The organism is Acinetobacter sp. AHP123, assembly GCF_023757925.1.
Classification (GTDB): domain Bacteria; phylum Pseudomonadota; class Gammaproteobacteria; order Pseudomonadales; family Moraxellaceae; genus Acinetobacter; species Acinetobacter oleivorans.
Genome location: NZ_CP092454.1, coordinates 1,728,840 through 1,786,510, shown reverse-complemented (window position 1 = coordinate 1,786,510; position 57,671 = coordinate 1,728,840). Strand labels below are relative to the sequence as shown.

Genomic DNA, 57,671 nt, shown 5'->3' with positions numbered 1-57,671 from the left:
TAAAACGCCTGAAGGTGTTTATTCTATAGATTGGCGCAATCCACAAAGTGCTTTCTATAAATCATTGCATATTTCCTATCCCGATACGAAAGATATTGCTTATGCCAAGCAATATAATCAACCAACAGGTGGAAATATCATGATTCATGGATCAGTTCCAAAATCCTTTTTATCTATGCCTTTTAGCTCGACTTATATGCCCCATAAGGATTGGACATTAGGATGTATTGCGGTTAGAAATGCAGATATAGATGAGATTTGGCAATTGGTACCAAATCATACGAAGATTATTATTTATCCATAAAATCTTTAAAACTATCCACATTTTCTGTGGATAACATTGTGGTTATCCACAGAATAACTTTCGCGAGTGTTTTACTCTTCTGGATATTCGAAGCGGTAACCTACACCATAAACAGCTTGAATCCATTCATGACGGTTACCAGTTTCAGCCGCTTCGCTAATTTTTCGGCGCAAGTTTTTGATATGGCTGTCAATCACACGGTCGGCAACGTCAAAACTATCTGGATTAATATGATCCAATAATTGTGCACGTGAATACACTTGCCCTACATGCTCTAAAAATAGCTCAAGTAAGCGAAATTCGGTTGGTGTTAAGCTCAATGATTTTTGTTGATACCAAATTCTTTGCTGTGCTTTATCAATTCGGAACGAATCATTTTGTTCAGGCTCTGCCTTACGCTCTAAACGGCGCAGAACAGCTTGTACGCGAGCTACCAATTCTTTTGGACTAAATGGTTTACATACGTAATCATCAGCGCCCATATTCAGACCTAACACACGGTCAATTTCTTCGGTACGGGCAGTGACCATAATAATCGGTAAATCTGATTGTTCACGAACTTTACGGCAAATGGTCAAACCATCCATTCGTGGAACCATTAAGTCCAGAACCATTAAATTAGGTTTACGTTGCTGGAAACTCGCATAAGCATCTTGACCATCATGAAACATACTTACTTCAAAACCGGCAGCTTCAAGATAATCACGCACTAAATGCGCTAATTCGACTTCATCTTCAACCAACATCACATGTTTCATGAGATATTTTTCCTTTTATATTTAACTCTGCTTTTTAAAAGTGAGCACACAACGTAAACCACCTAACGGTGAATGTTCAAAACTCAGTGTACCACCAAGCGCCTGCGCAATTTTACAAGACAAAGCCAAGCCTAGCCCTGTTCCACCTGTACTACGCGTACGCGAATCATCTACGCGATAGAAACGTTCACCTAAACGGGATAACTGCTCATCGTTTAAACCAAATGGGCTGTCATCGACATACAAAGTCCACTCCTGCGGAGTTTGAGCTGTATGAATATGAATTTTGCCACCTGTTTCTGTATAACGAATACTATTACTAATTAAATTAACAATAATCTGTTTAAACCGATCACGGTCTAATAATAGCGGAGAACTTGTTCCTTCAACTTGAATTTCGAGACCAGCCTGCTCAAGTTTAGGTTTAAAGTTTTCTACTTCCTGTAATACCACTTCCCACGGATTAACAGAACTTAAATAACACTTAAGCTGCTGAGCATCTGCCTGTGCCAGATCTGCAAGGTCTTGAGTCAATTTTTTCAAGCTTGAAACCTGACGCATCATTGCATCTAAATGTTCAGGGGTTGCTTTTCGAATCCCGTCTTGCATCGCTTCAATTTGTGCTTGTAATACAGCCAACGGCGTTTTTAGCTCATGAGAAGTATCTGCCACCCATTGACGTCGCGACTCTTCATGCTGATGTAAAATTTCTGCTAAATGGTTCAATTGAGTTGATAAATCGCCCAACTCATCATTTCGTTTAATAACAACTTGATGTTGATAATTTCCTTTCGTTAATTCATTGGTTGCATTTAATAAACGCTGAATCGGCTTTTTAAAATAAGTCGCCATCAATAGCGCTGCAACTAAACTTGAAAGTAAGGTTAAAGCATAAATTAAGAGTAAATAGCGCTTTTGGTTACTAAAGAAATTAATACTCAAAGCATCTTCTTTATCTAGAACAGGTTTTAAACCTAAATATCCAACCACTTGATTGTTTAAGATAATCGGGCGAAATGACATTTGATCTGAAGAAGGTGGCTCACCTACAACAAACTGGTGTCGTGCATCATATAAAGATAAACGTGAGCTCAAACCTAAACGGTCGGGCAAAGCAATAAAACGCTTTTTACCATTTTGAGTTTCAATATCTTTTAAGCTCCCTTTCTTAGACTTATTTTTATCATCACTTGGGCGAAATTGGTTTGCGCTTAAGGGGAATCTTAATCCTTCAAAGGGTTGATATTGAGAAGGTAAATTTTGCTCAAGCGTTCTTAACTCTTCATCGCTAAAAATAGTATTTTTATTTGTCGGTGCAACTTGCGGTGAAATATTAATAAGGGCATGTTCATCGAAAGAATGCTGTTGTATGGCAATGTCATATTGACGACGAAGCCACCACTGCGAGAGACGATCGTAGTCGTCAGGAGCAGCGGTTCCTTCAATTTGTAAAATCTGTGCCTGAATCGCATTCCCCCAATCATGGTACACCGTATAGACATCGCCTAGATTGGTAATGAGTCGGTCAAGCTTCTGCATTTCAACGTCAGCCACATATTTGGCAAAGTTCTTTTGCATTGTCCAGTGCAAAACGCTCAAACTTGCAGTCGCAATAAGCAATGTGGTGAGCAAGACTGTCAAAAACAACCGTAATGCAATGGGAACACGTAGAACGTTCAAAAGCACTCTCTCATTTTTACCCTATATTTCGCATTGTAACCAACAACGAAAAGAAAAACTCTCCATTGTTTCTACATCTTTATTATCTAATCTTTAAGCGATCAGTAAACACAACATTAAAAGGCTTTAAATATGAAAATGACGGCAAAAATTGCATTATTCAGTGCGGCAATTGTAACAATGGGAAGTTTAGCGGCGTGTCAATCGACGACTCAACCACCTAAACCTGAGCGTGGAATGATGCAAGATGGCCCACGTGAAGGCCACCACCGTATGAAACATCGTGAGTTCACACCAGAACAAAAAGCAGCATGGGAACAGCACCGTGCCGAACGTCAAGCTCGCTTTGAACAAATCCAAAAAGCATGTGATGGCAAGGCCAACGGCCAAGCAGTAAATGTTCAAGTTGGAGATAAGACACTTGAAGGTACTTGTAACCTTCGTTTTGAACCAAAGCGCCCTCAACCACCAGTTAACGCTCCTGCATCAGCTCAAGCAAAATAATTCTAAAAATCATGAAACAAAAGGCGCCTATAGGCGCCTTTTGTTTATACATAACTGTTTACGATTTTGACTATTTGTATCATATAAAGATAACCAAAAGTGTTTACACTCAAAGCACTTAGCTAGTTTAAGCATTTTTTTCTTGACTTTGCAGTCACAAAGTAAAGGTCCTGAGGTGCTTGTGCAGTTATGCAAGTTGTTGCACGATGTAATAGTCCAAGGTGCCTCATGGCACATTCTCATAGATTAAGATTATAACTCTGGTTTCACCAGTATTGAGGAACCCGATATGCCACAATACAAAGCGCCCTTACGTGATATGCAATTCGTTTTGCATGAATTATTAAATGCTGAAGAACACTATGCAAAATTACCTGATTTCCAAGGTAACGTAAGCCGTGAATTGGTTGATCAATATTTAGAAGCTGCGGCAGACTTTTGTGAAAATGAACTTTCTCCTTTAAACCAAGTTGGCGACCGTGAAGGTTGTACTTGGAATGATGGCGTAGTTACCACTCCAACAGGCTTTAAAGAAGCTTATCAAAAATATATTGAACTTGGCTTTCCGTCTTTATCAGCAGAAGAACAATACGGTGGTCAGGCTTTACCTAACTCTTTAGGTATTGCAATTTCTGAAATGGTTGGTACAGCAAACTGGTCTTGGGGTATGTACCCTGGCTTGTCTCACGGAGCTGTACGTACATTAGAACATCATGGTTCTGATGAACAAAAAAATACTTATTTACCAAACCTTGTTTCAGGTGTTTGGACAGGTACGATGTGCTTAACTGAATCTCATGCAGGTTCTGACTTAGGTATTATCCGTTCTAAAGCAGAACCAAATGCTGACGGTAGCTATGCAATTTCTGGCGAGAAAATCTTTATCTCTGCTGGTGAACATGACATGGCTGAGAACATCATCCATATCGTTCTTGCTCGTTTACCAGGTGCGCCAAAAGGTACCAAAGGTATCTCATTATTCATCGTTCCTAAATTCCATGTAAATGCAGATGGTACTGTGGGCGATCGTAATGCGGTTCGTTGTGGTTCTATCGAGCACAAAATGGGTATCCATGGTAACGCGACTTGTGTCATTAACTTTGACCAAGCTAAAGGTTACTTGATCGGACCTGAAAACCGTGGTTTGAACTGTATGTTTACCTTCATGAACACAGCACGTATTGGCACTGCGGTTCAAGGTTTAGCAGCATCTGAATCATCTTTCCAAGGTGCGTTAACTTACGCAAAAGAACGTTTAGCAATGCGTTCGCTTTCTGGTCCTAAAGCTCCAGAAAAAGATGCAGACCCAATTATCGTTCACCCTGCTGTTCGTAACATGCTTTTAACTCAAAAAGCATTTGCTGAAGGCGGTCGTGCACTTGTTTACTTACTTGCTCAATATGCTGACATCGTTGAAAAAGGCGAAACAGAAGAAGAGCGTAAGTTTGCTGATAACATCTTGTCTTTATTGACTCCAATTGCAAAAGCATTCTTAACTGAAACAGGTTCTGAGTCTGCTAAGCATGGTGTTCAAGTCTTCGGTGGTCATGGCTTTATTTCTGAGCATGGCATGGAGCAAATCGTACGTGATACACGTATTTCATGTTTGTATGAAGGTACAACTGAAATTCAAGCACTTGATTTGTTAGGCCGTAAAGTATTGCAAACTCAAGGCGCAATGCTAAAAGACTTTACCAAAATTGTTCACAAATTTGTTGAAGCAAATAAAGACAACGCTGCCATGAAAGAATTTGTTGAGCCGCTTGCAGCTCTTAACAAAGAATGGGGCGATCTCACTATGCAAATTGGTATGCGCGCAATGCAAAACCCAGATGAAGTAGGCGCTGCTGCTGTAGATTACCTCTACTTCTCAGGTTATATCACGTTAGCGTATCTATGGGCTCGTATGGCACTTGTTGCACAAGAGAAATTAGCAGAAGGTACGACCGATGTTGATTTCTATAACGCGAAAGTTACAACTGCTCGCTTCTACTTCAAGAAAATCTTGCCACGCGTACGTTCTCATGTAGACGTGATTGCAGGTGGTCTAGATCCATTGATGTCATTAGACGCTGAACATTTCGCTTTCTAACCATAGTTAGTTGCGATATGCAATGTTAAAAAACAAAAAAGGACTGCTCAGTTTTGACGGTCCTTTTTTTATAAAATCAATGATAAATTTACACTTTAAATTCCATATCCATTTCGTTTTACAGGATATCTAGCACAGGCCAATGTGCACAAAAAAGGTGAACGATTATGCCAATTTACAATGCTCCTTTAGCTGATATGAAATTCATCTTAAATGATGTATTTAAAGCAGAACAATTTTGGCAGTCTAATGAGAAACTCGCTCATGTAGATGCTGCAACAGCTGAAGCAATTTTAGAAGAAATGGCTAAATTTGCTCAGAACGTGACTCATCCATTAAACCGTACCGGTGATGAAGAAGGCGCTCGCTATGAAAACGGCGAGGTGTTCACACCAGCTGGTTTTAAAGATGCATTCCGTCAATATGCAGAAGGTGGTTGGATTGGCTTAGGTGCCGATGAAGAATGGGGCGGCCAAGGCATGCCAAAAATGCTCACCGTTCTTTCTGATGAAATGTTATTTGCAACTAACCCATCATTTATGCTCTACCCGCTTCTTTCTGTGGGTGCAGGCATGGCTTTAAACAGCTATGCATCTCAAGAACAAAAAGAAACTTACTTACCAAAGATTTATTCAGGTGAATGGTCGGGCACGATGTGCTTAACCGAGCCACATGCAGGTACTGACTTAGGTATTATTAAAACCAAAGCAGAACCTAATGAAGATGGTACTTATAACATCACAGGTACTAAAATCTTTATCACTGGCGGTGACAACGATTTAGCAGAAAACATTATTCATTTAGTACTTGCTAAAACGCCAGATGCCCCTGCGGGTTCACGCGGTATTTCTTTGTTCATCGTGCCAAAGTATTTGGTAAATGAGGATGGTTCATTAGGTGAACGTAACCTCGTTGGCCCAGGTTCTATCGAACACAAAATGGGGATTAAAGCGTCTGCAACTTGTGTGATGAACTTTGATGCAGCAAAAGGTTACCTTGTTGGTAAAGAAAACGAAGGTCTTGCTGCCATGTTCGTTATGATGAACTATGAACGTTTATCTATGGGTATCCAAGGTTTAGGCGCATCTGAATTTGCTTATCAAAATGCAGCGCAATATGCGACTGACCGCTTACAAGGTCGCAGTGCAACTGGTGTTCAATCACCAAATAAACCTGCTGACAGCATTTTAGTCCATGGTGATGTTCGTCGTATGTTGTTAAACGTACGTGCAAACAATGAAGCATCACGTGCTTTTGCAGTCTATGTTGGTCAACAGCTTGATATCACTAAATTCTCAACTGATGCTGAAGCTGTGAAAAAAGCCAATAATCGCGTTGCGCTTTTGACACCAATTGCTAAAGCTTACCTCACAGATACCGCATTCCAAGCAACTTTAGATGCCCAGATGGTATTTGGTGGCCACGGTTATATTCGTGAATGGGGCATGGAACAATGTATTCGTGATCTCCGTATTGCTCAAATCTACGAAGGAACGAACGGCGTTCAGTCTCAAGATTTAATTGGTCGTAAAACCATTAAATGTGGCGGTGCGTTCATTGCTGAATACATCACTGAGATTCGTGACTTTGCAAATGACTTAGACACCGATTTGAACTTCATTAAAGATGCAACTTTAGATGCTGCAACTGAAATCGAAGCAATCACTCAATTTATTATTGAACAAGCTGCTGAAAACGTAGACTTCCCGAATGCTGCTGCTGTTGATTATCTACATGCAGTTGGCTTACTCAGCTTCGCTTATATGTTTGCAAAAATTGCGGCAGCAGCAAAAGATAAGTCTGGTGACTTCTATCAAAACAAACTTGCTTTAGCTCAATACTTTGCTGATCGTATCTTGCCGGATATTGATGCACGTATTGCTAAAATTAAAGCGGGTTCTGACTTAATTATGGGCTTCAGTGAAGACTACTTTACGAACCAAGCTTAATTAAGTTCTTTATGAAAAAGCGTCTGAATATTCAGGCGCTTTTTTATTTTGTATTTACTATTTCCATTGGCATGAAATTTGTTTAATTTCTAAACATTAAGAAACAAACAAAAGATCTTACTATGCCTGATCCTAAAAAATACGAGCGAATACTTGACCGTTTTGGTCATTACGCCGTAGAAGCCTTCCACTATTTAGCCCTGTTTATTATTGGATGTATGGTGGCTTGGTCCGCGGCCAATACTGTTTTTGAAATTTTGACTGTCAAAAAGTATGCTTCAATTGATGATATTTTATTATTATTTATATATTTAGAACTTGGGGCGATGGTTGGAATTTACTTTAAAACCAATCATATGCCTGTACGCTTTCTTATTTATGTTGCGATTACAGCCTTAACCCGCCTACTCATTTCCGATATCCAACATGACCATAAAGCGGATATGGACCAAGTCATTATTACGGGCTCGATTCTTATTTTAGCTCTTTCTATCTTGGTTGTTCGTTTTGCATCTTGGAATTATCCGTCAGTGATGAGAGAGAAACATGCAAAAACACCAACGCCTTTAAAGCCCCCTCAGCCTCAAGATGATGAATTAGCATAAAAAAATGACCTCAATATTGAGGCCATTTATATATTCTATATTTCAAAATTAACGAACACGATAAATTTGATGTTTTGAATCTACGAGTAAATATTGGTTAGGTGTTTTAACCCAACGGTATCCACGTGGTGGCTCATACAAACGATGCGATCTCCAGTCTGAAACATAATAGCGACTATTGCGGTATTCTGCTGGAACACGATCACCACGTTTAAATGCTACATATCGACCATAGTGCTTACCGCGATCGGCATTTGACCACTGTGGAGCGCGATGATCATTTCGGTAGTCATGACGGCGGTCATCACGATGCTCATATCGATCATAGTTTTTACCATGATTATTGTCCCAACGATGACTTGTATCGGCCATCGCAGTAGCTGACATACCCAACATTAATGTTGAAAGTACAAGAACGATTGGCTTTTTCATGACCTATTTCCTTTATCTTGATCTGAAGCTAGATTAAAAGAGAGTCAAGGAGAAACCATGAATAAAACAGCTTTGATTGATATTGTTTGTAATGACTATAAAGAAAATATGAAGAATCTGTATCTGTGCTACCATTACCATTTTTCAAACTAGGTCAATTGCTGTGTCTGAAATCAGTTTTGAACGTCTTCATCAATTTTTTTGCAAAGTTCCAACCGTACAAGAAGCCCGTATCATGGCTCATGGAGCAGACGGCGAACATGCTTGGTGGTTTAAGTTCAGTATTGATGTAGAACATCCGCTAGCATGGCAAACAGTTCAAGAATTAGGACATGTTTTAAATTATCTCTCGACGAACGAACGTCTACCGACTTTATTCTTCCCTGTTTCTCCACCGCCATACATGAACGGTGAAGCGAAAGACTTTTTATCGTGGATTATTCAGTGTAACCATCCTGAATTTAACCCAGATGTAGTCTGTGATTGGCTTGAGGCCCGTTTACCAAATCCTGTAGATGATGAGTCGCAGTGGAAAATTAAGACTGATTTGAGTGAATTAGAAAAGTTAGATGATAAGACTTTGGATCAGTTGATTCCTCCAGCGCCTTAAATCCGACTTATGGCACAGCCTTTACTTACAGTGATGTTCTTATGTCTTTTGTATAGGCTAATGCCTCACTTTTGAGAGGTCAAAAGTGACAAAAACCTTTGTTTCACTGATGTTACTTCCCTGCAACACAGTGAAACGGCGACATCCATGACGCTAATCACTTTGCCAATTTTGTACAAAATCACGGCAATAAATAAGCTCCAAGTTTAGAACCAATTAGGACTCCGTCGTGAAGATAGAGCCTCAAGCTTTATATAAAGTTAGGCTTAGAAAGTCGACAAACCTGACCATTCCATAAAACGATAAATCCAATACTTTACTTTAGACTCATCTGCATACTTCGCGTAATCTACGCTCATCTGTTTACCTTGCAGGTTTGACCAAGAGGTATTGAAGTAATCTTGAGCATCTTTAAAAACTTGATCTTGAACATTACCCATAACCAACATATCCGTTTCAAGGTTGTAATTTTTTAAATTACGGGCCGTAAAGTTGGCAGATCCTACAATTAACTCAGCGTGTTGGGCGTTATATTTCAAAATCATTTTGCTATGGTTCTGCTCACCATGCGTGTCACACCAACGGATTGGAATTCCCGCAGCATGTAGCTCTGAAGCTACCTGACGATTTGGTATACCATTCTTTTGTCGGCCAAATGCATCTTTATTTGGATCAAGTAAAACTCGGACAATAACCCCTCTATCTTGAGCACTTTTTAGAGCCTGAATAATCTTGCGTTCAGATAAATAGAACATACTTAAATCAAGATGCTCTTTAGGCTTAGCTGAGTTAATCAATTTCAATACAGATTGATAAATCGCTCCTTCAGTTAACACTTGAACTTGAGGTTTGGTTACGTCTTTTTCAAAGTCACCTAAAATGAGCGATGGAGAACTACTACCTGACATTCGCGCAACCGCGGCTTCAGATTGTAAAACATCTGCGGCTGTCGCTCCTGTTACAACTAATGCAACATTTGAGTGTCTAGAACTACCATCATGCGGATTTGCTGAAGTCACCAGTGACTTCCAACCAGTATCAGTATCGACGACTACAGTTTTACGGTGATTCGCCTTAAAGTTAAATAAGTTCAAATAACTGCGCAGTGTAATTTTTTCATCACCGAATGGATTCGGTAACCAACCTTTTTCAGGGTTATTTCCAACATTCTGACAGCAGATGTACCATAAGCTTGACCAGAACGGATTAGAAGCACGTAAAGGAGCTAAATTGGTTTCAATCACATCAACACCCGCTTGACGTAACTGGCGGTAATGTTCAGGGCTTAAACCACCATATACTGAGTTAATCGGGTCAGTAATTAATACAATCTGGATTTGGCGATTTTGTCTTTTTTTACTGACTAATGCATCGGTTAACTCTTGCATTAATGGCCTTTGCTTCAGTTTTGAGTCACCCACTTCTGAATTAAACAAGAACATGTCGACCACAACTGTGGTTTTTGCCTCATCAATCATTTTCAAGATTTCATCAAAGATATGCTGATCAACCTGTTGTTGCCCTTTTGCATCAAGGTAGGTTTTATCTGCTAAAAATTTGACATCGGCATGTCTAAGCTTGCCACTAAAGTTAATCCCTTGCGGCAATGGTTTTACTGTGTGGTAAATTGCCGATGCAATATATGCAATAGCAACAACGCAAAGTAATATCGCCATATAACGACGCCCTGACCAATTTATTTTTTGATGAATTCGTTGAAAAATACGCATAAAAAAGACCTAACTTGATGCTTTCAAATTAGGTCTTTTGGATTGATTTTTCAAGTTTAGTTTCGTGTTAAAGCCTTAAAAACTAAAATCAACACCTACCGTAAAATTGCGTCCAACTTGTGGAATATTTGATAAGAAAGATGCATGTTGATAAACCGTGTCATCTAACAAGTTATTCGCTTTCATATAAACACGATAATCTGTTTTTGCACCATATTGCCCAGAATATGCCACTCCAAGATTAAGCATGTTATAGCCTTCAGTTTCGGTCTCGTAAGCTGCTATCTTGTCTTGGTTAAAGACATGATAATACTCGGCAGAACCACTAAAACCATCACCAAAATCTGCGTCGACTTTAGTACCTAAACGTCCTGCTGGAATACGCGGAGCATTACCTTCTGCATCAATTTTACCGCGTACATAATCACCAAAAGCACTGATTTTGTACATTGGGGTAATTTGATAACCAATTTCACCCTCTGCACCATAGAAGCGTGCTTTATCTTGAGTGTATTGAACTAAACGGAAGTCTTTATAACGGTCAAGGGTTTGCGCATAGATGTAGTCATCAAACCAGTTATGGTAAACATGAAGATGGTAATCAAGTTTGTTATTATCAAAATGCAAACCTAACTCAACATTATTCGATTTTTCCTTACTGAGTTGATCATTTCCTAACTCATAAGTATTTGTCGCAAAGTGCCCACCATTTGCATATAACTCTTGAGCTAAAGGTAAACGTTCCTGATGTGAAGCGACAAAAGAAAGTTTGTAGTTCGGTGCAAACTCCCAATTCGCAGCACCTGCGTAAGAAAATGCAGAGCCATCAAAATCTTGTTTAGAGTTATCGTCTACATCAACTTCTTGCTGATCTGCACGTGCAGAAAGCTCAAAATGTACGTCTTTCCATTGTTTATGTTCTAAAGCAAATACGCTCCACTTTTTGGTAGTGGTCGGAGCCATAAATGCTTCTTCGCCAGTTAAATCTAATTTCTGTTGACCTAACTGTGCGCCAATTACGCCTTCCCAACTTGCAATCGGGTTATGTACTAACTCAATACGTCCATCATAACCTTTGTTTTGGAATCGGGTTGCAATTGTTCCCTCTTCAATTTCATCATGCTGATAGTCAGTATAGCTTGCTTGCGCACGTAACTTTTGGAAGCCTGCAAATGGATCATTTAACTCGGTTTTAAAATCGTAACGCTCAGATTTTAAATCAATCCATGGGCCGCCATGTTCGTGTTCATGTTCTTCATGCTCATGATCGTGACCTTCTTCACCCTCTTCATGTTCATGGTCTCCACAATGCAAATGCGGTCTTCCACCTAGATGAGCGCTACAACTTTCGTATTCATGGCTATGCCCCGGTAAGCCATACTGGTCTCTGCGGTTGCTATAAGAAATACCCGTATAACCACGGTCATAAATCCAAGACAAACCAACATTAACCGAGTCACCCTGCGCAAAAGTATTGTCTACACGGCGCTCTTTTTCACCTTCATGAATATAATTGGGCGCAATATAATTATTCGCATCACGAGTTAACCCCTCAACACGTAAAGCAACCTGGCTACCCAAGCCAACAGTTACGCCAGCGCTCGCCAGTTTTTCATCACTTCCAGTGTTGTAACGTAAGCCAACTTGTCCTTCATAACCATTTTCAGGCATTTGCGTAGGGATCTTGTTATCAATGACGTTGACTAAACCACCGACAGTCCCCGCACCAAACAGTAAAGTTGAAGGGCCGCGAATTACTTCGACTTGTTTCGCAAGCACAGGATCTACAGTAACAGCATGGTCAGGAGACAAAGTCGAGACATCAATATTTTCTGATGAATTTTGAAGTACTTTAACGCGTGGCCCATCTTGTCCACGAATCACTGGACGACTCGAACCCGCCCCAAACTGATTAGCGTAAATTCCGACTTCACTACTCAGCGCATCCCCAATGGTGGCGGCCCCTTGCGATAAATGCTTTTGATCAACAACAGTATCTGCAACTGCAAAATCTTGTGAAGTTTGCTCAAGTGGATGAGCCTTAATTCGAATAGTTTCTAACTTTTCAACATTTTCACTTTCTGCTGCAAACGAAGGAACGGATATGACAGCTAAAATGGATAAGGTCAAAATATTTTTATAAAACTGCATTGGATGTGTCCCGGATCACGATATGTTTTATTTTTGTTATATTATAACATTTCGTTTGTTTTGCAATAAAAAACATTTCTCATTCGACGATTCGTTAGACTGGTCAACTAAATGATGTGAGTAATTTTTGATTTCTAATGCCTTTTACCATCTCTCATGCCGTTATAGCTCCTCCCTTATCTAAGCTTAGCCAAAACACTTTACCGATTGCTGCGTTAGCCATTGGCAGTATGACACCCGATCTTTACCGCTTATTTACAGTTCAGTCCAGCATGCTGACGCACCAATGGAAAGGTCTGATTTATCCCAACCTTGCATTAGGCCTCGCCTTTTGTGCAGTTTGGTATTCTCTTTATCGTCCAGTGGTGTACCGTTTTTTTGGTGTGCAACATGATCTTGGCCTCAGCTCTTTAAAACGTATTTTTATATTTTTTATTGGCGTTATATTTGCACTCATTGTCGGTATAGCAACTCATCTCATTTGGGATGGTTTAACACATTCAGACTTTCGAACGTTTGTATTTAAAGATGTATTAGCGACAACTATTCATCTTTTTGGTCATCCCTACCCTTTGCACCGTCTTTTACAACTTGGCTCCTCTGCTCTTGCCTTACCTTTTCTTGGTTGGATGGGTATTCACTATTACCAGCGCTACAAACAACACTGGAAAGTAAGTAAAAAAATTAAAATTTTCGCGTGGTCTCTGTTTATTCTATCTACAGTCTTAGGCTTATTTTCATTTTGGGATTATGCACGTTACATACCCCATGAGGTTTGGCATGCCGATACCTATTATTTTACAGGCCGTTCTATCAACGAGTTTATGCAAGGTTGGTTAAGTACCTTTAGCTTAGGATGCTTATTATTCTTGTTTTTAGATCGACAACAAAGAATGGGATGAATCACAAAATTTGCTGCCAAATTGCTCATTTTCAGGTTAATTTCCGCGGTTTTTTGATCTAGTTCTTGTGGCAAACCATGCAACAGGGCATAATCGAAAACTTATTTTTTTGACGGTGCGCGGTTTACGCATCCGTCTTTTCAGCCAATATAGTTTGGATATTTTTCATCATGATGCGAACTCATTACTGTGGCTCTTTAACTGAAGCCCAAATCGACCAAACCGTTACACTATGCGGTTGGGTACATCGTCGCCGTGACCATGGCGGTGTTATTTTCCTTGATATGCGTGACCGTGATGGTCTCGTTCAAGTGGTTATTGACCCAGATACTCCAGAAGCATTTGCAACTGCAGATAAAGCACGTTCTGAATATGTATTAAAAATTACAGGTCGTGTTCGTCGCCGTTATGAAGGTACTGAAAATGCCAACATGGTGAGTGGTCAAATTGAAGTTTTAGGTAAAGACATCGAAGTTCTTGCCGCTTCAGAAACACCTCCATTCCCTTTAAATGATGAAAATACCAATATTTCTGAAGAAATTCGCTTGAAATATCGTTTCTTAGATATTCGTCGTCCTGAAATGTTGGATCGTTTACGCTTCCGTTCTAAATTGACCAATCTTATTCGTAACTATTTCGAAGATAATGGTTTCTTAGACGTTGAAACACCTATTTTGACACGTGCAACTCCTGAAGGTGCGCGTGACTACTTAGTACCAAGTCGTGTACAAAATGGTAGTTTCTATGCACTTCCACAATCACCACAATTATTCAAACAATTGTTGATGGTGGGTGGTATTGATCGTTACTACCAAATCGCGAAATGTTTCCGCGACGAAGATTTACGTGCTGACCGTCAACCAGAATTTACTCAAATCGACGTTGAAACATCGTTCATGAGTGACGATGACATTATGGACTTAATGGAAGTCCTGACTGTGAAGATGTTCGATGAACTTCTTGGCGTTAAATTCGATAAATTCCAACGTATGACTTACGCAGATGCAATGCGTGACTATGCATCAGACAAACCTGATATGCGTATTCCTTTGAAACTCGTTGACGTTGCAGACTTAATGCAAGAAGTAGAGTTCAAAGTATTTGCGGGTCCTGCAAAAGACCCTAAAGGCCGTATTGTTGCTTTACGTGTTCCAGGTGCAGCGTCATTGCCACGTAGTGCAATCGATGAATACACTAAATTCGTTGGCATCTATGGTGCAAAAGGTTTGGCTTACATCAAAGTTAATGAACTCGCTAAAGGAATTGAAGGTCTTCAATCTCCAATCGTGAAATTCATTGAACCAATCGTACTTGAATTGTTGGCACGTGTTGGTGCGCAAGATGGCGATATCGTATTCTTTGGTGCTGATAAAGCTAAAGTTGTAAATGATGCAATGGGCGCGCTTCGTGTGAAGATTGGCCATGATTTGAATCTTGCAACTTGTGAGTGGGCTCCACTTTGGGTTGTTGACTTCCCAATGTTTGAAGAAACTGACGATGGCAAATGGACTTCTGTTCACCATCCATTCACTCTACCAAAATCAAGTGTAGAAGAAGTGAAGAGCAATCCAGGTGAAGCACTTTCTGTTGCTTACGACATGGTATTGAACGGTACTGAAGTTGGTGGTGGTTCTCTACGTATTTATACGTTAGAAATGCAAAAAGCGATTTTTGAAGCGCTTGGTATTTCTGATGAAGAAGCAGAAGAGAAATTCAGCTTCTTATTAAATGCACTTCGTTACGGCGCTCCTCCTCACGGTGGTTTGGCATTTGGTCTTGACCGTTTAGTAATGTTAATGACTGGCGCGACTTCCATTCGTGACGTTATTGCATTCCCTAAAACTAAGACTGCTGAATGTCCACTTACTCAAGCACCTGCTCCTGTTGAAGCAAATCAGCTTCGTGACTTGGGCATCCGCTTACGTGAGAAGCCAAAAGCTGAAGAATCTAAATAATTTTTAGATTCTCAAATTAAAAAACCCTGCTTATGCAGGGTTTTTTATTGAGTAAGATCAATCATATATTTCGCTTAAGTAAGCTATGCTTTGCGAATAAGCAGGTCAGTGGCATAATAGGCTGCTTTTAATTTAGAGGTCAACTTTATGGCAATGCGCCCTGATGTACGTCGACATGCTTTAATCGTAATTGTATTCTCTCTTGCGCAATGGTTTTTCATGCGCTATATCCTTGCAAATGAATTATTTAACATCACTACAAGTCAACGTATTCTTTATTTCTGTGTAAGTAGCTTGGCTGGTGCATTGCTTATTTTTGTTGCACTGATTTATATGGTACTTAAAGGAAATGCAGATAAACAGGGGTAAATATTCCTGTTTTATCTGTAATCCAAGACTTATCTCATTTCTTTTGAATCAAAAATTTTTTTAGCCAATATTTTATATAGGTTATATATTTCACCGGATAATAAATAAATATTCCTTTAGATTTATAATGATATTTCAAAATTAAGCGATTAATTTTAAACTCAGCATCCAGAAAATACTTTTCCTTATGGTATGGTTGAATAACTTTCATCATTTCAACAGCCATTTGCAAACCATTTTGAGAAAAACTCTCATCGTGAATACGATACTGGCAAACTACTTCTGGAATATATTTTAAAACTTTACCTTGTTTAGTCAGTTTTAATAACATATACCAATCTTCAATTTTCATGTTTTCATCATAACCACCAACTTTTATAAGATCATTTAAATGAAACATCTGCGTTAAAGTTGGTAAATCATGAAGATTTAATAAAATTTCATCAAAGCTATATTCAAAATGAGTCGAAATTCGTTGTTCTAAAACTTTACTCTGGGAATCAATTAACTCTATAGCAGCAAATACACCATTAACTTCTTTATGAGTCTCTAAATATTCTACTTGTAATTGAGTTTTATGAGGCAACATCATATCATCAGAAGCAATCATACTTACATATTTACCCTGACATAAAGAGAGAGCTTCATTTAAAGTTCGACAAAGGCCTTTATTTGATCTGGTATTAAAATATACTCTAGTAAATCGCCTCTCACATTCTGGTAAAATGTCTTTAATTTTATCCACTGATCCATCTTTAGAGCCATCATCAATTATAATCAACTCAATATTCAAATATGTTTGAGCTATGATGCTTCTAATACTATCTTGAATATAAATTTCATGATTATAACAAGGAATTACAATAGAAACTAAAGGCTGCATTAATTAGATCCTTGTGGCACAAATATATTGCATAACTCAATAATATATTTAGTTTCTTCAGTAGTTTGAGTAGGACCGATTGGCAAACTTAACACTTCATCATGAATACGTTCAGTTAAAGGAAAACTTAGCTCATTCCATTCTTTATAGGCTTGCTGCTTATGAGGAGGTACTGGATAATGAATTAGTGTTTGTACTCCATTATTTTTAAGAAAATTATAAAGTTCATCTCGATATTCAGTTTGAATAACAAATAAATGCCATACATGCTGAATATAATTTCTAGCATCAATATTAAATAATGGCAACTGAATAAAAGGATTTTGTATTCCTTCTAAATAGAGATTAGCCAATTCACGTCGATTTTTAATCTCATTCTCTAAGTACTTTAATTTTACATCTAGCATGGCAGCTTGAATTTCATCAAGACGACTATTTACACCAGGTACTAAATTTTTATATTTCTCATGAGAACCATAATTACGAAGAGCACGTAACATTTGTGCAAGTTCTTCATTGTTAGTGGTTACAGCACCAGCATCTCCTAATGCCCCTAAATTTTTACCTGGATAGAAGCTGAAACCAGAAGCATCTCCCCAGTTCCCAGCTTTTATTCCTTTAATTTCAGCACCATGTGACTGAGCTGAATCTTCTAATACAAGTAAATTATATTTTTTTGCAATTGCCATAATTGCAGGCATTTCTGCCAATTGCCCATACAAATGAACAGGTAAAATGACTTTTGTTTTTGGAGTAATTGCAGCTTCAATTTTGTTTGGATCGATATTATAAGTATTAATATCTGGTTCAACTAAAACTGGAGTTAGGTTATTTGCAGTGATTGCTAAAATACTTGCAATATATGTATTTGATGGGACAATTACTTCATCACCATCATTTAGTTTCCCCAACTCTTTCCATGCTCGAAGTGTAAGAATCAAGGCATCTAAACCATTTGCAACTCCTATTGCAAATTTTACTCCACAATATTCCGCAAAATTTTGTTCAAATTGAGCTAATTCATTTCCACCAATATACCATCCAGAATCTATAACACGAGTGCAAGCCTCAATGAGTTCTGCACGATATTGACTATTTATACTTTTCAAATCTAAGAAAGGAATCATTATTTCACATAGCCTTTAATAATTGCCGGATTTCCTACTACAATTGCATTTTCCGGAACATCTTTGGTTACTACTGCACCTGCGCCAACCAATGCATTTCGACCAATTCTTATACCTGGTAAAATGGTAGCATTACCGCCAATACTTGCCCCTTGTTCAACTATAGTTTTTAGAAACTCATCGGGATATTGCTTTGAACGGGGAGCCTTATCATTTGTAAAAGTAACACTAGGGCCAACAAAAACGTTATCTTCTAATGTAACACCATCCCACACATAAACACCTGATTTAATTGTGACGTTATTACCAATTTGGACATCATTTTCAACCATAGTGTGCGCACAAATATTACAATTTTCCCCGATAACTGCTTGTGGGAAAATCACACTATATTGCCAAACTTTTGTTTTCTGACCAATATTTTTAGATTTAACATCTGATAATGGATGAATATAGGGCTGATTTACTACATGCAGAAAATCATCGTAATTTCGAATATAATCCTGCTCTGTAAAGTGTTCACTTGCTAAAACTAGTAATACACAATCTTCTGAAAAATCATGCATTTCACGCCATATCAATCCTTCAACAATTAAACCTTGGGTCGGGTTATCTAAAACAACTTCTTCTTTAGTAGAACCATTATCCAAAATAAATCTACAGCTACCTTTCAAACATATTGCAACTTGTTTTAAATCAATATGAGCATGAAAGCCACGCGGTTTTTGTGACGTATTAAAAATGTAATACAAACGTTTCACATCAAAAGGAATTGACTGATTAGACTCAATCGCAACCAAACCACCTCGTTCATCGCCAAAACTAGGCAAGTCAATTAATTTTACAAGGCTCATTTTATTCAGTTACCAAAGAAATCAAATATTGACCATAATCATTCTTACTCATGCTTTGGCCGATTTCTAACACTTGAGCTTTCGTCAACCAACCATTATGAAGTGCAATTTCTTCAAGACAAGCCACTTTATAACCTTGACGTTTTTCAATAGTCTCAACGAACTGTGCTGCTTCAAGTAAGCTTGCATGTGTTCCTGTATCTAACCAAGCAAAACCGCGTCCAAGTAACTCAACATTGAGATCACCACGATCTAGATACATCTGGTTCACTGTCGTAATTTCAAGTTCACCACGATCTGATGGTTTTACTTGTTTTGCAATTTTCACTACATCATTATCGTAAAAATAAAGTCCAGTAACCGCAAAATTCGATTTTGGATGTTTTGGTTTTTCCTCTAATGAAACTGCTCGTTTTTCCTCATCAAACTCAACAACACCAAAACGTTCAGGATCTTTGACTTGATAACCAAATACGGTTGCACCCTTTTGACGGGCCACAGCTTGGCGTAGCATGGGCGTAAAACCTTGACCATAGAAAATATTGTCGCCAAGTACTAAACACACATTACTTTCGCCAATAAACTCTTCACCAATAATAAATGCTTGAGCTAAACCATCAGGACTTGGTTGAATCGCATAACTTAATTCAACACCGAATTCTGAACCATCACCCAATAATCGCTTAAAGCCATCTATATCGTCTGGCGTACTGATAATAAGAACTTCACGAATACCAGCCAACATCAAAACAGACAATGGATAGTAGACCATTGGCTTATCGTAAATTGGTAACAGTTGTTTTGAAACGCCTTTTGTGATCGGATACAAACGCGTCCCAGAACCACCTGCTAAAATTATACCTTTTGTACTCATTATGCACTTACACCTAATCTTTCTCTTTGGTAACTGCCATCTTGTACCCGGCGGCACCACTCTAAATTATTTAAATACCACTCAACAGTCTTTCTAATACCTGTTTCAAATGTTTCCTCAGGCTTCCAGCCTAAATCTTTTGCAATTTTTGAGGCATCAATTGCATAACGTAAATCATGTCCTGGACGATCCTTCACAAAGGCAATCAAAGATTCATATTTCGATCCCTCAGAAAGAGGCTTTAGCTCATCCAATATTTTACAAATAGCTTTCACAACTTCGATGTTTTGCTTCTCATTATAACCACCGATGTTATAAGTTTCTCCTACTGTCCCTTTACTCGCAACTTCATATAAAGCTCGAGCATGATCTTCAACATACAACCAATCGCGAATTTGATTTCCTTTGCCATAAATAGGCAACGGTTTTCTATCCAAAGCATTTAAAATAACTAGAGGAATGAGTTTCTCTGGAAAATGATAAGGACCATAATTATTTGAACAATTTGTCACTATCGTTGGTAGACCATAAGTTCGATTCCAAGCTCTGACTAAATGATCTGAACTTGCTTTGCTAGCAGAATATGGAGAGCTTGGTGCATATGATGTTTTTTCTGTAAATAAATCAGTTGTTCCTTCTAAATCTCCATAAACTTCATCAGTTGAAATATGATGAAATCGAAAATTTGCTTTTTTATCAGCATTTAAAGTCATCCAATATTTACGCACAACTTCCAATAAAGTATAGGTACCAACAATATTAGTCTGAATAAAAGCTGCTGGCCCATCAATTGAACGATCTACATGAGATTCAGCAGCTAAATGCATAACTACATCGGGCCGAAAAACGTCTATCACTTCAGTTAAAGATTTTTCATCACAAATATCAATTTTTCTGAATGAATAACGTGAATTCTTTTCTATCTCAAATAGAGATTCCAAATTACCAGCATAAGTTAATTTATCAAGATTTAAGACTTCATCTTGTGTAAAATTAATAATATGGCGAATAACAGCAGAACCAATAAACCCAGCTCCGCCCGTAATTAAATATTTCATTTTTCTGCTTATCCTGACACCTTAAAAAAGCATCATGAGTTATGATATACAGCTTGGTATTTTATTACTTTTTATACTAGCTTTATATCAATAAAAGAGTATTTTTCTTTAAAATTTGAATAAAATTCAACCTATTGTTAGCCTTACTCTTCACTAATTTCTTTTACTATTTGATCAATATCTTCATTGAAATTATACAGGTTTAATTTCAATTACAAAAAATATAGAATAGTAAGAATATAACTCATCCTCTCTAAATTCCACATGGCTAAAATCTTAATTCTATGTATCACATTAAAAGATAGCATTGAAAGGCAACAGAAATTAATTCAAAACATTGAAATACTTAAAAAAACAGTCAAAGATATTCAAATTGACTTTCAGTTTTTTGATGCTGTTTATGGAAAAGCTCTCCCACCAGAATACATAGTCTTTTTAGATTTGAGCCGAAAATTTGCTGGTCAATGTGAACATGTTCTTGGTCCAAGTGAGTTTGGGTGCTATCTCAGCCATATGAAAATCTGGCAACGTCTCTCCCAAGGTGATTATTCTGCTTATAACCGAGTTATCATTCTTGAAGATGATGTTATGGTTAATCTTAATCATATCAATGAAAAGCTTAAATCTTTGATCGAAACCAATCCAGATTTTGCTTTCCTTAGCGGCAATACTAAACCATCTCGCCGAAGAATTCGTGGCTATACCAGTGAAGATGGTCTATATTTTAATTTAACTGGTCCTAAGGATCTATATACTGGGGCTTATGCTTATTCTTTAACCCCTAAAACAGCTCAAAAATTTATTGAAAAACAAATCAAAAAATTATCCTATTTAGATGATTGGACATATTTACTTCAAGGTTCAATAACTTCTCCTTATTATTATTGTTTCGAACATAATGATGATATGCAAAGTAATATTGCACCAGATCGTCAAATTTTCATGAAAAAACCAAATCGTTTCAAGAAAAACTATCGAAAAATTAAAAATGATGTCATATCCCGGATTATTTCATTATTCTTATTTAAAAAAATTATTCGATTGGCAAATTTTATTACAGATCAAAAGAATATTTTAAAAAAACTAAATAATGAGCAAAATAGATAGGATCAAATGAAACATTTTTTATTTATTCAAGACCATCTACATGGTGGTGGGGCAGAGCAAATTTGCATTGATACAGCAGTAGGCTTAAAAAGTCTTGGACATCAGGTGACTGTTCTATTACTTGATGGAACTCAAATTCGTACACAATATCCTGATGACTTAAGTATTATTAAATTTAATATTGCACCTAAATTTTTGAAAGGTAGTATTAAAAAAAATAAATTAAAAGCAGTCAGTATTGACCAACAACAGCAATTACTAGAAATCATTGCAAGTCTGAAGCCAGATACTATTTTCGCGGGACATTCTCATGCATTTTGGCTATCTCCAATATTATCAGGAAATGTCTGGTACTGGGTCCATGGTGATACTCTAGGTTTAGTCATAAAAAAGAAAATTGGCTTCTTTAAATTTCTAGAAGGAATAAAAAAATTTATTGCATGTAGACGTGCATGTAATTTTCTCTTCCAAGAAAAACAGGTTATTGCTGTTAATAATGATATTGCAGATTTATTAAATAGACACGTCAAAAATATAAATGTAAAAGTAATTCATAATGGTATCCATATTGATCGTCTAATACAGAATATTGATTTGAATGCTCCAATCAAGAAAAAATGGGATGCTATTTTTGTTGGTCGCCTATCCGAAGAAAAACAACCCGATGTAGCTTTAAGAGCTTTTGCTGAAACCAATTTGGCAGGTCGTATGGCTATAGTTGGTGATGGACCTATGCTTAACAAGCTTCATCAATTAGTTATTGATTTAAAATTAGAAAATCAGGTTGATTTTTTGGGTTGGCAAAATCAACCTAGCCAATTTATAAGGCAAAGTCGCTGTCTAATTTTATCTTCACGAACTGAAGGCTGTCCTCTTATTGTTTCTGAATCTTTAATAATTGGGACACCTGTTGTTGCCTATAATTGTTGTGAGGGTGTTGAGTTTCAGCTTTCTTCGGGAGAGTTAAAAAAAGGCCTCGTTCCTTTAAATCAATTAGAAATACTTACTCAACAACTTAAAACTATTATTTTGGATCCTTACTCTATTACTGATCAAGATAAACAACGCTTAGGAATGGATGTCATGGTTAAACAGTTTGAACTACTGTAAATATCTAATGCAAATTAAATACATTTATTTTTGAGTAATTATTATGTTCCCATACCGTAATTTATTAAAAAAATGGTATAAATACCAACAAGCAAAAAAAGCAAGATCTTTTGACTCTCATTGGTATATGCGTTTTGGCTGGTTAGAACAACCGTTTACAACACTTGAGCAACTAGATTCTCTCTTTGAGATCCACTCCCCTAAAAAGTTTACATTTGCAGATAGCTTTTATGCTTATGAAAATGGACGTCATTTTATTTTTTTTGAAGAAGTCGATGACGAACATCCAGTAGGTTTTCTTTCTGTTTTAGAAGTCTTTAAAGATGGCACCTACACACCACCCGAGACAATCTTAAAGCTCGAGTACCACCTTTCTTATCCTTGTGTATTTAAAGTAAAAGACACTTGGTACATGATCCCAGAGACTTCGGCCAACAAGACGATTGAACTTTGGAAATGTACTGAATTTCCACTGAAATGGGAAAAGCATTCTAATCTGATCGAGAATATCGAAGCAGTCGACAGCACCCCCTTCTATCATGAAGGCTTATGGTATCTTTTTACTTCAACGCGTCGTGATTGTAAGAAATTTGGTGATCGTTTAGATCTATTCTTTACCGAAGATATTTTAAATCCGAACTGGCAAGAGCACCCAATGAACCCAGTGTGCCGAGGCAGTCAGCAGTTCCGTATGGCGGGTAAACCTTTTATTTATAAAGGCCAATTGGTTCGACCAAGCCAAGACTCTTTAAAACGTTATGGCGGTAATATCGAATTAAAAGCGATTACTCAGCTTAGCCCGATAGCTTACGAAGAAAAATTACTAGAAGTAGTTTTACCAGACTGGGATCAAGCAGATGACGGTTGTCATACCATTAATGTCGAAGATAACTTCGTGGTACTTGATGCCATCCGCCTTACACCGAAGAATAATTAAGTTTTCAGCAGGCCTTTATAAATATTAAGCGTCTGCTCAGCCATGGCTGGTACAGTCAGTTCAGCCTTGGCTTTTGCATATAAAGGACTAAAGTCGTGTTGAGCTTCAGGTTGAAGCGCACATTTAATCGCTTTTGCTAAACCTTGTGCATCTCCAATTTCTGCTAGATATTGCTCCGGCAACCACTCAATCACACCGTTCACTTTGGTTGAAGCCATTGCTTTATCGGCCTGTAAAGCTTCGACCATGACGAGTGGAAAACCTTCACGATCTGATGACAAAACCACGATATCTGCTAATTGCACCAGATCTCGAGCATCGGTTCTAAACCCAAGAAAAGCGACCCGATCTTGCATGTTTAATTCACTGACTTGTTTTTCTAAACTTGCTCGAAGTGAACCGTCACCAATAATCCATAAATTGGCATCAATCTGTTGCATTGACTCAATCAGTAAACTGATATTTTTTACTGGCTCTAGACGCCCAATACACATAACAACTTTTTTGCTTGTGTCTAGCTCAGAAAAATCATTTTGAATCGATTGAAGTAACTTTTCTTTATTTTCAACTGTAAGTACGGGTTGAGGATAGACCCCGTTGTAAACCACGTGTGCTTTAGACTCTGGAATGCCTTGCGTGAGTGCTTGGCTCACCGCAATAACAGCATCGCCCGCTAAATAAGCAGACTTATTCTTTTTAGTACCATGTACTGTTGTCACAAATTTTGGGCCAGATGAAAATGGCTTAATTCGGGCAATTAGTTCAGCCGCCTTTCCTGCTTGTGCATGAACAATAGCAGGTTGAATTTGCTGGATAAGGTTTTTAAGTTGCCAGAGTAAAAAAATATTCCAACGGCTACGTGCAAAATCAACCGCATGAAAATGTACTTGTTGGCTAAACTTGTCTAGATAGCAAGGATGTGCAATCACATGTACTTCATGATTTAAAGCGAGCTCATTAACAAGATTAAAAGTGTGCTGCTCTAAACCACCAATTCCACCACTCGTTGCCAATAGCTGAACAATTTTCATAGTTTGCCTACTTATTTCTTATCTTTATTCATGGTCTGTTCAAACAGTTTGGCTTCTTTTAGAAAAGCATAAAACGCGTTAATCATACTATTTACGAAACCACGCCAACCATTTAAGAAACTACGGCGAATAAAATAAGACTTCATAAAAGTCACTGGCATTACCAAAACCAATTTTGCAACGCTTGGAGACTTTCCCTTTTGGTATTTCTCTAGTGCTTTGAGGTTGGAATATTGGTTATTTTTTTCGACTTTAACAAAAATGCTCGACTCGCCATAATGATAAATATCATGTTGAGCACGCTGAGATTCACCATCTACAATCACATTTTCATGGACCTTATTGGCAAGGTCATAATGCCCTTTAGACTTACGGAAAAAACGCACCTTTGCATGCTTTTTAGTATGTTTGCTGTTGGGAACACCTAAAAACACGTCATTAATTGGTGTGATTAAAGCATCAAGTTTATTTTGCTGAATGGTCTTAACAATTTCTTGTTTTAACTCATTAGATAAGACTTCATCACCATCTAAATTAAGTACCCAATCATTTCGGCATTTTGCTAAAGCTAAACTTTTTTGCCCAGCGTAACCTTGCCAATCTTGATGAGAGATTTGCGTATTTTCAAAGTGCTGTGCAATTTCATAAGTATTATCAGTACTGCCAGAGTCTAAAATAATGACTTCATCAAATTCACTAACACTTTGTAATGTTCGCTCTAACCAAGCACCACAATTTAAAGTGACAATATAGACACTACATGGAATTTTATTCATAACTTATAACGTCCTTTAGCAAGGGCGATACGCATCTGTAAAGCATTCATGGCACCATGCGTGCTGACACGTGGAATATTAAATTGATTAACTGCTTCGTAAGCTTCGATTTTTTTACGAGTCGATACTGCATTTTTAAAACCAATCTCTTCGGCCATTTTCTGGTGCTTTTCGTTAAATCGACCAAATGGATAAGCAAAGCTCGGACACTTACCGACTAATGCTTCAACATCTTGTTTAGACTGAAGCATTTCATCGTAAGCAGTTTGATCATCAAGCTTAAGTAAGTTCACATGGTGTTGTGTGTGTGCACCAAATTCAATCAAACCAGAATTCGCCATTTCATGAATTTGCTCATGAGTTAGCTTTTCGATTCCTTCAATTTGCGTTGCCAAATAAATGGTTGCCTTTGCATTATATTTTTTTAGTAATGGATAGGCATAAAGATAATTATCCATAAAGCCATCATCAAAACTTAAAGCAACGACATTTTTTTGATTACGATATTGTTCAAGCTCAGAGACAAAACAAAAAGTAGCTCCTTTACGCGTCAACAACTGTAAGAGTTGTTCAAACTTTTCCGGGGGCATGTTCATACCAGAGGCAGCATCTTTAGGCGTAACCTGATGCAACATCACAATGCGTGGTAGTTTGTTCGAACGAAACGGAAGCCAGAATGTATAATTACCCAGCACATATAACAGTGCAGCAAGTACTAATAGGCCTACCGCAACGTACAAAAACCACATCATGCATAAACCTCATGTGACCATTCATAATCTTCTGAAAGGGGCTGCTTAAATGTCACTTCAACCATAAATTGGGTGATGCGTTTAGCATTGAAAGACCTACGTGTTTTCTCCCAGCCCTCTTTCGCTATTTTTTCAGCCTGATCTGGGTTTTGATCAAAGAATTGGATCTTCTTGGCCAAATCAAACTGATCATCAAAGTAAACCACTTCCTGTTCGGTATAGAGCTTCTCAAAGCCCGGAATTCTTGGGCTAAAAGTCAATAAACCATTACCAGTCAGTTGTACAATACGGTCAGAACTATACAGAGTTACATCATTACGGCGTGAGTAATTGAGTCCCATTTTTGTTTCAGATAGAACTTTATAATAAGCTTTGCCGTAGACACCGGGTTGCTCAAAACAACCATAATATTGATAGTTCACATGGCCTTGTTGCAACGCATCTGCTAAGTCCTTTAAGAACTTCTCACGCTCAGGTTCTTTATAAACCACGCCACAAAAAATAAAAGTCTTATCCGTATTCACATTTGAAAATTGCTGTAGTGTTTCTACATTACGGTGACCCACATTTGGCAGATAGGCTACGCTTAAATGCGGCTGTTTTAATTTTTGTAGATATTCGCCACCGGTTGTACAGAAAATAGCATCTAAATATGGCGAGAACGCTTTAACAAAGTCGAGTTTGCTTTCAAGATAAAGTGGGTCAACATACCAAAATGCAATTTTAGTATTTGGATAAGCTTCTTTAATCTGTCTAAGAACATCTGGACTCATTAAGTCACTATGTCCAATAAGTACCAGATCAGGCTCAATATTATTAACGACCTTTAGTACTTCTTTATTAGCCCAACTGGCGCCCAGTTTTTTTGTTTTAAAAATGGTACCCATTCGAGCCATGTCACGAAAACTAAAGTCATAAACGAAATGGCCATTTTCAATTAATCCGGCAGAAATTTTACGGTCTGTGCAGTAAAAATGGGCGCCTTGTTTATTAAAGCCAAAATTCGCAATATGCAATATTTTCATTTATTTACTCAAAATAAAAAATTTAATTTTTCGCTAAAAGATATGTTGCCACACGGTCTGCTTCTTTAAAAGCATAAGGTTGTGGTAACTGTACAACACAAGTCTGCTGTGAAATTAATTTTGATTCTAACATTTGATCAACTGAGTGGGTAATCCGGTCGTCTTTCAACCGATCCATTGCCATTACCCCGACTCGACAACCCGCGGTAAGCGCCTCAAAAATCATAGATACGCTGTCTTCTGTTACCCAAACTGCTTCTGCTTTTTGCATTTCTTCAAAAATCCAACCCTGTGGTGTTTGCTCAACAGGAAATATTTGTAAATGCCCAGCAAAGCTTTGCTGTCTTAAAGTATCGATAAATTCTGCTGGCGTGCGGCGTGAAGTTGTCAAAATAATTTCAGCGTTTGGATTATTCTCAACAATTTTTTGAACACTGCTTAATACTTTGTTTTGGTTCCATTGATGTCGTTTAGATGAACCACCTAAAGCAATTAAAATTCGGTCTTTTTGATGGCGGTTTTCATTACGAATGGGATTTAATGCCCCACGTGTGACAATCACATGGCTATCAGCATGAATACCGTCATGTTCTGGAATCACAGCATAATCAAAGCAAACCACAGGTAAGTTAGGCTTCATCAATATAATAGTTTTGGCTTTTCTAAAAATTTTGCCGAATAACCAGACACGAAAATGAGTGTGGCTTCCCACTCCAAATATAAAATCGGGTACTTTTTTTAATAACGATTTTTTTGAAGAGAAAAGCGCCTGAATTAAAGAAATAATTGGCAAATCAGAAATAAGGATCTCTTCAAAAGTTGTTTCTGGCTGTTGTCTTTGCATTGCCTGAAACAAGCCTAATGCTTGTGAACGGTGCCCTGCCTTACCATCAGAGACATAGACAATATGCATAAAAGCTCCCGAAGCCAAAAATAAAAAGGCGAAACTTATGTTCGCCTTTTTATGTTAACGGATTAACTTATTTTACGTAAGTTAACCAGTGTTCATATTTCGGATTTCTACCTTGAACTGCATCAAAGTAAGTCTTTTGAATTTCAGTAGTAATTGGGCCACGGCCACCTGTACCGATTGGACGGTCATCGTATTCACGAATTGGCGTTACTTCTGCAGCAGTACCTGTGAAGAATGCTTCATCTGCAATGTAGAATTCATCACGTGTAATACGACGCTCAACAACTTGATAACCAAGATCTTTAGCAATCGTCATTACTGTTTGACGTGTAATACCATCAAGCGCACCACCAGCGATATCTGGAGTGTGTAAAACGCCATCTTTAATTAAGAATACGTTTTCACCAGAACCTTGGCACACATAACCTTGTGGGTCCATTAACATTGCTTCATCGTAACCAGAATGTGCAACTTCTTGGTGAGCAAGAATTGACAACGTGTAGTTACCAGATGCTTTTGCTTTACACATCGTCACGTTTGGATGATGGTGAGTAAATGATGAAGTTTTAACACGAATACCATTCGCCATTGCTTCATCACCAAGGTATGCGCCCCACGCCCACGCTGCAACTGCGGCATGAATCGTATTATTTGTTGCTGCAATACCAAGTTTTTCTGAACCGATCCAGATTAATGGACGTAAATAGCAAGAAGCTAATTTATTTTCACGAACAACATCGATTTGTGCTTGTTCAAGCGTGGCTTGATCATACGGCACTTTCATTTGATAAATTTTTGCTGAATTTAACAAACGTTTTGTGTGGTCTTGAAGACGGAAAATGGCAGTACCTTTAGGCGTTTCATAAGCACGAACACCCTCAAATACGCCCATACTGTAGTGTAATGTATGGGTTAAAACGTGAATCTTTGCATCACGCCAATCAATTAATTTTCCATCTTGCCAAATAAAACCATCACGATCAGCCAAATTCATGGAACACTCCAAATTGTTATAAAATCATTCACTATCCAACTCAACCGAGGCGGTTGGGTCTATTAATCTTTGCCATAAATTGCAAACGACCGCACGGGTACTACGCCAGTCCGCTGCGCTGACTTGCATGGATTGATTTGCAAGGGCTAAGCGGTGGCTTTCGGCACGTTCACTAAGATAGGCTCGAATTAATGCTGTGGCATCTTCACTGGATAAGCAGTCTGCTTTAGCAGCATCTTCTAATATTCTTACATTATCAGAATAATGGGCGAGATCGGGTTTCGTCCCGCTCCATGCAAGTACAGCATACTGTGCCATAAATTCGATATCGACGATACCACCTGCGTCCTGTTTTAAATGAAAAATACCATGTTTTTTTTGTTCAGAAGACGAACCTAGGTGGTCTTTCATTTTCTGACGCATTTTCAACACTTCCTCACGAACATAAGCCTCATCTCTAGATTGAGTCAATATCTCGCGGCGAAATATTTCAAATTTCTGGCAAAGCACCTCATCACCTGCAATAGAGCGTGCTCGAACGAGTGCCTGATGCTCCCAAAGCCATGCACTTTTCAACTGATAGTGTTCGTAGGCCTTAAGACTTGTCACTAATAAACCGGCCTCACCTGAAGGTCTTAACCGCGTATCAATTTCATAGACACGGCCATCAAGGGTTTGAGTGGTCATGAGTGACATAAACTTTTGAGCGACACGCATAGCAAACTCAAAGCCACTAATTGACTTCGTTCCATCCGTATCTGCTTGCTCATCTAAATAATGAATAAAGACAAGATCCAAGTCAGAACCATAGCCAAGCTCAATCCCGCCCACTTTGCCATAACCAATAACAGCAAAGGCTTTGTAGTCGAGTGAGCAGCGTTTTCCATCAACATCACATGGATAACCATGACGCTTTGCTACGGTCTGATAAGCTAAATGAAGTGTTGCATTAACACTAACTTCAGCAATATCGGTTAATGCATCAGATACTTTCATTAGCGGGCTTTCAGCTAACACATCACTTGCCGCAACAGTGAGTACATTGCTCTTTTTAAACAGTCGAAGTGCTCGCATTTGGTCTTCAACTTGATCAATTTCAATGCGAAGCAATTGCTGACGTAATGAGTCTTCCAAGTCCTTACGCTTTGGCAACTCAAAGCCCATCGATAAAAACTCATCAAGCAGTACTGGATATTGCGTTAGCTCTTCACAAATCCAAGGACTCACGGTCGCCATTTTAACTAAGCGTTGTAATGCACCTTTACTTTCAATCAACATCACTAAGTACACGGTTCGGCGCATGACTGATTCTATCAGCGGCATTAAGCGCAAAAGTGCAGTTTGAGGTTGTTCTGACTGTAAAATCACTTCAATTAAATGAGGCCAGAATGTTTTTAAACGCTGGACAGCATTTGAAGGTAATTTTTTGAGTGCATGACCGTGCCAGAATTCATGAATCAGATTTTTCGCATTGTCATCCAACACTTCATCTAACTGCTGCTCTAACTGTCCAAAGTTTTCAGTTGCGGCATTTGAACTGGTATCTTCAATGAGCTGCTTAAATTGAACTTTAACTTTTTGGCGTTTCTCGTTAAGAACATCAATAAATTCATCCCAACTCGCAAAACCTAAGGTATCTATAATGCGCTGTCTTAAGTCAACTTCTTCTGGCAATAGCTGAGTTTGTTGGTCATTCAGCGCTTGAATTGCGTGTTCAACACGGCGTAAAAACAGGTAAGCATCTTCAAGTTCTAAAACAGCTTGTCTTTCTAATAAGCCAGCTTCACCAATGTGCTCAAGGCTAACTAAACACTGGCGATCTTGCAGCTCACGTTTAGAGCCGCCGTAGATAAGCTGGAAGACCTGAACAATAAACTCAATTTCGCGAATACCGCCTGCTCCGAGTTTAATATCATCCTCAATATGGCGACGTAACACTTCACGCTCAATCATCGCTTTCATGTCACGCATCGCGGCAAAAGCGGTATAATCGACATAACGGCGGAACACAAAAGGACGTGTCATCTCTAACAAGTCTTGCCCTTCTTTACCGCCCTTCACAACACGCGCTTTAATCCACGCATAGCGTTCCCACTCACGGCCATGCTGACTTAAATATTTTTCTAAAGCTGCATGACTAATTGCTAGTGCCGAGCCATCCCCCCAAGGACGCAAGCGCATATCAACTCGAAATACAAAACCATCTGCGGTAATGTGCTCAAGCAAATAAATGAGTTTTTGTCCCCACAAAATACAGAACTGCTGTACATCAATGCATTTACGGCCATTGGTTTCACCTTGTTCATCAAAAGCAAAAATCAAGTCAATATCACTCGACAGATTAAGCTCTTGAGCACCAAGTTTACCCATGGCAACAACAATCAAATCTTGAACTTTGCCAGAGTAGCTCATCGGTTCACCGTGTTTTGCCACAAGTGCTACACGTGCAAAATCCTTTGCCGCACAAATACTGGCATCAGCAAAATCAGAAAGTTCGCGTGTAAGTGTGACAACATCGGTAAGCTGATTGGCATCTTGCCAAATCCAACGGAACATTAAACGACTTCGTAAAATGCGTAATCCACGCATCCAAGATGTTTCGTCACCAATTCCATCTAATGTAGTTTGTACAAATTGATAAATCTGTTCAGTCGAAAGCGGTGCAGTAAATTGATCTAGTTGGTAATCTTGTTCTAAAACAGCTTGATGCAAGCCTAAAATTTGTTCTGCATACTGACTAGCACGCAATGTTTTTTGTAACTGCTCCGCATTCATATAAAAAGCTCTTTTCCTCGTACTCTGTTTTTAGTTATAGCAGTTCGAGTAGTATTAGGAAAAGGGATTAGACTAATTTTGCTTCCGCTGAAGAGTAATGCTCGGCATGAGCCTCATGACTTTCTTGAGCAGAAGGTAATAAAACTTTGAATGTCGTTCCTACGCCTTCTTTTGAACTGACATCAATTTTACCCTGATTAATTTCGACAAAACGTTTACACAAGCTCAAACCTAAACCCGCACCTTTTTCACCCGCGGTTCCTTTAAAGCTGGCTGTAATACGTGGATGGAACAAATTTGTCATTTGTTTTTCGGTCATGCCTAAACCAGTGTCTCGAACGGTTATTTCTATATTTTTGTCAGCTTGCCTAGCTTCAATAAAGACTTTGCCAGAGCCATCAATATCTGTAAATTTCAGCGCATTTGACACCAAGTTTTGAATTACAGAGGTCATCATATTGATATCGGCATAGATGTTTAAATCATCTGGAACATCATTGACCAGTTCAATATTTTTTTTCAAAGCTAAGGTGTGCAGTACATCGCAAACAATATTGCTAACCTGTCTAAGCTTAAAGTTAATTGGATGATAAACAAAACGTCCGCCTTCAGCCATCGCCCATGTCAGTAAGCTTTCAAGCAGGTTATAGGTCGATTGTGAGGTGTCATATAAATAATCTGCAATGTTTTGAATGCTAGATTCATCTAAGGTTTCACGCTCTTTGGCGAGTACTTCAGAAAACCCGAGCAACCCATGAAACGGCGCTCGTAAGTCATGCGAAATAATCGAGAAAAATTTAGTTTTACTTGAGTTAATCGCAACTTGTTGTTCATAGAGTTCGTTTAACTCTTCATAGTTAAACTTCAATTCGACTTGTTGCATAAAAGTAGAACAGTAATCGAGCAGTAATTGAATATCGTCATCTTCAAATGTTGCAGCATCATCATCAAAAAAGACAGCAAAGCCCATAGACGTTTTATCGGGGTGCAAAAGATGCACGGCCAATGCCCTGCTGCACTCGATGTTTAGTTCTTTTAAATAGTTGGTTAAGTTTTGATAAGAGGAATGTGAATGATTAATGATCTGTTGTTTGGCAAAGCACTGTTTTAAATGTTTCGAAGGCTTAAACGAGATTGCCGTCATACCCTCGGGGCAACGATGCCAAAAGTAAGGTTCCTGATTAAAAGTCAGTAAGGCTTTTTTACAATTCAAAAGACGAAGACTAAACCGGAAAAATTGCTCAATGTAGTTCTGCTCGGCATTTAATCCAAGTAACAGAGATATTCTACAAGCACTTAACTGCTCAACCTGATTTAGTTCTAAACGCTGGAATGTCATTGCCCGCCTCACAGATTTTGTCGTTTTTGGTCGGAACCGCTCTTAAAAAATGTACTTATAATCATTATGATCTACTACAAACTTTAACACAGTACATTAAAAGAGCAACGTTCTTTTCAAAATAGAAATGTGAAGTTTCAATTAAAGGTTTTCAGATACATAAAGTGGGTATGCTTGAGGAAAATACAACAAATGTTTGAAGGTAAAGAGTTGTAAGATGTTAGAAATGCGAGTTCAGAATACTAGTAAAACAGAGTAAAAAAATAATATTTGAATAAGAGCTTAGATTCTTGCTCAGTTTCGCTTTTATCAAACGTGTTTGGTATTTAAACAAGAACTTCTTGAGCTAAAAAAATGAAAGATTTTTATAAACTCTAAATTTATAACTAGAAATTCTAGTCCGATTCTTGGGATCAAATAATAACTTCCTAAGCTCTATCCACTTTTTTATAACCAACAAAAAACCCCTAAGCCGTTAGCTTAGGGGTTTTCGTAGAATCTTACGATTCTGAATATGGTCCCGAGGGTCGGAACCAAAGTAATCTGTCAAATCAATAGAATAAATAAGAACAGGTGGAAAAAAGGTGGAAGAAGTACGTTTTATGGTGATTTTTATCCGAGATATAACTACAATGAAAATTAGGGCAAAAACTGATAATTTAAAAAGTATGCGTGGGTATCGGAAAAGAGTAATAAAAGTAACTTACTAATAAAATTTATATCTAAACTTATGTTTTATATAGATAAATACAATATTATTAAAAGGTAATTTAGTGGTAATCAAAGAGTAATTGGTTACCTTAAAAAAGGTAATCAATAATTACCTTTTATATTATTGATTTAAAACAACTTATTTAAATTATTAAGATTGTGATTACTTCAGATTACCTTACCAAGGTAATCAAATTTAAATATTTAAAATCAAATACTTATAAATAAGATTAAGTACTATTTATTCTTGTTTACCTTTTTTGAGATTTTTTTAATTTGTTTTTATAAGCCCTATTTTGCCTCTGTTCTTCTAAGCATTTTCTTTGTGTAGAAATTCAAGGAATCCATGTAGAAAAATGCAGAATCAATTTTGTTTAGATTTGCTCTGAGTAAACCTATATCTAGAGCCGTTTTACCCACTAATGTGGGTGACTGAATTTTTGTAGAGTATTCGACATATTTACTGCCCAGGTGTGGTGGGGGGACAACCGCCCGCGCTGAAGGAGAATGAGCAACTTTGGCCCATTCTCTCCAGATTTTAGTTAGGCTTTGATTTGCTGGCAGATCTCGTGGACTTGAAGGTGTAGGCCGCACATGATGGCGTTGAACTCATCACTTGGAAGGTCATCGTCAAAGTGCATGCGAGATAGAGCTGATAGGTAGTGTTCTAGTTTGGAAAGAGAGTCGCTAACTGTTTGAAGTAAGTCTTCTGAGTTCGTTGGCTTGTTACCAGCTTTTAATATTGGCGTCATAGTTCTATTCACCTGTGTTTGGTTTTCCATGCCATCCCAGCGACCAAACTAGGGTGGCGGACCGAACGGGGTTGGTCGACCGTGAAACACAGGTAAAACGGCAGGCGTTAGCCTCCCCATTCGATCCACCATAACAACGGGTGTACCGAATTATAGACAAAAAAAATCCGCTAGTAGCGGCTGTCTACCATATGTTTCTAATCGAGCGACCAAACTCGACCACCATGTGGGTGGTAAATTTAGAGTAGCTTAGATACTCACAATATGTCAATAATGTTATATAGTTATCTTAAGTTTAAATTAAAAATTTATTTTCGGGCATGTATTATGGCGGATAAAAAAGTAGAAGCATTAAAAATTATTGAAGAAGGATTAAAAGAATTAGAATCACCAAAAGGAAGTGTAGCTGTCGGCGTTCAAAAATTATCTCGTGCCTCAAATCTTCTAAATGAAAATGATATATATGTATGGGCAGAAATACAGCTTGGAAATCCCAAATATGTATACTGCATCCGTGAGCTTTTAAATAAAATGTTAAAAGAGTTCGAAAAAACTAAAATACCAATTAAAATAAATGACAAAATTTATAGTAAAGATTTAGAGAAATTAAAAGAAGCTGGCATTAATATTGATTTTATTTTAACTCACACTTTTTGCGATTTAAAATCAAGAGAAGCTGCTGGGGGAATAGATAACTCTATTCATATACTTGAAGAGCATTTGCCTTATCTAAAAAAACATAGCAATGATAACACTCTTTACTTAAGAGATGTCCAAGAGCATATTTCATATATTAAAAGAGCATGCCATGCATATTTAACCAAACTGTACGATAACCTTAAATTCTCAGGAACAATAACTTCAAGTTTTGATCTTTTAAAAAATGCGGTAGATGACCGTTTACTCGACTTAGACCCTGAAATTGCTACGCAACTTATGTTAGCTTTTAAAGCTGTATCTTCAGATAATAAAGAAGAATGGTCTCATGCTCTAACTACATGCAGACGCCTTTTGGAAAATCTTGCAGATAAATTATATCCAGCAAATGACTTAGTGATTGGTAAACGTTCATTTAAACAAAATCAATTTATAAACCGTTTGTGGCAGTTTATGAATGATTCAATCGAATCTGAAGGCAATCGTGATTTAGCTCAGACACATGTGAATTTTTTAGGTTCTTGGCTCGAAAAAACAAATAAGCTTACCAATAAAGGGGTACATTTTGATGTATCTCAGCTTGAAGCTACTAAAGCTGTTTTTCATCTTTATTTAATGCTTGCTGATCTATTAGATTATTTAGATGCTTCTACTTCTACTCGATCTACAAAACCTAATATTACTACTGCATCTTTAGACGAACTTGAAGCATTGTTAAATATCAGAAGAGATGTTGCAAAAGCGATTGTAATTGCTCGCGTAAAGTATAATGGTTTGACTGTGGAGCAGTTAAAAGAGGTCAAAGGAGTTGGACCGAAGACCTTATTTACGGCACAAGAAGTTTTTGAATTTAATTAAAATATGAAAAATTTAGAAAGTCTTACTCCCTTTATCAAAACATATGCTGGTGAAACCATAGGCAGTTTAATTATTCTTGTTTGGATATTAACAACCGTTTATAAATCAATATTTGATTCTGGCTTATTCCAACATTTAATCATTGTAATCCGATTTCGAAGATGGAAAATCGACAAAGAGATTAAAGGGTTAACCGAATTAATTAATCATGGAAGTCTTAATGAATATGTAAAAAACAAATACATTGATAAACGAAGAGCTTTGTATCTTCAAAAACAGCTGCTCACTAAAGAAGAACGAATTGAAATTCTTGATATTCTTAGTTCTTATGAAGATGAAAAAAAGGCTGTAAGGTTATTTGATAGTTGTAAAAAAGTCTTACAATATTGTCCGAATAAAAAAACTCTTGATTTTAAAACTGGCTATCATACAACCCCAGCACAAGCAGAAAAACATAAATTAATAACCTTATCTGCTTATTGGGTTTTAGCTTTACCTGCAGCTGCATGGGTGTTATATGAACATTATCGTTTATTATTTAAACAACCATCTAATTTAGATTCAAATCTATATGTTTTATTTATATTTGTTCTTTATACATGCTGGGTATTTCTAGTTGCTTATTGTCTTCGCTATTTTTTGAAGCGAGCTAATGCTTGTGAATTATTAGGAATGAAGAAAATAAAAATGACCAAATTAATCTATTAGCAAATTCAAGCTATTGTTATGCAGACAAATTAATTTGACTTTGTCTATATTGTTCAGCTTCATGAATAAAAATCTGGACGTCTTGTTCGTATTGAGCATGACCTCTAGATTTATAAAACTCAATTACGAAATAATGATGGATATCATTATGTTTGAAATATGAGTAGACCAAATAGCTGTCGCTAGTACATTCCCATTGAGCCTTTGCAGAACCATTGGAAAAATCCCAATTAGAATTGGGCTGTTTTACATGTAAATGCTGGATATTTTGGTTACTTGCTTCAGGATATTTTTTGTCAAAACGATCACGCCCAAATAAAGGCGAAAGGCTTTCATAATTTTTTTGTGTATGGTGTGTAGGCGAAGGATGCTCATGAGAATCGCTATTTTCTTTGTAATAGCAAAATTCTTCAAAAATATCTATGAAAGCTGGAGTGGCATTAAATTTCGGATGAAATGCAAATTGAAACTGAGACAATCTTAGCCTCTAGCGGTAACAGACTGTCTCACTTTTTCCATGCGCTCGGTACCATGATCAGCTAATTGATCAGCGGTGTTTACCAAAGCAGCTAAACGTTCTGGAGAGATTTCACGACGATTGCCACGTTTTGAAACAGGGCGACGAAGTGCTACCATTGTATTCATAAGTGACCTCTTTTATTGAAAGAATTATGGCAGGATCAACTACTATGATCCCAAGTTCTTAAGAACTTGGGATCATAGTAGTTGAGTATCTGAGTTTATTCAACCGGTTTTTGCCTGCAAATTAGACAGATTACAAATATAATACCTTTTCGTAACACTATTTACATTTCATCGCACTACACTTGGCGGAAGTTCTAAAGAACTTCCGCCAAGTGTAGTGCGAGCCAAAATTAATTTTTTTACCTTTACTATCAATAACTTATACAACTATAAAATTGGATTTACATCTTCGAATGATTTGAATCCTAATATTTTATCCCCTGCCCATTCATTCACACTATTGGCGATACGGTTTTGCTCTGGAACAATTTCGTTGTACCAATAAGCCTCACGTGCATCCTTAATTGAACCAAAACCACCAGCATTTGAAGGAATGATTCCTAGCAGCTGCGGCGGTGTTCTAAAGGCAGCAAGAATGTCATCTCGTGTGATTGATTTGATATTTAAGAATTCATCTTTAGCAGCTAGTTCACTAATTGGGATGAGTTGAAGACCATCCTTTTTTCCACCTGGTGCATGAAGAAATAAGTTTTTGAAGTTCCCTGGTCCACGTGAGTCTTTCATAGCCTGTTTTAATGACTCTACATCTTCATCGTCTATTCCTGAATCGGTCATGTATAAAATGAACCCTGCATGAGATCCATTGTTATAGTACTTACGACGAAAAAGAGTTGCCGACTCATTTAACCATGCAGACTGTAAGGCAGATAAATATTCAGGAGAACCATAAATTTCTTGATCTACATCTGAGGTCTTAATGTGACAAATTGATCCTTCTGCAAATTCATGTTCATTAAACCCATCCATCAATATTAGAAAACGATCAGATTCTTTCATACGACGAACATATTTACCCATCAAACCTTTGAATTGAAGTGGATCTTTTAGACGATTATCAATGCGTTGCAAATAGCCATTACCATATACTAGATTATCTAAGACCATACGTTCAAAGTTTGCAGAGCTAAGCAGTTTGTGTGGTTTGAATGATGAAACAAGCTGATTCTTTTTGTAGATAATGGCTGTAGAAAGATATGGTGTAGAACGGAAAGATTTAGCCAGACCATTCAAGCTAATGTGTGGTTCAAAATAACGACCATTTAGCCAAGTTTCAAAGTAACCTGAAAAGTCATGATTATTAAGAACCGGCTCTGGATCTCCGAAAGAAAAGGCTTGAACTTTACTGTCTGACATTTAGTAAATCTCCATAGAGGATTTTTTAGAATTTCCGTCATTTTCTAAAGATAACGGTTCATTAAAGAAGGCATGAAAAATGGCAAAAGCTAGATCGGCGTGCCCAATGTTTTCAGCACGTGAAGCTTCAAAAGTCATTTGCTTCTGAGAAGCTGTGAGGGTCTTTTTTATGGCCATTAAGGATTGAGCCACTTCAGTAGAACCAGCATCAAACTCAAAACGTCCTTTGTTGATGACGTCCATGCCCTTCATGACTAATTGGGTTTTGACATCAACTGAATACGTAAAGGTTGTAAGATTTGGAAAGAAATCTAGAACTAACTGAGCAATACCAGTCCCCATGCCTGACTTATCCATTCCGAGATAAGTCACCCGATATTTTTGGCAAATTTTCTTGATAAAAAGTGCCTGACTCGCAAAGTCCATTCCTTTGAACTGATGATGTTCTAATAAACGGAACTTGTTGTAAGTTGGTTCGGGGGGAGCAACTACAACCAAGCCAGCGCTATCACCAGACTCTGCTGGGTCATAGCCCACCCAGACTTGTTTACTTCCAAATGGCCTTATTGCTAACGGCTTGAAGTCTTTAGCCCAAAGTTCCCATGAGTCCACCATACAAGGCTGAATTAGGCTTAATGGGAATACACTCTGCCCGTCATCGACAAACTCACACATGTATAAGTTTGCAAACTCTTCAGCACTGTTTTCTGCAATGAGTTCATCAATATCAAACAGGTCACAGCCTTGACGCTCAGCATCATAAATATTGACGACGTGTCTCCACATCTGGTCATTACAAAGAGCGCCATTTCTTAAAGCTTCGTGACTTGTATCGACTTCAACTTGCTTATCTTTAGTTCGGCCTTTGTTATATGCCTCACCTATCCAAAACTTATAGGCTTCATGTGATTTGCTTGAAGGTGTAGAAAAGTAAGTCTTTTTATATTGTTTTTGGGCTGCCATTGCAGAGGCCACTTTTTTAAGAGTGGCAAAGCCATGTACCCAAAAAAATTCATCAAAGTACAAATCACCATGGTAACTTTGGGCAGTCTTAGCATTTGTACTTAAGAAAATGAGTTGAACTGTTTCATTGGTCGGTAGAGTGATTGTGATTGGATCACCCTGTAGATCCACGCCAATTGACTGAAGAACAAAGTCTTTAATATAGGTTTTAAAGCCATGTGCCTGAGCTTTTGATGCAGAAAGGAAAATCTGATTTCGGCCAGTTGTCACGGCTTTAATTAAAGCTTCTCGGGCAAAGTAGAAAGTCGCACCAATCTGACGAGATTTTAAAAGAGCACGGTTACGTTGTTCACGCGCACGGTACCAAACTTTTTGATATTCAAATAAGCCATCGTCAAAGTCTTCAAGAAGCTTTTCTATTTGTTCTTCTGTCAGCACATTTCTAGCAGTGGGTTTACGTGGACCTGCATTTCTATTTTTTAAATTTGGGTTGAGGTCAGTTTCATTTCCACCATTGTTATATTTATTGATTTTAGCCATACGCTCCAGCTGGCGCATAAGCAAATCTATTTCTTTAAAATCACCTGGTGTTTTCTTTTCAAGAATAATTAATTTTACAAGTTGGGCTTCTAAAGCCTGTGCAACACGTCCTTCAGGGGCTTGTTCATCCCATTCATCCCTTGCCTTCCATGCATGAACATTTTTGTCTTTTTCTTTTAAGTATTCTGCAATCGAGCTGATTCGCCACCCCATCCAGTATAAGAACTTTGCTAAGAGGCGGTTATCAAAAGTTAGTGGAGTATTTTCAGGCGTCGTATTCATTGGCTTATTAAGCCAACTTCAATTTATTGATTCACTGTACAGACCTTGTGAAAACTGTTTTCACAAGGGAGCTTCGTTGATTCTTTTAGGTTTAATTCCGATTCTGCTTACTACGTAAATTATGAATTATTTAAATATTAAGCAGGATTCAAACCTCATGAGTAAGAAATCCAAGTTTTATCGAGTTGCAGTTGCTGGAGCCACAACCGATGGTCGCCAGATTGAAGCAGCTTGGATTCAACAAATGGCCAAAAACTATAGCCAGAATACTTATACAGCCATGGCAAATATTGAACACTTCCGTGGTATTTCGCCAGATTCTACTTTTGGAAATTATGCAAAAGTAATCGCACTGAAAGCTCAAGAAGATGAAATTGCAGGTCAAAAGAAATGGGCATTATATGCTCAGCTTGAAGCCTTCGATAATCTCATTGAGATGCATGGCCGAAAACAAAAATTGTTTAACTCAATTGAAGTTAATCCCAACTTTGCAGATACCAATGAGGCTTATTTAGTTGGTATTGCGTTCACTGATACTCCTGCTTCTTTAGGTACGCAAATCATGGAGTTTGCAGCAAATAATCCTGAAGCGAGTCCTTTTACTTCTAAAAAGCAGCACAAAGACAACCTTTTCACTGCTGCTGAAGAAGTCGATTTACAGTTTGAAGAAGAGCTTGCAGTTACAGGCTTGTTCAATACCGTTATGAATTGGCTAAAGCCACAACAAGAAGAACAGGACCAGAAAAACAAAGGCCAATTTACTGAAGTCGCTAAGTCAATTGAGCAGATTGCTAAAACCTTTGGTGAAACTCAGCAAGAACTCCAAGAGTTCAAAACAAAGTACTCCACCCTCGAAAAAGACTTTAAAGCTTTGAAAGTAAAGCTGAGTCAAGAACCTCACCCTGATACTCCGCCTGCTCCCGAAAATACAGGCAATTATTCAGAACAAATTGATTGCTAATTAGCGAGCGAACTTATGCGTAACGATACACGAATTAAATATAACCACAGCCTTCAAAAACTGGCCCAAATTAATGGCGTTGAATCTGTAGCACATACTTTTAATGTCGCGTCGGTTCCAGCTCAAAAGATGGAAGATAAAATTCAAGCTTCTAGCGAATTTTTATCAAAGATCAATGTCATTGGTGTGATTAATCCTAAAGGTCAAGCGATTGGTTTATCTGTAAACCAAACAATTGCCGGACGTACAGATACTTCAGGTTCTGGTGAACGTACCCCAGTAGATCCAACGGGTTTCGGTGCAGATAACTATGAATGTATCAAAACTGATTTTGACGTTGCCATTGGATATGAAAAGCTTGATGCATGGGCCGTATTCCCAGATTTTCATGCACGTTGGACGAACGCTATTGCCAAGTCTATTGCGTTAGATCGCATCATGATTGGTTTTAATGGTAAGACGGCAGCGGCTACAACGAACCGAGCAACTAACCCAAAACTTCAGGATGTGAATGTAGGTTGGTTAGAAAAAATTCGTCTAAATGCTGCTGATCGAGTAATGGCAGATGTGACTGTAGGCGTTACAGGTACATACAAAAATCTTGATGCTCTTGTACAAGACGTTGTTAATGAGCTGATTGATGAAGTACATCAAGATGACACTGATTTAGTCGTAATTTGTGGCCGTCAGTTACTTGCAGATAAAAACTTCCCAATCGTAAACAACGCTGCAGATAACCAGAATGTTTTAGCTGGTCAGATCTTGGTTGGCCAAAAGCAAATTGGTGGTTTACCTGCCATCCGTGTACCTCACTTCCCAGACAATGCCCTTCTTGTTACTTCGCTTGATAACCTCTCGATTTACTATCAGAAAGATGCAAAGCGTCGTCACATTAACGAAAAGCCAAGTAAGAACCGCATTGAAGATTACCAATCTTCAAATGAAGCTTACGTCATTGAAGCCTACGAGAAAGTAGGCCTCGTTGAAAACATCACAATTCAATAAGGGGTGATTTATGTTGAGTCCAGCTCGACGACATCGCCTTCAGGCATTAGCAGCTAAAGCAGCTGCTAATGCCGAAAATGAATTTGGTGGTGTGCGTGAAGATGCCAGTGTCTATATGTTGCAACTGGCTGAATTAAAAAATGATCAAAACTTATTGCGTAATGTTAAATCTGAAATTGAACGCTCCCAATACAAAGCAACTTTGATCCCGAAATACATGCCTTATGTTGAAGGTGTTCTTTCAATTGAAGAACGTGCTCCAGATCTGAAGGATGATGTTGTCACGACGATTATGCTTTGGTGCTTTGATGCTGGCATGTTTGAAGAAGGCCTTCGTATTGCAGAATTTGCTTTAAAACATGGTCTTTCAATGCCTGATTCTTTCAGCCGTGATACAGCATCTATTGTTGCCGAAGAGATCGGTAATGCTGCAAAAGCTGCTTATGCTGAAGGTAAAGTTTTTGATTTATCAGTTTTAAAGCAAGCCATTAGCATTACATCTGACTTCAGTATGCATGATCAGATCCGCGCAAAGCTCTATGTCGCAATTGGCCGTGTGTTCTTACAAAAAGAGATCTACTCACAAGCGGTCGAGTGGCTAAAAGAAGCCATTAAATACAATGAAAATTGTGGTGGTAAACAAGACCTTCAAAAGTCTGAACGTTTACTGAAAAAACAATTAGAAGAAAACCCACCTCAGCCATTACTCAATGCCGATGGAACCCCTGTTGTTGATGATTTTGGCAATCAGGTGTTAGAAGGAGTTTCTTCTTAACGAGTGCCCAGCACCCACCGAGGGGCAGATCTGACAAAGATAAACATTGTTTTGTTTCGTTTTTGGTTCAGATCTCCACCCCTCAACTAAACGAGAATAAAAATGTCTGGATTAATTGCAAACGGTACTTTTTCAAATCAGGACATTGTAATCAATAGTGATCCGTTCTTTCCATCGGTATCCAGCAACCATGTCCGTGAGGTTTTGCGTTTAGATTCAAGTGTCACCAATCAACGTCTTATTTCTGCAATAGAAGCAGCTGTAATTCATGTTAATGAACAGCTGGAAAGTTTACTCAGCAAAGCCCCGACATTAGTAGAAATTACAACTAAACAGGTCAATGGAAAGCCTATTGCTACTGTTTTGTATTTCCGTGCAGTTACTGCTGCAGCTGGTGCAGAACTCTGTGAACGTTACCGGTCTTATGACACCACCAATAATGGTAGCCAAAAAGCTGAAGAACTGACACCGACGATTGATGACTACAAACGTGATTTGCGTTTTGCCATCCGCGATATAAAAAAAGTTCGTCGTCTCAATGTGGAGTTGGTTTAGGTGAAAGAAATCTATGCAATCCAACACGATACAGTTGACGCAATATGCTGGCGTGAATATGGCCGTAGCACTGGTGTAGTTGAGCAAGTACTGGAAGCCAATCCGCATCTTTCTGAATTTGGTCCATTCATTCCAATGGGTACCAAAGTCCAATTACCAGACATCCCTACTCCACAAAATAAAGTTCAAAGTGTCCAGCTTTGGGATTGAGAGAATTTATGCCAGAACCAACAACTTCTACAGCAACCATTGCCACTCTAAGTGCAGTGTCATTGCTTCCATTCATTAATGGTAATGCGTTGCTCGGTGCAGTACTTGGGGCAGCATTTATTGCAACTTTTGAAAAAGATTTAAATGCTTACCAACGTATTCGCAATATGTTATTGGCCACTGGTATTGGTTATATCAGTGCGCCACTCATTACAGAACATACCTTATTAAAAGCTGATGCAGTGGCAGCCCTTATCACTTCAACACTTTGTTTATTTATATTAATCAAGGTTGTTGATTGGGTTAAAACTGCAAAGCTGTCAGATATTTTAAACATCTTTCGAGGTGGCAAGTCATGATCGAATTGTTATTTCAAACCATTGCCGTTTTAGCTTATCTCATTTGCGGTTTTCGTATTGCAACCTTTAGTCATGGTGGAAATTTTCACCGTGGCTATTCCTTCTTTGCAGCAACTTTGATTGCAGCTTTTTTAGGCCAATCGGTGCATATCTTATTTTTTAAGGATCCAGTTACGCTCTGGGATGCCATCTTTGCAATCCTTCTTGCAGTACTCATCTGGCGAACAAAAGGTAATGTGGCCAAACTCATTTGGAGTACGACATGATTTTAAAATTTGGTTCAAAAGGTGATGCCGTAGCAACTCTTCAAAAGCAATTAGCCAAGATGGGTTACAAAGGTATTAAAGGTAAACCACTTTCGGTTGATGGTCATTTTGGTGAAAGTACTGAATTTGCAGTGATTCAGCTCCAGCGTAAATTTGGCCTAGTTGCTGACGGTAAGGTCGGTGATAAAACTCGCCAAGCTTTAGCTGGTGATTCAGTAAGTAAATTTTTAAAAGATGAAGACTATAAAAAAGCTGCAATACGTTTAAAAGTTCCCGAATTAGTTATTAGAGTTTTCGGAGCAGTTGAAAGCCAAGGTGTAGGCTTTCTTGAAAACGGAAAGGCTAAAATTTTATTTGAACGCCATCGAATGTATTTTTATTTAAGCCAAGCATTAGGTAAAACATTTGCTAATAATCAGGCAAAACTAACACCAAATTTAGTCAATACTTTAACTGGTGGTTACAAAGGTGATGCAGCTGAGTATACCCGGTTAAGTATGGCTATAAATATTCATAAAGAATCTGCCCTGAAATCTACTAGCTGGGGCCAGTTCCAAATTATGGGCGAAAACTGGAAGGATCTCGGCTATTCATCTGTTCAAGAATTTGTTGCTCAGCAGCAGATTAGTGAGGGCCACCAACTTGAAGCATTTATCCGTTTTATTGAGTGGAAACCTGGCTTATTAGAAGCATTACAAAAACAAGATTGGAATACCATCTTTACACTCTACAACGGTAAAAACTATAAGAAACTTGGTTATCAAGCAAAATTCCAAAAAGAATGGGATCACCTTGAACCTATTTATGGGGGGAAAACTGCAGCATGAAAAAGCCCCATGCTTTACGTGAATATTTGCTGAATGCGATTCCGGATCTACCACAAGATCCGGATCGCTTACTCATCTTTGCCAATGACGGTAAATTAATGAGTACTGCAGCAAATGGGTATAGTTTTGAAATGGCCTATACGCTAGATATGATCATTACTGACTATGCTGGTGATGTAGATGTATTTGGTGTCGTCCTTTTCACCTGGATTATGGACAACCAATCCGAACTCATGGCCAATTTAAATAAAGTACAAGAAGCCATTACTTTTGAAGCTGAACTCATTGATAACAGCAAATATGATCTGCACTTTAAAATCCCTTTAACTGAACGTGTCATTGTGAAAAAGAATGCTGAAGGGAAATTCGAGATCTCTTACCCGACTGAACCACAATATACTGAGTTTGGACCACCTACAGATTTTGAATTAATAGATAAGGATGGAACTACACTTGCAACATGGCGTACGGCTGATATTCAAGGACGTTCTTTAGATATGCCTTTCCCTGGGAAAAACCCATGAATAATATTCAAGATCTTGCACTATATCTTCAACCCTTGTTAGACCGTTTGTCTCCAGGTGAAAGGGCAAAACTGGCTAAGAATATTGGACGAGATCTACGAACAAGCCAACGCCAGCATATTACAGCACAGCAAAACACTGATGGTTCAGCATATACAGCTAGACGTACACGCTTACGTGACCAGAAAGGTAAAATAAAAAGAAAAATGTTTTCCCGGATTAGATCTAATTCCCACCTAAAAGTACTAAGTAATAGTGAGTCAATTGCGGTTGGTTTTATTGGTCGAGTTAGTCGAATTGCAAAAGTACACCAATATGGTTTGAGAGATAGAGCTACTAGATCTGCTCCGGATACAATTTACCCAAAACGTGAATTACTAGGATTTACAGATAAAGAGATTAATCTGGTTGAGTCATCATTCATTAAGCATATCAATATTAAATAGTTCAACTTGTGAAAACCATTTTCACAAGTTCCCATTGCTGAAAACAAAAAAACTCTAACGCAAAGTGTTGGCATGAATGCTGACATTAATCGTCGTCTTGAGAATCTGATTCGGTTCGGAACAATCAAGACTGTAAATCCGTCTAAACCAATCCCCCTTGTCACTGTAGATCTTGACGATATCGTTACGCCTGAAATTCGCTTTTTTAATGCACGTTCAGGAGATGATTCAACTTGGGATCCACCCTCTTTAGATGAGGAAGTCATGGTGATTTCACCTTGTGGCGAAATTGGCCCTACAAGCGTGGTTTTTTATGGTCTTTATAACAATGAGCATCCCGCTCCTTCAGATGATTTAAATCAGAAAATCCGTGTATTTGCTGACGGTTGCATCATTGCTTATGACATTTCTGCTCATCAATTATCAGCCATTTTACCTTCAGGTGGTAAAGCAATTGTAACTGCTGATGGCGGTATAACCGTAAACGGGGACACAACTATCAATGGAAATCTTCAGATTAATGGAAGTACTGCCATGACTGGAAATAATACCGTCGGTGGCAGCCAGTTGGTGCAAGGAAGTAGTCATTCAACGGGTGCTTTTAGTACTGAAGCTGATGTTAAAGCTGGCTCAATTAGTTTAAAAGAACATAAACATCCTGGAGATAGCGGTGGGACAACTGGAGGGCCAATTCCATGATGTCACGTGAAAATGGCCGAGAGCTTGAAACTGAATTAGATCATATCCTTCAATCTGTCCAGGACATTCTAACTACCCCCATTGGTACAAGAATCATGCGTCGAGAATATGGTTCTTTGATCTATCAATTAATCGACTCCCCTTTTGATGAAATCGTCACTCTGCAGTTATATGCAGCGACTGCAACTGCACTTTTACGCTGGGAAGACAGGATCATTCTCAATTCAGTTTCGTTAGTGACTAATGAAGAAGGTTCATATTTTCTAGATATGGATTGCAGCCTAGTCGATAGCAATAAACAAGCCTCTTTAAGTATTCCCCTTTCAATTGGATCTACCTTATGAGTGTTGACTTTAATTCTTTACCAAAACCAACTTTTGTTGATGTGCTTGACTATGAAGACATCTTCAATGAACGTAAAGAATATTTCATTTCGCTTCATACAGAGGATGAGCAAGAGCTTGTTCGTAAAACACTGAGTCGTGAAAGTGAACCGGTCACTAAGCTTTTGCAAGAAAATGCTTATCGAGAAATGATCTTACGGAATCAGATCAATGAAAAAGCACTAGCAACTCAGCTTGCTTTTGCAAAGGGTAATGATCTAGATGTTTGGGGTGCAAATTTTGATGTTAAACGTTTAGTGATTACACCCGCAGATGATTCAATCTTACCACCGGCCCCAGCTGTTTATGAAGAAGATGAAAATTTTCGTTACCGCATCCAAAAGAAATTAGATGCATTAAGTACAGCTGGCCCTGAATCTTCTTATGAGTACCACACTCTTTCTGCTGATGGCCGTGTTTCAGATGTTAAATGTAGTTCACCAGCTCCAGCACACGCACTTTTGACAATTCTTCAGCGTGACACATCAAATAATGCTTCAACAGAAGAACTAAATACGATTGTTCTAAATTATGTATCTGGAGAGAAGAAACGTCCTACTGGTGACCGAGTACAAGTTCAATCAGCAGAAATCATTGAATATGAGATTGAAGCCGTATTAATCACAAAGAATGTACCTGAAACAGATCCAGTTTTATCAGCCGCACAAGCCAATGCTTTCGCTTATACCAAAGAACCTAAACGCATTGGCAAAGGTGTCTTTTTTTCTGACCTTTACTCAATTTTAAAAGTATCAGGTATTGAACGAGTGGAACTCATTAACCCTACTGCCGAAATCCACTTAACTAACTTTCAAGCAGCTTCATGTTCAGCTATTCGTCTTAGTGTGAGGAATGAATAATGAATTTACTACCTCCAAATACCACCGCTTTTGAAAAGAGAATTGTTGAAACAACTGCGAAAACATCAGAGCTAAATACTAATTTATCAAGCTTAATTCGAGTTGATGATGCTCCAGCAGATTTCTTATCTATATTAGCTTGGCAATTTTCAGTTGATCGTTGGCAAGATGAATGGCCGGAAGAAATCAAGCGTGCTCAAATAAAAAACTCTATCAAAGTCCATACTTATAAAGGTACAAATTTTGCCCTTAGATCGATTGTAGAAAGCTTTGGGTATTCACTTACTATCCATGAATGGTGGCAAGAAACTCCAAGAAGTGAGCCTGGCACCTTCCAAATTACTATCGATACAAATAGCAAGCCATTAACTGAAAAAACTTATAAAACTCTGGTTGAGCTATTAAATGATGCGAAGCCATTAACACGTGAACTCAAATCCATTGAAATTAATGTGATTGCCGTTAAGGGCGACACAAATGTCGCAGCAGCTATGTATGACGGTGAGGACATCACAATATATCCGAAAGTTGATGATCCTAATTCCTTTCTACATTCAGCGTTTGGATTTTATGAACATGAAATTACGGCAATTTATCCGAAATAGAGCTTAAAATATGGCAGCACAATATCATTCTATCTTCACAGAGCAAGGTCTTTCACTACTACGTGAAGCAATCCAAAATGGTACCAAACTTGGTATTACACAAATGTCATTCGGTGATGGTAATGGATCAGTTCCTGACCCGGATGCAACTTTTACATATCTTGTAAATGAAATATATAGAACAGATCTAAACAGATTGGCTCCATCAGCGAATAATCCAAATTGGCTTGAAGCGGATGCAGTTATTCCTAGTGCAGTTGGTGGGTTCAATATCCGCGAAGTTGGATTATGGGCCGGAGAAATACTTGTTGCTTATTCAAATTATCCACCAACTTATAAACCGACTGCCGATCAAGGTACGGCTCAAATTAAGACTATTCGTATAGTTCTTCAAATAGATAATACGGCTAATTTTGAATTAAAGATTGATACTTCCGTAGTCATGGCAACAATCCAAGCCGTAGAAGATGCGAAAAACGAAGCCAAAAGTTCTGCAATTGAATATACAGACCAAATCTGGACTGAGAATATTGAGAAATTCAAGCAACCGGAAATTAAAGCTGTAGAACAGAACTTAATCGAAAGATTCAAGAAAAAACAATATGTTGGAGATTATGAAGATATTCATAGTGCAGTAGCTGCTCAGCGTTCAAAAACAACCTGTCTTAGTGTTGAGACAAACTCAACGTATACACTTGAAAGTATCTTGAACTTAAAAGGTTATTCTTTTTTAAGAGGGGCTGGTTTCTATTCACGTATAAAATGTAAACCAGGTACTGGTATTGTTTATTCCCCGACTGATGTTGCAGATGATCACGCACAACGAAGATTATCAGATTTACAAATTATGGGTGATGGGACTATTGGAGATTATGTAAGCCCCAAAAATGGTACTACTACAGGTTATAGTTGGAATGGCGGAGCTTTTGCCGAAACAAGTGGAAATTTATTTAATGCTCATGGAACAGGTTTCAAGATTCAAAATTCATATACGAATTTAAATAGATATAATTATTATAGAGCTAACAAAATTGGGCTACATCTCGAGAATATTACATCTCATCGAGAAGAGATGATTTATGGACGCTTTAATAGTATCGCAGCTTTTTTAATTACTAATTCTATGCAGAATGTAACTATTGCAGGAGGTGCTATTGAAGGAAATATTGGTCGAGGAATTTGGATTAAAGATTTACAAACTACTTCTTTTCCAAAATTAACACTTGATGACGTGTACTTTGAAAGTAATGGTGATTTAGCTGCTGGTATACCTGCGATTGATATCCAAAATCATCCCAGAATGCATACCTCAGTGCGTGCAGGCTCCTACTGGAATAATGTCCTGAATGGCATTACTACAGGAGCCTATCGATGGGGTAGAAGTGTTGATTTTGATAATTCCACATTGAATGGATTCCATTTTGCAGATATTACCAGAGTGGTAAATGGTATTGACTCTGCTGCATATAATACAGGGAACACTCCGGCAACGATGGCATTATTAGGTTACTCTGAACCAACTATGATGCTTGAATATCTACCTACATATCGTGTTGATGGTTATGGACCCGTCTTTCGAGTACCTTTTGGAGCAAGAACAACAAGAAAGTTTTTACAGCCTAATGAGATTACTGCTGCGTATCCACATATAAGTATTAAAGGGAATAATACTCTTATATCTGAGAATCAATCTTTGGATTATGGTGATGGAAGTTGGACAGATATCTCATTTAGTGGTTCAGGTGATTTCAATACAAACTTTGCGCAATTAACTGATTTAGTAGATGCTGAAAGTGCATATATTGGTAAGGTTTTTGTCTTTCTACTTAAACCTAGTACAGATTGTAAAATTGGCTTAGTAACTACTGGCGCATTAAATTCAATGCAATCTTACTTCTTATTGAAAGCGGGTGTAACTTACAGAATGTGCATGGTACATAATAGATCTGGTGCGGGTAATTTTAGGACGCGATTATTTTCAACAGAAGGACCAGCAAATATATCTTACCTACCAATACATTTAGCTAGGTTTTTAACGACTTTCGAAGCTTTGAATTTTGCAAATATGTTTTGTAGAGGAGTCTTATAAATTTTAACGAGTTGAACATTAATCCCCGTTATTTATTTTAGTGTCAAAACCATTTTCACAGACTAAGAAACTTACACTTTTGATTTAGTCATGCAAGCCTGTTTGTTGAATTAAAACCTCAATAAACAGGCTTTTTTATGGCTATAGATCAATACCACCACGGAATCCGTGTCATTGAACTCAATGATGGGATCCGGCCAATCCGAACCATTGCAACTGCAATTTCAGGCATTGTTGCAACTGCAGATGATGCAGACCCATTAGTATTCCCAGAAAACCAAGTAGTACTAATTACAAATATACAAGCTGCAGTAGCTAAAGCCGGTAAAAACGGAACTTTAGCAAAAGCACTTCAAAATATGGCTAACCAAACCAATGCCCTTTGTGTCGTGGTCCGTGTACCAACTGCAGTTGATGAAGCAGCTCAAACTGCAAATGTCGTTGGTACTGTTACTGCTGAAGGAAAATATACAGGCCTTAAAGCTTTACTTGTTGCCAAGTCTAAATTAGGTGTTCAACCGCGTATTTTAGGTGCACCAGGGCTTGATACTCAGGCAGTTGCTACTGAATTAGTTGTCATTGCTAAAAAGTTGCGTGCTATGGCCTATGCATATGCATGGGGCTGTAAAACTAAAGAAGAAGCTGTGGCATATCGTGAAGCGTTTTCTGCACGTGAACTCATGATTATTTGGCCAAACTTTGTTGCATTTAATACGGCCACTGCTCAAACAGAAACCGTACCCGCTGTAGCAGTTGCTATGGGTTTACGTGCAAAGATTGATAACGAAATCGGCTGGCATAAAACCCTTTCAAACGTTGCCGTATCAGGTGTTACTGGTATCGATGCTGATGTGACGTGGGATCTCCAAGATCCAGCAACTGACGCTGGCTATCTCAACAATAATGAAGTCACCACTTTAATTCAGCATGAAGGTTTTCGTTTTTGGGGATCGCGTACTTGCTCGGATGATCCATTATTTGTATTTGAAAACTATACACGTACTGCTCAAGTCTTGGCTGACAGCATGGCTGAAGCACACATGTGGGCAAATGACTTACCTCTTCATGGTTCATTAGTCACAGACATTCTTGAAGGTCAAAAGGCCAAGCTTCGTGAACTCACACGTAATAAATACCTCATTGGCGGTGACGCTTGGTTCGATCCTGAAGCAAATACTTCCGATACTTTGAAGGTTGGGAAATTGGCCACTGATTACGATTACACCCCTGTCCCACCGTTAGAAGATCTGACATTCCGTCAACGTATCACTGATCGTTATCTCGCTAACTTTGCTGCATCTGTAAACGCTTAAGGAGCTTAACCCATGGCTTTACCAAGCAAACTAAAAAACATGAATTACTTCAATGAGGGTAATAGTTATTTAGGTCAAATCAAAACGGTCACTTTGCCAAAATTGACTCGTAAAACTGAAGATTATCGTGGCGGGGGTATGAATGCTCCTGTCAAAGTTGATCTTGGTTTTGGCGATGATGGTCTTGTCATTGAATCAACTTTTGGCGGTCTAGAACTGCTTACACTACGTCAATTTGGCATGGAAAAAATTGATGGTGTATATACGCGTTTTGCTGGTGCATATCAACGTGACGACACTGGTGAAGTTGATGCCGTAGAAGTAGTTGTTAAAGGCCGTCATGAAGAAATTGATATGGGCGACCAAGAACCAGGTGAAGACACTGAGCACAAAGTAGTAACCAACTGCACCTATTACAAACTAACTGTCAATGGTGTTGTTGAAGTTGAAATCGACATTTTAGGTTTCAAAGAAACCATAGGTGGTGTTGACCGCCTTGAAAAACAGCGTAGTGCTATCGGTTTATAAGTTTCCTTCCCTTCTGTAGTCCAGTACTGCAGAAGGTTTTTTTATTTAACTTTTAGGATATTTCTACATGAATCAAATTGATCAAGCGATTAACCAGGAACAAATCAAAAACCCAAATGAAGAAGTGGTGACTTTAGAAGAACCAATCAGAATGGGTGAACAGATGATTACCCAGGTCACCATTCGTAAACCGGGTGTAAAGGCATTAAGTGGTACCAGTCTTCAGGCTATTTACCAGCATGATGTAGATGCCCTATGTAAACTACTTCCACGTGTTACTTCACCGGCACTGACTCCTCAACAGATCTACCAAATGGACCCCGTAGATTTTGCCAATTTAGGAGGGCATTTGGTCACTTTTTTGTACCCGAAAGCCTTACAGAAGGAAATCAAGGCTCAGACAGCCTAGAGCTGGTCGATGATGTAGATGAGGCAATAGCTAATATTGCCGTCATCTTCCACTGGCCGCCAAGTACTTACGATGACATGGATATTGTTGAATTGAGCAAATGGCATCGTAGAGCACTCAAAAGAAATCAAACTAGCTAATTAGAGTCCACCAATGGCAAATTTAAAATTAGAAGTTCTATTTAATGCAGTTGATAAATTATCTGGCCCTATTAAAACAATCGTTGGTGGCTCTAAAACCTTATCAGATGCCTTTAAAAAGACGTCATCTGAACTGAAGTCTCTAGAAGCCCAGCAACGCAAAATTTCAGGCTTCAGGCAGCTTAAAGAACAATCTGAAAAAACTACACAGGCCATTGAACAGAATAAGGAAACCCTTAAACAGCTCAAAACAGCTATGAATATTGGTGCTCCTACTGAGCAGATGGTTAAGGATCTCACACGCGCTGAAGCTGCACAAAAACGCCTGAAAGCAGCTCAAAAAAATCAAGGTACTGAAATGACGGCTTTAGTCCGTGAACTTAACCAGACTGGTATTAGTGTTGACAATTTGGCTGATGATGAATCACAGCTGAAGAACAAAATCCATCTCACAACGATGGAAATTAACCGTCAAAAGGAATCATTAGAACGTCACCAAAAAGCCCAAAAGCAGTATGAACAAATGCAAGGACGTATGGCCAAAGCATCGGATCTGGCAAAGAAAGGTCTGATGGTTGCTGGCGTTGGAGCTGCTTCAATGGCAATTCCTGTGAAATTAGCTAGTGATTTTGAAACTGATATGCTTGGAGTTGCTAAACAACTTAATGGTGCACGTGATAGCACAGGAAAATTAACCAAGGAGTTTTTTGGCATGCGCCAAGAAATTTTAAATCTTGGCCATGCACTTCCTGTCTCTAATAATGAATTAGCACGAATGACTGGTGCCGGCTTAAAAATGGGAGTGGCTAAACAGGATATTCTTGGTTTTACAAAAGAAGTAGTAAAAATGGGAACTGCTTTCGAATTACCCTATGATGAGCTTGCGGAAAATATGGGCAAAATTGCCAATATGTATAAGCGACCAATTAAAAATATTAGTGAACTAGCAGATACCATCAACTACCTTGATGATAATGCATTGTCTTCAGGTGGTGACATCATTGATTTTATGCAGCGTGTTGGTGGTACTGCATCAATGGTTAAAATTACTGATAAGAACACTGCTGCTTTAGGCTCAACCTTACTATCACTTGGTGAAAGATCAGAAACAGCAAGCACTGCAATTAATGCTGTTTTTTCAAAATTAGGAGCAGCAAATACACAATCTAAACCATTTATGGCTATGGTCAAAGATCTTGGGCTTTCAACTAGTGAATTAGAAAAGGGTATGCAGACAAATGCTGTTGGTACCATTTTTAAAGTCATGGACGCAATTAAAAAAATGCCAGAAATTGCTACTGAAGGAGGAACTAGTCAGATTGATGCCGTGGCTACTTTGTTTGGTGCAGAACATTGGGATACTTTTTCTAAATTACTTAAAAACCGAGGTGAACTTGAAAAACAATTACAACTAGCAAATAGCGCAGGGTCCAAGGGGTCAATGGATCGTGAGTTCATGGCACGTATGGAAACGAATCAAGCGCAAATGGAAATTTTTAAAAACAGAATATCCGAAGTCGGGATTAGTATTGGAAGTATCCTATTACCCCCTTTAAATACTCTATTAGGTAAAGTTGGAAGTGTAGTGACTGGTTTTACTACATGGATCCAACAAAATCCTGCCTTAGCCTCAACTCTGGTAAAAATTGCTGTTGGTGGTATCGCTATCATTGGAGCTATAAGCACTTTATCACTTGGAGTTTTAGCCCTACTTGGTCCACTTGCTATGCTCAAAATGACCATTTCTACATTAGGAATTGGTTTTAGTGCATTAGGGGCCATTTTCTCTCCAGCTGGCTTAATCATCCTAGGTGTCATTGCAGCTGTGGCTGGAGCTGCTTATCTCATTTATAAGAATTGGGAACCTATTAAAGGTTTCTTTGTGGGCATTTGGAATACAGTTAAAACTGCCTTCAATGGGGGAATCAAAGGCGTATCTGCACTAATTATTAACTGGTCCCCTATTGGGCTTTTCTATGCTGCATTTTCAAAAGTCTTGTCCTGGTTCGGTGTAGATCTGCCCGCCAAATTTACTGGCTTTGGTGCAATGATTCTAACCGGGTTAAAAAACGGGATTATGTCAAAAATCGGTGAAGTGAAAGCAGCTCTCTCTGGAGCAGTCACAGGCGTCATTGATAAAGCTAGGAATATCCTAGGTATCCATTCCCCTTCACGTGTATTTATGGGTATTGGTGACTACACCATGCAAGGCATGGCATTAGGTATTTCTCAAAACCATAACTTACCCATTAAAGCGACACAGCAAGCTACGCAGAATGTAATTGGTACTGGCACAGCAAAAGTTACTCCAGTAACACCAATCCGGGCACAACGCGGTGGCAGCTTCATTAGTAACGACACAATACAAATCACCATTAAAGCAGAGCACGGTCAACCAGTCCGTGAAACAGCACGTGCGTTACGAGCTGAAATGGTACGCCTTCAACAAGAAGAACGTGATGCAAGACGTCGTTTTCTAACAGACACAGAGTAAAAAATATGATGATGGCATTAGGACTGTTCGTTTTTTCATTACAAACAGCTGCATATCAAGAACTGCAACGTGTCACCAATTGGAGACACCCAAGTAATAGCAGAGTTAGAGCTTCACCAGCATATCAATTTATTGGTAAAGGTGAAGATACAATCACGCTCAAAGGTGAAATCTACCATGAGCTTACTTGGCTAAGATCAACAATCGACATTGTTCGCCAAATGGCAAATACGGGCAAAGCATATACCCTTATCGAAGGTACTGGTTATTTCTACGGCCTAGTAATTATCGAAAGTTTAGATGAAACAAAAACCTATTTTTTTAAAGATGGCGCAGCAAGGAAAACTGAATTTACTATTACTTTGAAAGTGGTAAAAGAATGGAAATATGCTGCTTTAGGAACACTTATTGGAATGGCTCTATAAATGTTAAATGCGGCTCTTGGATTAGCTAAAAATTCAAAAGATTCTTTTGATAATTACACAAGTTATCCCACTCCTATTTTCAAAATAGAAGTTGACGGAAATGACATATCCCCTCTTGTTGTCGACCGTTTAATTTCACTCAGTATTAAAGACAATCGTGGCTTAGTTGTTGACTCGGTGGATATTGATCTTGATGATTCAGATGGACAATTAGAAATCCCACCAGAAGGAGCAATTATTCAGGTGTGGATTGGTTGGTCTAATACAGGCCTAGTCGACAAAGGGAAGTACAAAGTTGAATCCGTCACCCATCGCGGTGCACCGGACGTTTTAAGCATTTCAGCCTTCAGTAATGATGTGTCTGAAGGTTTAAAACAAAAGCGTGAACGTAGCTTTAGTAATAAAACAATTCAGGTGATTTTTGAAACCGTTGGAGTGGAATATGCGCTTAAAACAATTGTGCATGACACCCTTGCTAACCGGGTAATTTCTTATATTGCTCAAAATGAAAGTGATGCAAATCTGATTACCCGGATAGCAGATGAACATGATGCTATTGCTACCGTCAAAAATGGCCACTTAATTTTATTGCCACGTGGAGCCAGTCAAACCGCTTCCGGATTACCCCTTCCTACCGCCCAAATTTTTCGGTCCGATGGTGATGGCCACAATTACACGACTGGTACCGGTACTGACCGAATTACAGGCGTTAAAGCGTTCTATTACGATGCTGGTCAATCTAAAAAGCTATATGTGGTGATTGGTGACAATGAAGAAAATTTAAAAGAGATCCGTTACGTCCACCGCGACAAAAAAACAGCTGAACTTGCTT

The 57,671-nt window shown here is 38.3% G+C and carries 59 protein-coding genes (2 of these 59 cut by a window edge); 36 read left to right on the top strand and 23 right to left on the bottom strand.

Features of this window, described 5'->3' with window-relative positions; genetic code table 11:
• Window positions 1-304, top strand: the 3' portion of a protein-coding gene (locus MJX77_RS08655) for a L,D-transpeptidase family protein (RefSeq protein ID WP_252061208.1). The gene continues 278 nt to the left of window position 1, outside the view; 304 of the gene's 582 nt are visible here — the last part of the coding sequence; its start codon lies off the left edge, out of view; it ends in the stop codon at window positions 302-304.
• A 71-nt stretch (window positions 305-375) separates the two neighbouring features.
• Here the strand turns inward: MJX77_RS08655 and MJX77_RS08650 are convergent, their stop codons facing one another.
• Entirely contained in the window at window positions 376-1,062 is a 687-nt protein-coding gene (locus tag MJX77_RS08650; RefSeq protein ID WP_003655179.1) for a response regulator, read from the bottom strand.
• 21 nt (window positions 1,063-1,083) lie between these two features.
• Window positions 1,084-2,742 carry a sensor histidine kinase efflux regulator BaeS gene (baeS, locus tag MJX77_RS08645; protein WP_049838143.1) on the bottom strand — a complete coding sequence of 553 codons (1,659 nt, stop codon included), beginning with the start codon at window positions 2,740-2,742 and terminating at the stop codon, window positions 1,084-1,086.
• 132 nt (window positions 2,743-2,874) lie between these two features.
• On the opposite strand from baeS, the gene MJX77_RS08640 reads away from it, so the two are divergent.
• The 4 genes from MJX77_RS08640 (at window position 2,875) to MJX77_RS08625 (ending at window position 7,892) form a co-directional block, all read left to right on the top strand.
• Window positions 2,875-3,246 (top strand): hypothetical protein, encoded by a 372-nt coding sequence (locus tag MJX77_RS08640; protein ID WP_252061207.1) that lies wholly within the window; start codon window positions 2,875-2,877, stop codon window positions 3,244-3,246.
• A 289-nt stretch (window positions 3,247-3,535) separates the two neighbouring features.
• Window positions 3,536-5,338: an acyl-CoA dehydrogenase C-terminal domain-containing protein gene (locus MJX77_RS08635; RefSeq protein ID WP_252061206.1), complete on the top strand. Its 1,803-nt coding sequence runs from the start codon at window positions 3,536-3,538 to the stop codon at window positions 5,336-5,338.
• Between the two features lie 167 nt (window positions 5,339-5,505).
• Window positions 5,506-7,287: an acyl-CoA dehydrogenase C-terminal domain-containing protein gene (locus MJX77_RS08630; protein ID WP_151988960.1), complete on the top strand. Its 1,782-nt coding sequence runs from the start codon at window positions 5,506-5,508 to the stop codon at window positions 7,285-7,287.
• Between the two features lie 122 nt (window positions 7,288-7,409).
• Window positions 7,410-7,892 carry a phosphate-starvation-inducible protein PsiE gene (locus MJX77_RS08625; RefSeq protein ID WP_013196854.1) on the top strand — a complete coding sequence of 161 codons (483 nt, stop codon included), beginning with the start codon at window positions 7,410-7,412 and terminating at the stop codon, window positions 7,890-7,892.
• 48 nt (window positions 7,893-7,940) lie between these two features.
• Here MJX77_RS08625 and MJX77_RS08620 read toward each other — a convergent pair whose 3' ends face one another.
• Window positions 7,941-8,324: an RcnB family protein gene (locus MJX77_RS08620; protein WP_004789127.1), complete on the bottom strand. Its 384-nt coding sequence runs from the start codon at window positions 8,322-8,324 to the stop codon at window positions 7,941-7,943.
• A 163-nt stretch (window positions 8,325-8,487) separates the two neighbouring features.
• Here MJX77_RS08620 and MJX77_RS08615 point away from each other — a divergent pair, with 163 nt between their 5' ends.
• Complete coding sequence (locus MJX77_RS08615) at window positions 8,488-8,934, top strand: hypothetical protein (RefSeq protein ID WP_004789125.1); 447 nt, start codon at window positions 8,488-8,490, stop codon at window positions 8,932-8,934.
• A gap of 266 nt (window positions 8,935-9,200) precedes the next feature.
• Here the strand turns inward: MJX77_RS08615 and MJX77_RS08610 are convergent, their stop codons facing one another.
• Window positions 9,201-10,664 carry a phospholipase D family protein gene (locus MJX77_RS08610; RefSeq protein WP_252061205.1) on the bottom strand — a complete coding sequence of 488 codons (1,464 nt, stop codon included), beginning with the start codon at window positions 10,662-10,664 and terminating at the stop codon, window positions 9,201-9,203.
• A gap of 75 nt (window positions 10,665-10,739) precedes the next feature.
• Window positions 10,740-12,815, bottom strand: a complete 2,076-nt coding sequence (znuD, locus tag MJX77_RS08605) for a zinc piracy TonB-dependent receptor ZnuD (RefSeq protein WP_252061204.1) — start codon at window positions 12,813-12,815, stop codon at window positions 10,740-10,742.
• Between the two features lie 137 nt (window positions 12,816-12,952).
• Between znuD and MJX77_RS08600 the strand changes: the two genes are divergently transcribed.
• From MJX77_RS08600 to MJX77_RS08590, 3 genes are all read left to right on the top strand, one after another.
• A complete protein-coding gene (locus MJX77_RS08600; RefSeq protein ID WP_151826652.1) occupies window positions 12,953-13,717 on the top strand; it encodes a DUF4184 family protein in 765 nt (254 codons plus the stop codon).
• A gap of 170 nt (window positions 13,718-13,887) precedes the next feature.
• Window positions 13,888-15,672 (top strand): aspartate--tRNA ligase, encoded by a 1,785-nt coding sequence (gene aspS, locus MJX77_RS08595; RefSeq protein WP_004789117.1) that lies wholly within the window; start codon window positions 13,888-13,890, stop codon window positions 15,670-15,672.
• Window positions 15,673-15,819: 147 nt separating this feature from the next.
• Window positions 15,820-16,041: a hypothetical protein gene (locus tag MJX77_RS08590; RefSeq protein ID WP_252061203.1), complete on the top strand. Its 222-nt coding sequence runs from the start codon at window positions 15,820-15,822 to the stop codon at window positions 16,039-16,041.
• Window positions 16,042-16,075: 34 nt separating this feature from the next.
• Here MJX77_RS08590 and MJX77_RS08585 read toward each other — a convergent pair whose 3' ends face one another.
• Genes MJX77_RS08585 through rfbB form a run of 5 tightly spaced genes read right to left on the bottom strand, consistent with a single transcriptional unit; the run spans window position 16,076 to window position 20,837 of the window.
• A complete protein-coding gene (locus MJX77_RS08585; RefSeq protein ID WP_252061202.1) occupies window positions 16,076-16,924 on the bottom strand; it encodes a glycosyltransferase family 2 protein in 849 nt (282 codons plus the stop codon).
• Window positions 16,924-18,051: a DegT/DnrJ/EryC1/StrS family aminotransferase gene (locus MJX77_RS08580; protein ID WP_252061201.1), complete on the bottom strand. Its 1,128-nt coding sequence runs from the start codon at window positions 18,049-18,051 to the stop codon at window positions 16,924-16,926. Before MJX77_RS08580 ends, MJX77_RS08585 begins: the two co-directional genes overlap by 1 nt.
• Window positions 18,051-18,905, bottom strand: a complete 855-nt coding sequence (locus MJX77_RS08575) for a WxcM-like domain-containing protein (RefSeq protein WP_252061200.1) — start codon at window positions 18,903-18,905, stop codon at window positions 18,051-18,053. The genes MJX77_RS08580 and MJX77_RS08575 overlap by 1 nt, the downstream gene beginning before the upstream one ends.
• A 1-nt stretch (window position 18,906) precedes the next feature.
• Window positions 18,907-19,779 carry a glucose-1-phosphate thymidylyltransferase RfbA gene (gene rfbA, locus MJX77_RS08570; protein ID WP_252061199.1) on the bottom strand — a complete coding sequence of 291 codons (873 nt, stop codon included), beginning with the start codon at window positions 19,777-19,779 and terminating at the stop codon, window positions 18,907-18,909.
• Window positions 19,779-20,837 carry a dTDP-glucose 4,6-dehydratase gene (gene rfbB, locus MJX77_RS08565; RefSeq protein ID WP_252061198.1) on the bottom strand — a complete coding sequence of 353 codons (1,059 nt, stop codon included), beginning with the start codon at window positions 20,835-20,837 and terminating at the stop codon, window positions 19,779-19,781. The genes rfbA and rfbB overlap by 1 nt, the downstream gene beginning before the upstream one ends.
• Before the next feature lie 264 nt (window positions 20,838-21,101).
• Between rfbB and MJX77_RS08560 the strand changes: the two genes are divergently transcribed.
• The 3 genes from MJX77_RS08560 to MJX77_RS08550 are packed head-to-tail and all read left to right on the top strand — an operon-like array spanning window position 21,102 to window position 23,991.
• On the top strand, window positions 21,102-21,944 hold the full coding sequence (locus tag MJX77_RS08560) for a glycosyltransferase family 25 protein (protein ID WP_252061197.1): 843 nt from the start codon (window positions 21,102-21,104) through the stop codon (window positions 21,942-21,944).
• A gap of 6 nt (window positions 21,945-21,950) precedes the next feature.
• Window positions 21,951-23,054 (top strand): glycosyltransferase, encoded by a 1,104-nt coding sequence (locus tag MJX77_RS08555; RefSeq protein WP_252061196.1) that lies wholly within the window; start codon window positions 21,951-21,953, stop codon window positions 23,052-23,054.
• Window positions 23,055-23,097: 43 nt separating this feature from the next.
• Window positions 23,098-23,991, top strand: a complete 894-nt coding sequence (locus MJX77_RS08550) for a glucosamine inositolphosphorylceramide transferase family protein (RefSeq protein ID WP_252061195.1) — start codon at window positions 23,098-23,100, stop codon at window positions 23,989-23,991.
• Here the strand turns inward: MJX77_RS08550 and MJX77_RS08545 are convergent.
• The 9 genes from MJX77_RS08545 to MJX77_RS19350 all read right to left on the bottom strand — a co-directional run bounded on the left by MJX77_RS08545 (window position 23,988) and on the right by MJX77_RS19350 (window position 35,059).
• A complete protein-coding gene (locus MJX77_RS08545; RefSeq protein ID WP_252061194.1) occupies window positions 23,988-25,022 on the bottom strand; it encodes a glycosyltransferase in 1,035 nt (344 codons plus the stop codon). The genes MJX77_RS08550 and MJX77_RS08545 overlap by 4 nt on opposite strands.
• Window positions 25,023-25,033: 11 nt before the next feature.
• A complete protein-coding gene (locus tag MJX77_RS08540; protein ID WP_252061193.1) occupies window positions 25,034-25,798 on the bottom strand; it encodes a glycosyltransferase family 2 protein in 765 nt (254 codons plus the stop codon).
• Window positions 25,795-26,550 carry a polysaccharide deacetylase family protein gene (locus MJX77_RS08535; RefSeq protein WP_252061192.1) on the bottom strand — a complete coding sequence of 252 codons (756 nt, stop codon included), beginning with the start codon at window positions 26,548-26,550 and terminating at the stop codon, window positions 25,795-25,797. Before MJX77_RS08535 ends, MJX77_RS08540 begins: the two co-directional genes overlap by 4 nt.
• On the bottom strand, window positions 26,547-27,575 hold the full coding sequence (locus tag MJX77_RS08530) for a glycosyltransferase family protein (protein WP_111856156.1): 1,029 nt from the start codon (window positions 27,573-27,575) through the stop codon (window positions 26,547-26,549). The genes MJX77_RS08535 and MJX77_RS08530 overlap by 4 nt, the downstream gene beginning before the upstream one ends.
• Window positions 27,576-27,597: 22 nt before the next feature.
• A complete protein-coding gene (locus tag MJX77_RS08525; RefSeq protein WP_252061191.1) occupies window positions 27,598-28,488 on the bottom strand; it encodes an ELM1/GtrOC1 family putative glycosyltransferase in 891 nt (296 codons plus the stop codon).
• 67 nt (window positions 28,489-28,555) lie between these two features.
• Complete coding sequence (locus MJX77_RS08520) at window positions 28,556-29,482, bottom strand: branched-chain amino acid transaminase (protein ID WP_004789093.1); 927 nt, start codon at window positions 29,480-29,482, stop codon at window positions 28,556-28,558.
• 24 nt (window positions 29,483-29,506) lie between these two features.
• A complete protein-coding gene (gene glnE, locus MJX77_RS08515) occupies window positions 29,507-32,257 on the bottom strand; it encodes a bifunctional [glutamate--ammonia ligase]-adenylyl-L-tyrosine phosphorylase/[glutamate--ammonia-ligase] adenylyltransferase (RefSeq protein WP_252061190.1) in 2,751 nt (916 codons plus the stop codon).
• A 67-nt stretch (window positions 32,258-32,324) separates the two neighbouring features.
• On the bottom strand, window positions 32,325-33,596 hold the full coding sequence (locus MJX77_RS08510; protein ID WP_252061189.1) for a sensor histidine kinase: 1,272 nt from the start codon (window positions 33,594-33,596) through the stop codon (window positions 32,325-32,327).
• A 1,253-nt stretch (window positions 33,597-34,849) separates the two neighbouring features.
• Complete coding sequence (locus MJX77_RS19350) at window positions 34,850-35,059, bottom strand: hypothetical protein (RefSeq protein WP_045900280.1); 210 nt, start codon at window positions 35,057-35,059, stop codon at window positions 34,850-34,852.
• A 327-nt stretch (window positions 35,060-35,386) separates the two neighbouring features.
• On the opposite strand from MJX77_RS19350, the gene MJX77_RS08505 reads away from it, so the two are divergent.
• Window positions 35,387-36,574 carry a ComEA family DNA-binding protein gene (locus MJX77_RS08505; RefSeq protein ID WP_252061188.1) on the top strand — a complete coding sequence of 396 codons (1,188 nt, stop codon included), beginning with the start codon at window positions 35,387-35,389 and terminating at the stop codon, window positions 36,572-36,574.
• Between the two features lie 3 nt (window positions 36,575-36,577).
• Window positions 36,578-37,282: a hypothetical protein gene (locus MJX77_RS08500; RefSeq protein ID WP_252061187.1), complete on the top strand. Its 705-nt coding sequence runs from the start codon at window positions 36,578-36,580 to the stop codon at window positions 37,280-37,282.
• A gap of 16 nt (window positions 37,283-37,298) precedes the next feature.
• Here MJX77_RS08500 and MJX77_RS08495 read toward each other — a convergent pair whose 3' ends face one another.
• From MJX77_RS08495 to MJX77_RS08480, 4 genes are all read right to left on the bottom strand, one after another.
• Window positions 37,299-37,760, bottom strand: a complete 462-nt coding sequence (locus MJX77_RS08495) for a type II toxin-antitoxin system YafO family toxin (RefSeq protein ID WP_252061186.1) — start codon at window positions 37,758-37,760, stop codon at window positions 37,299-37,301.
• A gap of 2 nt (window positions 37,761-37,762) precedes the next feature.
• Entirely contained in the window at window positions 37,763-37,927 is a 165-nt protein-coding gene (locus MJX77_RS08490; RefSeq protein WP_252061185.1) for a hypothetical protein, read from the bottom strand.
• Between the two features lie 267 nt (window positions 37,928-38,194).
• On the bottom strand, window positions 38,195-39,181 hold the full coding sequence (locus tag MJX77_RS08485; protein ID WP_252061184.1) for a phage portal protein: 987 nt from the start codon (window positions 39,179-39,181) through the stop codon (window positions 38,195-38,197).
• Window positions 39,182-40,966, bottom strand: a complete 1,785-nt coding sequence (locus MJX77_RS08480) for a terminase large subunit domain-containing protein (protein ID WP_252061183.1) — start codon at window positions 40,964-40,966, stop codon at window positions 39,182-39,184.
• A 157-nt stretch (window positions 40,967-41,123) separates the two neighbouring features.
• Between MJX77_RS08480 and MJX77_RS08475 the strand changes: the two genes are divergently transcribed.
• The 22 genes from MJX77_RS08475 to MJX77_RS08370 all read left to right on the top strand — a co-directional run.
• Window positions 41,124-41,927, top strand: coding sequence for a GPO family capsid scaffolding protein (locus tag MJX77_RS08475; protein WP_024436834.1), 804 nt, complete (start codon window positions 41,124-41,126; stop codon window positions 41,925-41,927).
• A gap of 15 nt (window positions 41,928-41,942) precedes the next feature.
• Entirely contained in the window at window positions 41,943-42,932 is a 990-nt protein-coding gene (locus MJX77_RS08470; protein WP_252061182.1) for a phage major capsid protein, P2 family, read from the top strand.
• A 10-nt stretch (window positions 42,933-42,942) separates the two neighbouring features.
• On the top strand, window positions 42,943-43,707 hold the full coding sequence (gpM, locus tag MJX77_RS08465; protein ID WP_252061181.1) for a phage terminase small subunit: 765 nt from the start codon (window positions 42,943-42,945) through the stop codon (window positions 43,705-43,707).
• Window positions 43,708-43,809: 102 nt separating this feature from the next.
• Complete coding sequence (locus MJX77_RS08460; RefSeq protein ID WP_252061180.1) at window positions 43,810-44,262, top strand: head completion/stabilization protein; 453 nt, start codon at window positions 43,810-43,812, stop codon at window positions 44,260-44,262.
• The gene (locus MJX77_RS08455; RefSeq protein WP_031987622.1) at window positions 44,263-44,472 is read left to right on the top strand and encodes a tail protein X; all 210 of its coding nucleotides are present in this window, start codon (window positions 44,263-44,265) and stop codon (window positions 44,470-44,472) included.
• A gap of 8 nt (window positions 44,473-44,480) precedes the next feature.
• Window positions 44,481-44,831 (top strand): putative holin, encoded by a 351-nt coding sequence (locus MJX77_RS08450; protein WP_001114936.1) that lies wholly within the window; start codon window positions 44,481-44,483, stop codon window positions 44,829-44,831.
• Window positions 44,828-45,097 carry a phage holin family protein gene (locus MJX77_RS08445; protein WP_114203509.1) on the top strand — a complete coding sequence of 90 codons (270 nt, stop codon included), beginning with the start codon at window positions 44,828-44,830 and terminating at the stop codon, window positions 45,095-45,097. Before MJX77_RS08450 ends, MJX77_RS08445 begins: the two co-directional genes overlap by 4 nt.
• A complete protein-coding gene (locus MJX77_RS08440; RefSeq protein WP_252061179.1) occupies window positions 45,094-45,924 on the top strand; it encodes an N-acetylmuramidase domain-containing protein in 831 nt (276 codons plus the stop codon). Before MJX77_RS08445 ends, MJX77_RS08440 begins: the two co-directional genes overlap by 4 nt.
• Window positions 45,921-46,448, top strand: a complete 528-nt coding sequence (locus MJX77_RS08435; protein WP_252061178.1) for a phage tail protein — start codon at window positions 45,921-45,923, stop codon at window positions 46,446-46,448. The genes MJX77_RS08440 and MJX77_RS08435 overlap by 4 nt, the downstream gene beginning before the upstream one ends.
• Window positions 46,445-46,894: a phage virion morphogenesis protein gene (locus MJX77_RS08430; RefSeq protein WP_252061177.1), complete on the top strand. Its 450-nt coding sequence runs from the start codon at window positions 46,445-46,447 to the stop codon at window positions 46,892-46,894. Before MJX77_RS08435 ends, MJX77_RS08430 begins: the two co-directional genes overlap by 4 nt.
• A 72-nt stretch (window positions 46,895-46,966) precedes the next feature.
• Window positions 46,967-47,593 carry a phage baseplate assembly protein V gene (locus MJX77_RS08425; protein WP_252061176.1) on the top strand — a complete coding sequence of 209 codons (627 nt, stop codon included), beginning with the start codon at window positions 46,967-46,969 and terminating at the stop codon, window positions 47,591-47,593.
• Window positions 47,590-47,937 carry a GPW/gp25 family protein gene (locus MJX77_RS08420; protein WP_252061175.1) on the top strand — a complete coding sequence of 116 codons (348 nt, stop codon included), beginning with the start codon at window positions 47,590-47,592 and terminating at the stop codon, window positions 47,935-47,937. Before MJX77_RS08425 ends, MJX77_RS08420 begins: the two co-directional genes overlap by 4 nt.
• Window positions 47,934-48,836: a baseplate J/gp47 family protein gene (locus MJX77_RS08415; RefSeq protein ID WP_252061174.1), complete on the top strand. Its 903-nt coding sequence runs from the start codon at window positions 47,934-47,936 to the stop codon at window positions 48,834-48,836. The genes MJX77_RS08420 and MJX77_RS08415 overlap by 4 nt, the downstream gene beginning before the upstream one ends.
• Window positions 48,836-49,441 (top strand): phage tail protein I, encoded by a 606-nt coding sequence (locus MJX77_RS08410; RefSeq protein ID WP_252061173.1) that lies wholly within the window; start codon window positions 48,836-48,838, stop codon window positions 49,439-49,441. Before MJX77_RS08415 ends, MJX77_RS08410 begins: the two co-directional genes overlap by 1 nt.
• 10 nt (window positions 49,442-49,451) lie before the next feature.
• Window positions 49,452-51,530 (top strand): phage tail protein, encoded by a 2,079-nt coding sequence (locus MJX77_RS08405; RefSeq protein ID WP_252061172.1) that lies wholly within the window; start codon window positions 49,452-49,454, stop codon window positions 51,528-51,530.
• 137 nt (window positions 51,531-51,667) lie between these two features.
• Window positions 51,668-52,843, top strand: coding sequence for a phage tail sheath protein (locus MJX77_RS08400; RefSeq protein WP_252061171.1), 1,176 nt, complete (start codon window positions 51,668-51,670; stop codon window positions 52,841-52,843).
• Between the two features lie 12 nt (window positions 52,844-52,855).
• On the top strand, window positions 52,856-53,371 hold the full coding sequence (locus MJX77_RS08395) for a phage major tail tube protein (RefSeq protein WP_252061170.1): 516 nt from the start codon (window positions 52,856-52,858) through the stop codon (window positions 53,369-53,371).
• Between the two features lie 67 nt (window positions 53,372-53,438).
• Window positions 53,439-53,780 (top strand): phage tail assembly protein, encoded by a 342-nt coding sequence (locus MJX77_RS08390; protein ID WP_252061169.1) that lies wholly within the window; start codon window positions 53,439-53,441, stop codon window positions 53,778-53,780.
• Window positions 53,781-53,782: 2 nt separating this feature from the next.
• Entirely contained in the window at window positions 53,783-53,920 is a 138-nt protein-coding gene (locus tag MJX77_RS08385) for a GpE family phage tail protein (RefSeq protein WP_139112246.1), read from the top strand.
• A 13-nt stretch (window positions 53,921-53,933) separates the two neighbouring features.
• The gene (locus MJX77_RS08380) at window positions 53,934-56,414 is read left to right on the top strand and encodes a phage tail tape measure protein (RefSeq protein ID WP_252061168.1); all 2,481 of its coding nucleotides are present in this window, start codon (window positions 53,934-53,936) and stop codon (window positions 56,412-56,414) included.
• 5 nt (window positions 56,415-56,419) lie between these two features.
• Window positions 56,420-56,839 carry a phage tail protein gene (locus MJX77_RS08375; RefSeq protein ID WP_252061167.1) on the top strand — a complete coding sequence of 140 codons (420 nt, stop codon included), beginning with the start codon at window positions 56,420-56,422 and terminating at the stop codon, window positions 56,837-56,839.
• Window positions 56,840-57,671 carry the 5' portion of a contractile injection system protein, VgrG/Pvc8 family gene (locus MJX77_RS08370; protein ID WP_252061166.1) on the top strand. It continues 482 nt past the right edge of the window, so 832 of the gene's 1,314 nt are visible here — the first part of the coding sequence; its start codon is at window positions 56,840-56,842; the stop codon falls past the right edge of the window. It begins immediately after the preceding gene.

What these genes read in the sequence shown, in the direction of transcription:
- MJX77_RS08435 (WP_252061178.1), top strand. Translation starts at nt 45,921, where the DNA reads ATGAAAAAGCCCCATGCTTTACGTGAATATTTGCTGAATGCGATTCCG.
- MJX77_RS08625 (WP_013196854.1), top strand. Translation starts at nt 7,410, where the DNA reads ATGCCTGATCCTAAAAAATACGAGCGAATACTTGACCGTTTTGGTCAT.
- MJX77_RS08585 (WP_252061202.1), bottom strand. Translation starts at nt 16,924, where the DNA reads ATGCAGCCTTTAGTTTCTATTGTAATTCCTTGTTATAATCATGAAATT.
- MJX77_RS08520 (WP_004789093.1), bottom strand. Translation starts at nt 29,482, where the DNA reads ATGAATTTGGCTGATCGTGATGGTTTTATTTGGCAAGATGGAAAATTA.
- MJX77_RS08650 (WP_003655179.1), bottom strand. Translation starts at nt 1,062, where the DNA reads ATGAAACATGTGATGTTGGTTGAAGATGAAGTCGAATTAGCGCATTTA.
- MJX77_RS08405 (WP_252061172.1), top strand. Translation starts at nt 49,452, where the DNA reads ATGGCAGCACAATATCATTCTATCTTCACAGAGCAAGGTCTTTCACTA.
- MJX77_RS08475 (WP_024436834.1), top strand. Translation starts at nt 41,124, where the DNA reads ATGAGTAAGAAATCCAAGTTTTATCGAGTTGCAGTTGCTGGAGCCACA.
- MJX77_RS08530 (WP_111856156.1), bottom strand. Translation starts at nt 27,575, where the DNA reads ATGAAAATATTGCATATTGCGAATTTTGGCTTTAATAAACAAGGCGCC.
- MJX77_RS08445 (WP_114203509.1), top strand. Translation starts at nt 44,828, where the DNA reads ATGATCGAATTGTTATTTCAAACCATTGCCGTTTTAGCTTATCTCATT.
- MJX77_RS08480 (WP_252061183.1), bottom strand. Translation starts at nt 40,966, where the DNA reads ATGAATACGACGCCTGAAAATACTCCACTAACTTTTGATAACCGCCTC.
- MJX77_RS08525 (WP_252061191.1), bottom strand. Translation starts at nt 28,488, where the DNA reads ATGCATATTGTCTATGTCTCTGATGGTAAGGCAGGGCACCGTTCACAA.
- MJX77_RS08375 (WP_252061167.1), top strand. Translation starts at nt 56,420, where the DNA reads ATGATGATGGCATTAGGACTGTTCGTTTTTTCATTACAAACAGCTGCA.
- MJX77_RS08380 (WP_252061168.1), top strand. Translation starts at nt 53,934, where the DNA reads ATGGCAAATTTAAAATTAGAAGTTCTATTTAATGCAGTTGATAAATTA.
- glnE (WP_252061190.1), bottom strand. Translation starts at nt 32,257, where the DNA reads ATGAATGCGGAGCAGTTACAAAAAACATTGCGTGCTAGTCAGTATGCA.
- MJX77_RS19350 (WP_045900280.1), bottom strand. Translation starts at nt 35,059, where the DNA reads ATGACGCCAATATTAAAAGCTGGTAACAAGCCAACGAACTCAGAAGAC.
- MJX77_RS08420 (WP_252061175.1), top strand. Translation starts at nt 47,590, where the DNA reads ATGATGTCACGTGAAAATGGCCGAGAGCTTGAAACTGAATTAGATCAT.
- MJX77_RS08430 (WP_252061177.1), top strand. Translation starts at nt 46,445, where the DNA reads ATGAATAATATTCAAGATCTTGCACTATATCTTCAACCCTTGTTAGAC.
- aspS (WP_004789117.1), top strand. Translation starts at nt 13,888, where the DNA reads ATGATGCGAACTCATTACTGTGGCTCTTTAACTGAAGCCCAAATCGAC.
- MJX77_RS08450 (WP_001114936.1), top strand. Translation starts at nt 44,481, where the DNA reads ATGCCAGAACCAACAACTTCTACAGCAACCATTGCCACTCTAAGTGCA.
- MJX77_RS08535 (WP_252061192.1), bottom strand. Translation starts at nt 26,550, where the DNA reads ATGATGTGGTTTTTGTACGTTGCGGTAGGCCTATTAGTACTTGCTGCA.
- MJX77_RS08580 (WP_252061201.1), bottom strand. Translation starts at nt 18,051, where the DNA reads ATGATTCCTTTCTTAGATTTGAAAAGTATAAATAGTCAATATCGTGCA.
- MJX77_RS08425 (WP_252061176.1), top strand. Translation starts at nt 46,967, where the DNA reads ATGAATGCTGACATTAATCGTCGTCTTGAGAATCTGATTCGGTTCGGA.
- MJX77_RS08440 (WP_252061179.1), top strand. Translation starts at nt 45,094, where the DNA reads ATGATTTTAAAATTTGGTTCAAAAGGTGATGCCGTAGCAACTCTTCAA.
- MJX77_RS08470 (WP_252061182.1), top strand. Translation starts at nt 41,943, where the DNA reads ATGCGTAACGATACACGAATTAAATATAACCACAGCCTTCAAAAACTG.
- MJX77_RS08540 (WP_252061193.1), bottom strand. Translation starts at nt 25,798, where the DNA reads ATGAATAAAATTCCATGTAGTGTCTATATTGTCACTTTAAATTGTGGT.
- rfbA (WP_252061199.1), bottom strand. Translation starts at nt 19,779, where the DNA reads ATGAGTACAAAAGGTATAATTTTAGCAGGTGGTTCTGGGACGCGTTTG.
- MJX77_RS08575 (WP_252061200.1), bottom strand. Translation starts at nt 18,905, where the DNA reads ATGAGCCTTGTAAAATTAATTGACTTGCCTAGTTTTGGCGATGAACGA.
- MJX77_RS08555 (WP_252061196.1), top strand. Translation starts at nt 21,951, where the DNA reads ATGAAACATTTTTTATTTATTCAAGACCATCTACATGGTGGTGGGGCA.
- MJX77_RS08640 (WP_252061207.1), top strand. Translation starts at nt 2,875, where the DNA reads ATGAAAATGACGGCAAAAATTGCATTATTCAGTGCGGCAATTGTAACA.
- MJX77_RS08590 (WP_252061203.1), top strand. Translation starts at nt 15,820, where the DNA reads ATGGCAATGCGCCCTGATGTACGTCGACATGCTTTAATCGTAATTGTA.
- MJX77_RS08490 (WP_252061185.1), bottom strand. Translation starts at nt 37,927, where the DNA reads ATGAATACAATGGTAGCACTTCGTCGCCCTGTTTCAAAACGTGGCAAT.
- MJX77_RS08500 (WP_252061187.1), top strand. Translation starts at nt 36,578, where the DNA reads ATGAAAAATTTAGAAAGTCTTACTCCCTTTATCAAAACATATGCTGGT.
- MJX77_RS08410 (WP_252061173.1), top strand. Translation starts at nt 48,836, where the DNA reads ATGAATTTACTACCTCCAAATACCACCGCTTTTGAAAAGAGAATTGTT.
- MJX77_RS08635 (WP_252061206.1), top strand. Translation starts at nt 3,536, where the DNA reads ATGCCACAATACAAAGCGCCCTTACGTGATATGCAATTCGTTTTGCAT.
- MJX77_RS08600 (WP_151826652.1), top strand. Translation starts at nt 12,953, where the DNA reads ATGCCTTTTACCATCTCTCATGCCGTTATAGCTCCTCCCTTATCTAAG.
- MJX77_RS08485 (WP_252061184.1), bottom strand. Translation starts at nt 39,181, where the DNA reads ATGTCAGACAGTAAAGTTCAAGCCTTTTCTTTCGGAGATCCAGAGCCG.
- MJX77_RS08550 (WP_252061195.1), top strand. Translation starts at nt 23,098, where the DNA reads ATGTTCCCATACCGTAATTTATTAAAAAAATGGTATAAATACCAACAA.
- MJX77_RS08510 (WP_252061189.1), bottom strand. Translation starts at nt 33,596, where the DNA reads ATGACATTCCAGCGTTTAGAACTAAATCAGGTTGAGCAGTTAAGTGCT.
- MJX77_RS08620 (WP_004789127.1), bottom strand. Translation starts at nt 8,324, where the DNA reads ATGAAAAAGCCAATCGTTCTTGTACTTTCAACATTAATGTTGGGTATG.
- MJX77_RS08400 (WP_252061171.1), top strand. Translation starts at nt 51,668, where the DNA reads ATGGCTATAGATCAATACCACCACGGAATCCGTGTCATTGAACTCAAT.
- MJX77_RS08390 (WP_252061169.1), top strand. Translation starts at nt 53,439, where the DNA reads ATGAATCAAATTGATCAAGCGATTAACCAGGAACAAATCAAAAACCCA.
- MJX77_RS08545 (WP_252061194.1), bottom strand. Translation starts at nt 25,022, where the DNA reads ATGAAAATTGTTCAGCTATTGGCAACGAGTGGTGGAATTGGTGGTTTA.
- MJX77_RS08415 (WP_252061174.1), top strand. Translation starts at nt 47,934, where the DNA reads ATGAGTGTTGACTTTAATTCTTTACCAAAACCAACTTTTGTTGATGTG.
- MJX77_RS08505 (WP_252061188.1), top strand. Translation starts at nt 35,387, where the DNA reads ATGGCGGATAAAAAAGTAGAAGCATTAAAAATTATTGAAGAAGGATTA.
- znuD (WP_252061204.1), bottom strand. Translation starts at nt 12,815, where the DNA reads ATGCAGTTTTATAAAAATATTTTGACCTTATCCATTTTAGCTGTCATA.
- MJX77_RS08630 (WP_151988960.1), top strand. Translation starts at nt 5,506, where the DNA reads ATGCCAATTTACAATGCTCCTTTAGCTGATATGAAATTCATCTTAAAT.
- rfbB (WP_252061198.1), bottom strand. Translation starts at nt 20,837, where the DNA reads ATGAAATATTTAATTACGGGCGGAGCTGGGTTTATTGGTTCTGCTGTT.
- MJX77_RS08395 (WP_252061170.1), top strand. Translation starts at nt 52,856, where the DNA reads ATGGCTTTACCAAGCAAACTAAAAAACATGAATTACTTCAATGAGGGT.
- gpM (WP_252061181.1), top strand. Translation starts at nt 42,943, where the DNA reads ATGTTGAGTCCAGCTCGACGACATCGCCTTCAGGCATTAGCAGCTAAA.
- MJX77_RS08560 (WP_252061197.1), top strand. Translation starts at nt 21,102, where the DNA reads ATGGCTAAAATCTTAATTCTATGTATCACATTAAAAGATAGCATTGAA.
- MJX77_RS08610 (WP_252061205.1), bottom strand. Translation starts at nt 10,664, where the DNA reads ATGCGTATTTTTCAACGAATTCATCAAAAAATAAATTGGTCAGGGCGT.
- MJX77_RS08460 (WP_252061180.1), top strand. Translation starts at nt 43,810, where the DNA reads ATGTCTGGATTAATTGCAAACGGTACTTTTTCAAATCAGGACATTGTA.